General features: G+C 45.5%; 52 protein-coding genes, 5 tRNA genes and 1 rRNA gene (2 of these 58 cut by a window edge). 21 read left to right on the top strand and 37 right to left on the bottom strand.

Annotation, left to right across the window (positions count from 1 at the left end):
* The 11 genes from MKZ04_RS16760 to MKZ04_RS16810 all read right to left on the bottom strand — a co-directional run.
* Window positions 1–715 carry the 5' portion of an MBL fold metallo-hydrolase gene (locus MKZ04_RS16760; protein ID WP_341046433.1) on the bottom strand. It extends 80 nt beyond the left edge of the window, so the window shows 715 of its 795 coding nt (coding positions 1–715); its start codon is at window positions 713–715; its stop codon lies off the left edge, out of view.
* A 14-nt stretch (window positions 716–729) separates the two neighbouring features.
* Complete coding sequence (locus MKZ04_RS16765) at window positions 730–1,578, bottom strand: two-component system regulatory protein YycI (RefSeq protein WP_020453617.1); 849 nt, start codon at window positions 1,576–1,578, stop codon at window positions 730–732.
* Window positions 1,565–2,929: a YycH family regulatory protein gene (locus MKZ04_RS16770; protein WP_020453618.1), complete on the bottom strand. Its 1,365-nt coding sequence runs from the start codon at window positions 2,927–2,929 to the stop codon at window positions 1,565–1,567. The genes MKZ04_RS16765 and MKZ04_RS16770 overlap by 14 nt, the downstream gene beginning before the upstream one ends.
* Entirely contained in the window at window positions 2,919–4,763 is a 1,845-nt protein-coding gene (gene walK, locus MKZ04_RS16775) for a cell wall metabolism sensor histidine kinase WalK (protein WP_020453619.1), read from the bottom strand. Before walK ends, MKZ04_RS16770 begins: the two co-directional genes overlap by 11 nt.
* Window positions 4,764–4,770: 7 nt before the next feature.
* Window positions 4,771–5,478, bottom strand: coding sequence for a cell wall metabolism DNA-binding response regulator WalR (gene walR, locus MKZ04_RS16780; protein WP_003177967.1), 708 nt, complete (start codon window positions 5,476–5,478; stop codon window positions 4,771–4,773).
* A gap of 413 nt (window positions 5,479–5,891) precedes the next feature.
* A tRNA-Phe gene (locus MKZ04_RS16785) sits at window positions 5,892–5,964 on the bottom strand.
* A 21-nt stretch (window positions 5,965–5,985) separates the two neighbouring features.
* Window positions 5,986–6,062, bottom strand: a tRNA-Asp gene (locus tag MKZ04_RS16790).
* An 88-nt stretch (window positions 6,063–6,150) separates the two neighbouring features.
* Window positions 6,151–6,222: transfer RNA gene (locus MKZ04_RS16795), tRNA-Glu, on the bottom strand.
* Between the two features lie 7 nt (window positions 6,223–6,229).
* Window positions 6,230–6,305, bottom strand: a tRNA-Lys gene (locus MKZ04_RS16800).
* A 226-nt stretch (window positions 6,306–6,531) separates the two neighbouring features.
* A complete protein-coding gene (locus MKZ04_RS16805; RefSeq protein ID WP_025810498.1) occupies window positions 6,532–6,945 on the bottom strand; it encodes an NUDIX hydrolase in 414 nt (137 codons plus the stop codon).
* Window positions 6,946–7,008: 63 nt separating this feature from the next.
* Window positions 7,009–8,301: an adenylosuccinate synthase gene (locus MKZ04_RS16810; RefSeq protein ID WP_020453621.1), complete on the bottom strand. Its 1,293-nt coding sequence runs from the start codon at window positions 8,299–8,301 to the stop codon at window positions 7,009–7,011.
* A gap of 265 nt (window positions 8,302–8,566) precedes the next feature.
* Between MKZ04_RS16810 and MKZ04_RS16815 the strand changes: the two genes are divergently transcribed.
* On the top strand, window positions 8,567–8,833 hold the full coding sequence (locus MKZ04_RS16815; RefSeq protein WP_020453622.1) for a holin: 267 nt from the start codon (window positions 8,567–8,569) through the stop codon (window positions 8,831–8,833).
* A gap of 17 nt (window positions 8,834–8,850) precedes the next feature.
* Here MKZ04_RS16815 and dnaB read toward each other — a convergent pair whose 3' ends face one another.
* Window positions 8,851–10,215, bottom strand: a complete 1,365-nt coding sequence (gene dnaB, locus MKZ04_RS16820; RefSeq protein WP_020453623.1) for a replicative DNA helicase — start codon at window positions 10,213–10,215, stop codon at window positions 8,851–8,853.
* A 183-nt stretch (window positions 10,216–10,398) separates the two neighbouring features.
* Between dnaB and MKZ04_RS16825 the strand changes: the two genes are divergently transcribed.
* A complete protein-coding gene (locus MKZ04_RS16825) occupies window positions 10,399–10,596 on the top strand; it encodes a DUF2188 domain-containing protein (RefSeq protein WP_341046437.1) in 198 nt (65 codons plus the stop codon).
* Window positions 10,597–10,629: 33 nt separating this feature from the next.
* Here the strand turns inward: MKZ04_RS16825 and MKZ04_RS16830 are convergent, their stop codons facing one another.
* A complete protein-coding gene (locus tag MKZ04_RS16830; protein WP_371268723.1) occupies window positions 10,630–10,857 on the bottom strand; it encodes a hypothetical protein in 228 nt (75 codons plus the stop codon).
* Between the two features lie 133 nt (window positions 10,858–10,990).
* Between MKZ04_RS16830 and MKZ04_RS16835 the strand changes: the two genes are divergently transcribed.
* The 7 genes from MKZ04_RS16835 (at window position 10,991) to nagE (ending at window position 17,529) form a co-directional block, all read left to right on the top strand.
* Window positions 10,991–11,143 (top strand): YycC family protein, encoded by a 153-nt coding sequence (locus MKZ04_RS16835; protein ID WP_020453626.1) that lies wholly within the window; start codon window positions 10,991–10,993, stop codon window positions 11,141–11,143.
* Window positions 11,144–11,200: 57 nt separating this feature from the next.
* Window positions 11,201–12,406 (top strand): CynX/NimT family MFS transporter, encoded by a 1,206-nt coding sequence (locus tag MKZ04_RS16840; protein WP_020453627.1) that lies wholly within the window; start codon window positions 11,201–11,203, stop codon window positions 12,404–12,406.
* Between the two features lie 132 nt (window positions 12,407–12,538).
* A complete protein-coding gene (gene nagA, locus MKZ04_RS16845; RefSeq protein WP_341046440.1) occupies window positions 12,539–13,789 on the top strand; it encodes an N-acetylglucosamine-6-phosphate deacetylase in 1,251 nt (416 codons plus the stop codon).
* Entirely contained in the window at window positions 13,786–14,532 is a 747-nt protein-coding gene (nagB, locus tag MKZ04_RS16850) for a glucosamine-6-phosphate deaminase (RefSeq protein ID WP_341046441.1), read from the top strand. Before nagA ends, nagB begins: the two co-directional genes overlap by 4 nt.
* A complete protein-coding gene (locus MKZ04_RS16855) occupies window positions 14,529–15,260 on the top strand; it encodes a GntR family transcriptional regulator (RefSeq protein WP_020453630.1) in 732 nt (243 codons plus the stop codon). Before nagB ends, MKZ04_RS16855 begins: the two co-directional genes overlap by 4 nt.
* Window positions 15,257–16,153 carry an N-acetylmuramic acid 6-phosphate etherase gene (gene murQ / locus MKZ04_RS16860; protein ID WP_023856809.1) on the top strand — a complete coding sequence of 299 codons (897 nt, stop codon included), beginning with the start codon at window positions 15,257–15,259 and terminating at the stop codon, window positions 16,151–16,153. Before MKZ04_RS16855 ends, murQ begins: the two co-directional genes overlap by 4 nt.
* A 2-nt stretch (window positions 16,154–16,155) precedes the next feature.
* Window positions 16,156–17,529 (top strand): N-acetylglucosamine-specific PTS transporter subunit IIBC, encoded by a 1,374-nt coding sequence (gene nagE, locus MKZ04_RS16865; RefSeq protein ID WP_023856808.1) that lies wholly within the window; start codon window positions 16,156–16,158, stop codon window positions 17,527–17,529.
* Window positions 17,530–17,571: 42 nt separating this feature from the next.
* Here the strand turns inward: nagE and rplI are convergent, their stop codons facing one another.
* From rplI to MKZ04_RS16885, 4 genes are all read right to left on the bottom strand, one after another.
* Window positions 17,572–18,021, bottom strand: coding sequence for a 50S ribosomal protein L9 (gene rplI, locus MKZ04_RS16870; protein ID WP_341046443.1), 450 nt, complete (start codon window positions 18,019–18,021; stop codon window positions 17,572–17,574).
* Window positions 18,018–20,000 (bottom strand): DHH family phosphoesterase, encoded by a 1,983-nt coding sequence (locus tag MKZ04_RS16875; protein ID WP_020453634.1) that lies wholly within the window; start codon window positions 19,998–20,000, stop codon window positions 18,018–18,020. The genes rplI and MKZ04_RS16875 overlap by 4 nt, the downstream gene beginning before the upstream one ends.
* A gap of 35 nt (window positions 20,001–20,035) precedes the next feature.
* Complete coding sequence (locus tag MKZ04_RS16880) at window positions 20,036–20,965, bottom strand: YybS family protein (protein WP_023856807.1); 930 nt, start codon at window positions 20,963–20,965, stop codon at window positions 20,036–20,038.
* A gap of 216 nt (window positions 20,966–21,181) precedes the next feature.
* Window positions 21,182–21,322 carry a hypothetical protein gene (locus MKZ04_RS16885; protein ID WP_020453636.1) on the bottom strand — a complete coding sequence of 47 codons (141 nt, stop codon included), beginning with the start codon at window positions 21,320–21,322 and terminating at the stop codon, window positions 21,182–21,184.
* 159 nt (window positions 21,323–21,481) lie between these two features.
* Between MKZ04_RS16885 and MKZ04_RS16890 the strand changes: the two genes are divergently transcribed.
* Window positions 21,482–21,958, top strand: a complete 477-nt coding sequence (locus tag MKZ04_RS16890; protein WP_079289480.1) for a spore coat protein — start codon at window positions 21,482–21,484, stop codon at window positions 21,956–21,958.
* A gap of 42 nt (window positions 21,959–22,000) precedes the next feature.
* Here the strand turns inward: MKZ04_RS16890 and MKZ04_RS16895 are convergent, their stop codons facing one another.
* Window positions 22,001–22,420, bottom strand: coding sequence for a universal stress protein (locus MKZ04_RS16895; protein ID WP_020453638.1), 420 nt, complete (start codon window positions 22,418–22,420; stop codon window positions 22,001–22,003).
* Between the two features lie 17 nt (window positions 22,421–22,437).
* Window positions 22,438–23,904, bottom strand: coding sequence for a SulP family inorganic anion transporter (locus MKZ04_RS16900; protein ID WP_020453639.1), 1,467 nt, complete (start codon window positions 23,902–23,904; stop codon window positions 22,438–22,440).
* 214 nt (window positions 23,905–24,118) lie between these two features.
* Here MKZ04_RS16900 and MKZ04_RS16905 point away from each other — a divergent pair, with 214 nt between their 5' ends.
* Complete coding sequence (locus MKZ04_RS16905) at window positions 24,119–25,420, top strand: MFS transporter (RefSeq protein ID WP_023856804.1); 1,302 nt, start codon at window positions 24,119–24,121, stop codon at window positions 25,418–25,420.
* Between the two features lie 77 nt (window positions 25,421–25,497).
* Here MKZ04_RS16905 and rpsR read toward each other — a convergent pair whose 3' ends face one another.
* The 6 genes from rpsR to MKZ04_RS16935 all read right to left on the bottom strand — a co-directional run bounded on the left by rpsR (window position 25,498) and on the right by MKZ04_RS16935 (window position 29,338).
* Window positions 25,498–25,737, bottom strand: coding sequence for a 30S ribosomal protein S18 (gene rpsR / locus MKZ04_RS16910; RefSeq protein ID WP_003178022.1), 240 nt, complete (start codon window positions 25,735–25,737; stop codon window positions 25,498–25,500).
* A 51-nt stretch (window positions 25,738–25,788) separates the two neighbouring features.
* Window positions 25,789–26,301: a single-stranded DNA-binding protein SsbA gene (gene ssbA / locus MKZ04_RS16915; RefSeq protein ID WP_003178024.1), complete on the bottom strand. Its 513-nt coding sequence runs from the start codon at window positions 26,299–26,301 to the stop codon at window positions 25,789–25,791.
* Between the two features lie 46 nt (window positions 26,302–26,347).
* Window positions 26,348–26,635: a 30S ribosomal protein S6 gene (gene rpsF / locus MKZ04_RS16920; protein ID WP_020453642.1), complete on the bottom strand. Its 288-nt coding sequence runs from the start codon at window positions 26,633–26,635 to the stop codon at window positions 26,348–26,350.
* 113 nt (window positions 26,636–26,748) lie between these two features.
* Window positions 26,749–27,849, bottom strand: a complete 1,101-nt coding sequence (gene ychF / locus MKZ04_RS16925) for a redox-regulated ATPase YchF (RefSeq protein ID WP_026580414.1) — start codon at window positions 27,847–27,849, stop codon at window positions 26,749–26,751.
* Between the two features lie 181 nt (window positions 27,850–28,030).
* A complete protein-coding gene (locus MKZ04_RS16930) occupies window positions 28,031–28,237 on the bottom strand; it encodes a DUF951 domain-containing protein (RefSeq protein WP_011201785.1) in 207 nt (68 codons plus the stop codon).
* An 87-nt stretch (window positions 28,238–28,324) separates the two neighbouring features.
* Window positions 28,325–29,338 carry a YkvI family membrane protein gene (locus tag MKZ04_RS16935; RefSeq protein ID WP_023856802.1) on the bottom strand — a complete coding sequence of 338 codons (1,014 nt, stop codon included), beginning with the start codon at window positions 29,336–29,338 and terminating at the stop codon, window positions 28,325–28,327.
* Window positions 29,339–29,641: 303 nt separating this feature from the next.
* On the opposite strand from MKZ04_RS16935, the gene yyaC reads away from it, so the two are divergent.
* Entirely contained in the window at window positions 29,642–30,259 is a 618-nt protein-coding gene (gene yyaC / locus MKZ04_RS16940) for a spore protease YyaC (RefSeq protein WP_020453645.1), read from the top strand.
* Between the two features lie 36 nt (window positions 30,260–30,295).
* Here the strand turns inward: yyaC and MKZ04_RS16945 are convergent, their stop codons facing one another.
* The 12 genes from MKZ04_RS16945 to rpmH all read right to left on the bottom strand — a co-directional run bounded on the left by MKZ04_RS16945 (window position 30,296) and on the right by rpmH (window position 41,028).
* Complete coding sequence (locus tag MKZ04_RS16945; RefSeq protein WP_096748443.1) at window positions 30,296–31,144, bottom strand: ParB/RepB/Spo0J family partition protein; 849 nt, start codon at window positions 31,142–31,144, stop codon at window positions 30,296–30,298.
* Window positions 31,137–31,898: a sporulation initiation inhibitor protein Soj gene (gene soj, locus MKZ04_RS16950; RefSeq protein ID WP_020453647.1), complete on the bottom strand. Its 762-nt coding sequence runs from the start codon at window positions 31,896–31,898 to the stop codon at window positions 31,137–31,139. The genes MKZ04_RS16945 and soj overlap by 8 nt, the downstream gene beginning before the upstream one ends.
* Window positions 31,899–32,140: 242 nt before the next feature.
* The gene (locus MKZ04_RS16955; protein ID WP_020453648.1) at window positions 32,141–32,584 is read right to left on the bottom strand and encodes a carboxymuconolactone decarboxylase family protein; all 444 of its coding nucleotides are present in this window, start codon (window positions 32,582–32,584) and stop codon (window positions 32,141–32,143) included.
* A gap of 66 nt (window positions 32,585–32,650) precedes the next feature.
* A complete protein-coding gene (locus tag MKZ04_RS16960; RefSeq protein ID WP_341046449.1) occupies window positions 32,651–33,508 on the bottom strand; it encodes an RNA polymerase sigma-70 factor in 858 nt (285 codons plus the stop codon).
* A gap of 55 nt (window positions 33,509–33,563) precedes the next feature.
* Complete coding sequence (noc, locus tag MKZ04_RS16965) at window positions 33,564–34,415, bottom strand: nucleoid occlusion protein (RefSeq protein WP_023856799.1); 852 nt, start codon at window positions 34,413–34,415, stop codon at window positions 33,564–33,566.
* 97 nt (window positions 34,416–34,512) lie between these two features.
* Window positions 34,513–35,232, bottom strand: coding sequence for a 16S rRNA (guanine(527)-N(7))-methyltransferase RsmG (rsmG, locus tag MKZ04_RS16970; RefSeq protein ID WP_020453651.1), 720 nt, complete (start codon window positions 35,230–35,232; stop codon window positions 34,513–34,515).
* A 13-nt stretch (window positions 35,233–35,245) separates the two neighbouring features.
* The gene (gene mnmG / locus MKZ04_RS16975; RefSeq protein WP_020453652.1) at window positions 35,246–37,132 is read right to left on the bottom strand and encodes a tRNA uridine-5-carboxymethylaminomethyl(34) synthesis enzyme MnmG; all 1,887 of its coding nucleotides are present in this window, start codon (window positions 37,130–37,132) and stop codon (window positions 35,246–35,248) included.
* A gap of 16 nt (window positions 37,133–37,148) precedes the next feature.
* The gene (gene mnmE, locus MKZ04_RS16980) at window positions 37,149–38,528 is read right to left on the bottom strand and encodes a tRNA uridine-5-carboxymethylaminomethyl(34) synthesis GTPase MnmE (protein WP_025810491.1); all 1,380 of its coding nucleotides are present in this window, start codon (window positions 38,526–38,528) and stop codon (window positions 37,149–37,151) included.
* Between the two features lie 335 nt (window positions 38,529–38,863).
* Window positions 38,864–39,487, bottom strand: a complete 624-nt coding sequence (gene jag, locus MKZ04_RS16985; protein WP_003178050.1) for an RNA-binding cell elongation regulator Jag/EloR — start codon at window positions 39,485–39,487, stop codon at window positions 38,864–38,866.
* The gene (gene spoIIIJ, locus MKZ04_RS16990) at window positions 39,484–40,284 is read right to left on the bottom strand and encodes a YidC family membrane integrase SpoIIIJ (protein WP_095291183.1); all 801 of its coding nucleotides are present in this window, start codon (window positions 40,282–40,284) and stop codon (window positions 39,484–39,486) included. The genes jag and spoIIIJ overlap by 4 nt, the downstream gene beginning before the upstream one ends.
* Before the next feature lie 165 nt (window positions 40,285–40,449).
* The gene (gene rnpA / locus MKZ04_RS16995) at window positions 40,450–40,809 is read right to left on the bottom strand and encodes a ribonuclease P protein component (protein ID WP_020453656.1); all 360 of its coding nucleotides are present in this window, start codon (window positions 40,807–40,809) and stop codon (window positions 40,450–40,452) included.
* An 84-nt stretch (window positions 40,810–40,893) separates the two neighbouring features.
* Window positions 40,894–41,028 (bottom strand): 50S ribosomal protein L34, encoded by a 135-nt coding sequence (gene rpmH, locus MKZ04_RS17000; protein ID WP_003178075.1) that lies wholly within the window; start codon window positions 41,026–41,028, stop codon window positions 40,894–40,896.
* 640 nt (window positions 41,029–41,668) lie between these two features.
* On the opposite strand from rpmH, the gene dnaA reads away from it, so the two are divergent.
* The 9 genes from dnaA to MKZ04_RS17045 all read left to right on the top strand — a co-directional run.
* A complete protein-coding gene (gene dnaA / locus MKZ04_RS17005; RefSeq protein ID WP_023856797.1) occupies window positions 41,669–43,009 on the top strand; it encodes a chromosomal replication initiator protein DnaA in 1,341 nt (446 codons plus the stop codon).
* A 177-nt stretch (window positions 43,010–43,186) separates the two neighbouring features.
* Window positions 43,187–44,323 carry a DNA polymerase III subunit beta gene (gene dnaN, locus MKZ04_RS17010; protein ID WP_065643453.1) on the top strand — a complete coding sequence of 379 codons (1,137 nt, stop codon included), beginning with the start codon at window positions 43,187–43,189 and terminating at the stop codon, window positions 44,321–44,323.
* A 166-nt stretch (window positions 44,324–44,489) separates the two neighbouring features.
* Entirely contained in the window at window positions 44,490–44,705 is a 216-nt protein-coding gene (gene yaaA / locus MKZ04_RS17015) for a S4 domain-containing protein YaaA (RefSeq protein WP_003178084.1), read from the top strand.
* 16 nt (window positions 44,706–44,721) lie between these two features.
* Window positions 44,722–45,834 (top strand): DNA replication/repair protein RecF, encoded by a 1,113-nt coding sequence (recF, locus tag MKZ04_RS17020; protein ID WP_003178089.1) that lies wholly within the window; start codon window positions 44,722–44,724, stop codon window positions 45,832–45,834.
* A 17-nt stretch (window positions 45,835–45,851) separates the two neighbouring features.
* Window positions 45,852–46,094: an extracellular matrix regulator RemB gene (gene remB / locus MKZ04_RS17025; protein ID WP_023856795.1), complete on the top strand. Its 243-nt coding sequence runs from the start codon at window positions 45,852–45,854 to the stop codon at window positions 46,092–46,094.
* A 60-nt stretch (window positions 46,095–46,154) separates the two neighbouring features.
* Window positions 46,155–48,068 (top strand): DNA topoisomerase (ATP-hydrolyzing) subunit B, encoded by a 1,914-nt coding sequence (gene gyrB / locus MKZ04_RS17030; protein ID WP_031305110.1) that lies wholly within the window; start codon window positions 46,155–46,157, stop codon window positions 48,066–48,068.
* A gap of 191 nt (window positions 48,069–48,259) precedes the next feature.
* On the top strand, window positions 48,260–50,734 hold the full coding sequence (gyrA, locus tag MKZ04_RS17035; RefSeq protein WP_039073092.1) for a DNA gyrase subunit A: 2,475 nt from the start codon (window positions 48,260–48,262) through the stop codon (window positions 50,732–50,734).
* A 278-nt stretch (window positions 50,735–51,012) separates the two neighbouring features.
* A 16S ribosomal RNA gene (locus MKZ04_RS17040) occupies window positions 51,013–52,562 on the top strand.
* A 102-nt stretch (window positions 52,563–52,664) separates the two neighbouring features.
* Window positions 52,665–52,721: transfer RNA gene (locus tag MKZ04_RS17045), tRNA-Ile, on the top strand (it continues 20 nt past the right edge of the window).

The following is a 52,721-nucleotide window of genomic DNA, read 5'->3' on the forward strand; positions in this document are numbered from 1 at the left end:
CAGCCAACGTTTGCTGGACAGACATTCTCGCCAGCTCTTTCATGTTGTTGTCCTGGCTTAAATGAGCCAAATAAATTCTCGATGTCTCATCACCGATTACATCAGTCATTGCGAGTGCTGCGTCCTCATTGGATACATGTCCGACGTCGCTTAAGATCCGGCGCTTGATGTTCCACGGATAGCGGCCCATTTGCAGCATGCCGACATCATGATTGCTTTCAAAAACAAAAGCGTTTGCCGAGCGGATAATGCCTTTCATTCTGTCGCTGACATAGCCCGTATCCGTAATCAAAGCGAGCTTTCGGCCATTGTAATGAAAAACATAAAACATCGGCTCTGCGGCGTCGTGGGATACGCCAAACGATTCGACATCGAGGGAGCCGAACGATTTGACGGTTTCCATTGAAAACACGAATTTTTGGCCGTTATCCATTTTGCCGATATGCCCTTCCATCGCCTTCCACGTTTTTTCATTGGCGTAAACGGGCAGCTCATATTTTCTTGCCAGCACACCAAGTCCTTTTATATGATCACTGTGCTCATGCGTAACAAAAATGCCGTCAAGCTGATCAAGCTTTCGGTCAATTTGCGCCATCAGCCCTTCCATCGCCTTCCCGCTAAGTCCTGCGTCAACTAAAAAAGCGTGGTCATCGGTTTCCAAATATAAAGCATTACCGGTACTCCCGCTCGCAAGTACGCTAAATTGCAGGCTCATGGTTTCTCACTCCATTATGATTTTTCCTTTTTCTCTTGTGATTGAAGAAGCGCTCCATCCCGTGCATCCACGATAAATTCTTCGTGAATGGTTTTATCGTCCGTTTTGCGCTCCACTTCGATCCGCCAAACGGGCACGAAAATTTGCGCGCTTGCCAGCGGATACTGCGTGAAATAGCCAAGCTCGGCTGATTTAATTTTGCTGTACTTCTTCAAATAATCCGGATAGTACAAAGCTTCAACCGCTCCGACTGCGGAGATCAGACTTTCCGTTTTGACTTCTTTTATATCCTGCAGCATCGACTGCTTATATGAAACAACTTCGTTTTTATTATTCAGGTACAGAACGACTTCGCCCATCTCTGTGTTATCATCGTTTTGCCGATCCTGAAAAATGTAATTTCCATTATAGGTTTGGAAGAAAACGATCTGTTTTCCGGATTTATCGACTTTCCAAAGCTTGTACTTGTTGCCGTCGATAATCTCTTCGTTCACGATTTCCCTTGCTTTTGTCTCCATATCCGCTTTCGGAAGTGCAATGGGTGTTTCAAATTCCATTTCTATTTCCGTCAAAGCGTTCTCTTTTGCGGTATTCATTAACGCCTTCGGCTTTTGCCCTTTTAACGATTTAATCTCGCTTTGCTTAAAGACTCGCTTTTGTGCAGAGATTGAGGAACCTTTTGACGTCTCTTTAGACAAGTTGCCATATGAAATATGGTCTGCTTTCATATCTTCCTGCAGCGTTGATTTTTCTAAAATCGGAAACTGATTGTTGCTGCGCTTATCAAAGTATTGAAAGGCCAAAAAGATATCAAGGATGAGGAAGACGATAATGAAGATTGTTTTTGTTCTATTCCACTCCACTCTCAATGCCCTCCTTCACCGCTGAATCTTTCTTTGATACCGGCTTTATCGTACCGTTTATTTTAATGCACCAAGTCGGTACAAGTTTTACAAGAGGGTCTTGTTCCTCTGATACTGAGACCATTTCATAGGCAGGAAAGATTTGCTCAATCTTATCAAAGTCATACTCTTCATTGTCTTGCAGGAACTGAATCAATTCTTCTCCGCTCATGATTTCTTTATCCTTTTTGCTGACCGGATTAGCGTTTGCGCCCAAGACATATGTTGGGTGTTTATAATCCAATATGTCGTTGTTTGCCCAGCGAAGTTCAATCGCTGTCGTTCCGAAAGGCTGGTTTTGGCTGTTAACGACCGGCAGCTGATCCATAAACAGATTAAAGTTGATCTGCTGATTTTCATTCAAGCCGAAAAATTGATAATCATCCGTCCAGCTTCCCGTGTCGTTTAAATATTTAAAGCTTTTATTGATCAGCTCTCCATTTTGATAAGCAGAACTCGGTTCCAGGTTGCGGTGCTGGAACTTAATCTGCCTGTTGTTCGAGTAGACCTCCAAAAGGCTTGTTCCATCCGTATATACCGGTCGGTTTAAGTTGGTTTCCTGCCGGACGGTTTGCGGATCATCAAATAAAGCTTTTTTAAAACGCGTCGGGCTGATCGTTTCTGTAAAATACTCTTTTTCAGACAGCTTCAGCCTATTAACCGGAAGCAAGACATCTCTGCGAGAATTGATTGCAAAGTCCTCGTAAAGAGGCATCTGCGATTTTTCTTTTTCAATGTCTGCAAGGATGTTGCGGTAATTTGCCGATTCAATCACCGCTTCAACAACCGTCTCTTTGCTGAAGGATACAAAGTAGATTTTTTTCATGCCCCGTCCTTCATTGAAAGGAAGAACGATTCTGTCAAAAGAGTTGTATTCATAAGAGTTGGCGGACCATTTGAAAAGCGGCTGCAGCACATCGATTGGAATATTGTCGCTAAAAACGAGATCCAATTTGGAGTCTTTATTTTTAGCGTACAGCCAGTTTTTGAACTGCTGCCTGTCAAATTTGTCCGAGATATCCTTTAACGATTTGACTTCCCATCGGCTCATGTCGTCCCAGAGCTGAGAATAGAGCGTCGTATCATTCAGCAAATAATGCTGTCCATTCTCATGAATGAACATTTGCTGCGGTTTGACGGCTTCATTTAGCAACTTTGTCTGATTTGTAATCGGCTGTTTATCGCTGACCTGAGCCTGTGAATCTTCCACTTTTTCGTAATTCCCCTGAAATCCCCAAATATTAAAAGTAAAAAGAAGACTGATCAAAACCAAAAGGGACAGTATTATCGTTTTAATTGTTTCACGCTTCATCCCAATCATCCTCTTGTTCTTCTTTATATGGCAGGGTAAATGTGATCGTTGTTCCTTTTCCTTCGATACTGTCGGCCCAAATGTCGCCGCCATGGGCTTGTACCATTTCTTTTGCGATCGCAAGACCAAGCCCCGTACCGCCGAGTCTTCTTGTTCTGGCTTTATCGACACGGTAGAAACGCTCGAAGATCTTCTCCATGTCTTTTCTCGGAATGCCGACACCTTCGTCTTTGACACTGATATAAAGAAGCTCTTCTTCTTCATTTACATCAACAGAGAACGTGATATGGCCTCCTTCAGGGGAATATTTCAATGCATTTGAAATGATATTATCCAGCACTTGCGTAATCTTGTCCGGATCGATTTCAACATACAATTCTCTATCCGGCAGATTGCTGATAAACTCAACATGCTGCTCTTTCGTCATTTCAAAGCGCTCAATAATCAATGAGAAGAAACGGATAAAATGAATCCATTCTTTATTGAATTGGTAGTCCTTGCTGTCAAACTTAGAAAGCTGCAGCAAGTCGTTGACAAGTCTGATCATGCGCTCTGTTTCATTCTGTGTCACATTCAAGAAGCGCGGCGCAATGTTTGGATCCTGCCACGCGCCTTCCGCAAGCGCTTCTAAATAGCTGCGCATTGTGGTGAGCGGCGTTCTGAGTTCGTGGGAGACATTTGCCACAAATTCTCTCCGTTCTTGATCGATCTGCTCTTGTTCTGTGACATCGTAAATAACCGCAATCAACCCATCAATCTTTCCGTGCTCTTTTTGGATGACCGAGAAATTGACGCGAAGCACAGACGTCCGTTCTTCCTGTTCAATTTCAAGAAGGAGCGAGTCCTGCTGTTCAACCAAATCTTCGAACGTGTATTCATCTTCAAGGCCGAGCAGTGAGGTGATCGGCATTTCGAGAGCCGTTTCACGTGAAACATTTAAAAGCTCCAGTGCCGGCGTATTAAGCAAAATAATCGCGCCATTTCGGTTTGTCGCGATAACCCCGTCTGTCATATAGGCAATAACAGAAGATAGTTTTTTTCGTTCGCCTTCTGTCATGGATTGAGCTTCTTTCAGCTCTCTTGTTAAATAATTAAACGTTGTGGCCAGCTGGCCGATTTCGTCGTTTCCGTACTTCCTGACTTTTCTTGAGAAATTTCCTTTCGCCAGTTCAATGGCCTGCTTTCTCATATCTGACAGCGGATGTGTAATCGTTCGCGCGACAAAAATCCCGAGGAATGCAGTGATTCCAAGCGCAATAAAAGTTCCAGACGCTAAAATGGTGTTGATCGTCCGGATTTGATTGTAGACATTATCCATCGATGCCACGACATAAATGGCCCCGATCGTCTCTTGATTCGATTTTTTAATCGGCGTGACTGAAATCCGCACTTTGCTGTCACGCTCCGGGTCGAAAAATTTGTTTTCGTACGGAATACCGACAAGCAGTGTCCTTTTAATAATGCCCTCTGTTGTCTTTTTCCCCGCCACCTCCCGGTTATAAGGATTGGAGGTCGCGATGACTTCATAGCTTTTATCAATCAGACTGACTTCGAGAATTTCGCCTTCCTTGCTGAAATCATTTAGAATCCGCTCTGCGTCTTCTTTCAAGGTAGTCGAGGAAGACGTGCTTCTATCCTTCGTCATTTCCTGTTCCAGATAATACGAGAGGTTGTTCACCCGCTGGTCAAGAGAGTCATTATATGATTTAAGAAGTGACTTCTCCATCTCATTGACAAAGTAGACGCCGATAATCTGCATGGCAACGATAATCAGCAGAACGTATATTAAGGTAAACTTAAAATGAATCGAGCGGAAAAAACTGACTTTATTCATTTCGGTATTAGTCCTGTTCCGGATTTCTCAAATAGTAGCCGACACCGCGCCTTGTGACGATCCAGCTTGGGTGACTCGGATTATCCTCGATTTTTTCGCGAAGGCGTCTGACCGTAACGTCAACTGTCCGGACATCTCCAAAGTAGTCGTATCCCCACACGGTTTGCAGCAGATGCTCACGCGTCATGACCTGCCCGATATGTTTAGCAAGGTAATGCAGCAGTTCGAATTCCCGATGCGTCAGTTCGATTGTCTCGTCTCGTTTTGAAACGACGTAGGCATCCGGAAAAATGACGAGCGATCCGATTTGAATTTCGTTTGAAGACGATTCTTCTTCGGCAGGAGCCGCTGTGTTCTGTCTTCTCAAGTTCGCTTTGACACGCGCGAGCAGTTCGCGGGTGCTGAACGGTTTTGTCACATAGTCGTCAGCTCCCAGTTCAAGACCGATGACTTTATCGATTTCCGAATCCTTTGCTGTCAGCATAATGATGGGCATATCATATTTTTTGCGGACTTCACGGCACACTTCCACACCGTCCTTGTTCGGAAGCATGATGTCGAGCAGAATCATATCAGGGTTGAGATCCTCAACCATCTGAAGCGCTTCATTGCCGTCGTATGCGCAATGGACTTCATAGCCCTCTTTTTTCAGATTAAACTCTAAAATATCAGCAATCGGCTTTTCATCATCTACAACTAGTATCTTTTTTTCCATTATTCGTTCCCCCTGGTTCAGAGTTTGGATACAATACAGCCAGCGGATGGCTGCCTAAGTTTTATATCAAGTACACTGCATGTCTTCATTAAAAAACACTTTCTAGAAAATAGATTTCTTATACATTATAACGTTTATGAAGCAAAAGTTAAAAAAATAGTTCAAAGGAAAACGTTTGGAAATTAAATCCACCTGCTATTTTTCCGCTTTTATCACAACAATTAAATTTTTGTGACTTTTTTTACTGAAAAATGAAACATCTTCCCCTTCAAGACCGTCTATATAGTAACGTCTTCTTCTTCGGCCGGGTTACCGGCCTCCCTTTTTTTCTCCTTTTTATTCCTTCAGCATTTTATTTCCTTGTTTTCAGCTAAAAGAAAACGCATCTGCTTAAAAACAGACGCGCTTTAGAGTGGCTCGGGACGGAATCGAACCGCCGACACACGGATTTTCAGTCCGTTGCTCTACCAACTGAGCTACCGAGCCAGGTATGTAACTTTTTTAAAATGGCGGTCCGGACGGGACTCGAACCCGCGACCTCCTGCGTGACAGGCAGGCATTCTAACCAACTGAACTACCGGACCTTGCATATTTACAGTACCTGCTTCGGAGAAGAATCGTGGTCTCCTCCGGAGCAAGCGGGGATTTAGCAATTACGCTAAAGTAAATCAATGACCCGTACGGGATTCGAACCCGTGTTACCGCCGTGAAAGGGCGGTGTCTTAACCGCTTGACCAACGGGCCAGGGAAATGGTGAGCCATGAAGGACTCGAACCTTCGACCCTCTGATTAAAAGTCAGATGCTCTACCAACTGAGCTAATGGCTCAAGATTAAATTACACCCTTAGATTTAATCTGAAATAACGACGTCCACATCTCAGGAAGCTTTTTCGAGATGTCTCTCGATGTGTACGCTGAAGCGAATTCTCCGAAGCTTATTCGGACGTGCTCTACCAACTGAGCTAATGGCTCGTTTCGTTGTTTTCGCAACAACGAGATTTATATTATCATAGAACGAACAGAAGTGGCAATATATTTTTTTATTTTTTTCTATTATTTTTTCCCTTCGTGATGATACTCCGCCCCTTCGCGGTTCAGCCAGTGCATGATTCCGTTCGGATGGAATACAGACAGCAGCCGGTCAGCTTCATGAAGCGGCATCCACTTGGCTTCAACAATGTTCTCGTCAAACGTGATGGCATCCGGACGATCGGTGATCCGGGCTCTAAAGACGATGAAATATACATGCTCGCCGCCGATAATCGCTTCATTTATAGCTAATATATCAAGAGGCTGAATTCCATAGCCTGTTTCTTCCTTCATTTCTCTCGCCGCGGCTTCTGTTAGCGATTCTCCAGCTTCCACCTTGCCGCCCGGCAGCGTCCACGATTGATTTTTCTTATTTTTCACCATCAGGATGTTTCCGTTCTCTTCCACGAATGAATATACAACATCGACACGTTCCACCCGTTTGCCCTCCTTGTCATTGAAAAACAAAGCCCCTGCGAACTGCAGAGGCTCTTCTGGAATTTAGTTCGGACGATAAACGCTTCTCACCACATTTGTTTGAGAGCGGTCAGGACCGACTGAGAAAATAGAAAGCGGAATGCCTGTCAGCTGAGAAACTCGCTCTAGATAATGGCGGGCATTTTCAGGCAGATCGCTCAAGCTTTTGGCTCCTGTGATATCTTCTGTCCAGCCCGGCATTTCTTCATAGACAGGCTCACATTCAGCGAGCGCTTTTAAGCTTGCCGGGAACTCTTCGAGGATCTCGCCGCGGTATTTGTAAGCGACACAGATTTTCAATGTTTCAATACCGGTCAATACGTCAATTGAATTTAATGAAAGGTCGGTAATTCCGCTGACGCGGCGGGCATGGCGGACAACCACGCTGTCAAACCAGCCGACGCGGCGCGGGCGCCCTGTAGTTGTTCCGTATTCGCGGCCGACCTCACGGATTTGGTCTCCGATCTCATTGTTCAGCTCTGTCGGGAACGGCCCGTCTCCGACACGCGTTGTGTAAGCTTTCGATACACCAACGACATGCTGGATTTTTGTCGGTCCCACACCTGAGCCGATCGTTACGCCGCCGGCGACAGGGTTTGAAGATGTAACAAACGGATATGTTCCTTGGTCGATATCAAGCATAACCCCTTGCGCCCCTTCGAATAAGACGCGGCGGCCGTCATCAAGCGCGTCGTTTAAGACGACGGACGTGTCGCAGACATATTGTTTGATCTGCTGGCCGTACTCATAGTATTCGTCTAAAATGTCTTCTATTTTAAATCCTTCCGCATCGTACATTTTTTCCAGCAGACGGTTTTTTTCTTCTAAATTGCGGGCGAGCTTTTCTTCAAAGACTTCTCTATCCAGCAGATCGGCGATGCGGATTCCGACGCGAGCGGCTTTGTCCATATAAGCCGGGCCGATTCCTTTTTTCGTCGTGCCGATTTTATTGGCCCCTTTCCGCTCTTCTTCGACCGCATCAAGCTTTAAATGATACGGCAGAATGACATGGGCCCTGTTGGAGATTCTCAAGTTGTCCGTGCTGACGTTCCGCTCATGAAGATAAGCCAGCTCCGTCACCAATGCTTTCGGATCAACAACCATTCCGTTGCCGATCACACACGTTTTATCCTTATAAAAAATACCGGATGGAATCAAATGCAGTTTGTACGTTACCCCGTTGAATTTAATTGTATGTCCTGCGTTATTTCCGCCTTGGTACCGTGCGATTACCTCTGCGTTTTCGGAAAGAAAATCGGTGATTTTGCCTTTTCCTTCGTCACCCCACTGCGTACCTACAACAACTACTGAAGACATATCCGTGCACCTCCGTTAACCTTTTCAAACGATATCAATATCAAACACATTCAGTTTATCAGTGTCATCCCGCAAAGTCAATCGTAAATCCGAACATTAATTTTAACACCAAACACATTTGTTCGTTATTATAAAGCAAATTTCATATATTTTCTTTTTAATAGACAGTCTGTAAGTCAAATCTTAAAAATAAGCGTTTTTCTTGGACAAAGACACATAAAAAACCGGCAACACAAATATTCAATAAGTAAGGAGGGAGATGCCGATGGAGACGGTATTAATTTTTGCATCTGTTTTATCGCCGATTATTTTGGCGCTGGTCGAATTGGTGAAGAAGACGTTCAAGGTGCCGAAAAACTTGATTCCGCTCGTTTCACTCTTGATAGGTTTGCTGATCGGGGCCGCAGCATATCCTTTTACAGACCTTGAACTCGTGCTCCGTTTATGGTCCGGAGGACTTGCCGGATTAACCGCAACGGGGTTATTTGAAATCGGTAAAAACCGCAATGCAAGAAAAAAGAAAAATCCCTGAGAGCATGTCTCAGGGATTTAAGCACCAGGCGCAACACCTGCGTCATCAAACCGACGTTCCAGGTTGACGAACTTATTGTATTCTTTTACAAAAGCGAGTGAGACGGTCCCGACCGGGCCGTTCCTTTGTTTTGCAATAATGATTTCAATGATGTTTTTATTCTCAGATTCTTTGTCATAGTAATCATCGCGGTACAGGAACGCAACGATATCGGCGTCCTGCTCGATACTTCCCGATTCCCGGATGTCCGACATCATCGGACGCTTGTCCTGGCGCTGCTCGACGCCGCGGGAAAGCTGTGAAAGGGCGATGACCGGAACTTCAAGCTCCCTCGCCAGCGCTTTCAGCGCACGGGATATTTCCGACACTTCCTGCTGACGGTTGTCACTTGATCTGCCGCTTCCTTGGATGAGCTGCAGGTAGTCGATCAAAATCATGCCGAGACCGTTCTCCTGCTTTAACCGTCTGCACTTGGAACGGATTTCGCTGACGCGGATCCCCGGTGTATCATCGATGAAAATACCGCTGTTTGATAAGCTTCCCATCGCCATTGTCAGCTTGCCCCAATCTTCTTCCGTCAGGTTTCCGGTCCGGAGATTCTGGGCGTTGATGTTGCCTTCCGCACAGAGCATCCGCATGACCAGCTGTTCCGCGCCCATCTCAAGGCTGAAGATCGCGACGCTTTCATCGGTTTTAGTCGCCACGTTTTGGGCGATGTTTAAGGCAAAAGCAGTTTTACCGACTGACGGACGGGCGGCTACGATGATCAAATCGTTTCTTTGAAAGCCCGCCGTCATTCGGTCAAGCTCGGTAAAACCTGTCGGGATCCCGGTGATGTCCCCTTTTCTGTTGTGGAGCTGTTCGATATTATCGTAAGTTTGAACGAGCACATCTTTAATATTTTGAAAGGCCCCGGAGTTTTTGCGCTGGGCGACTTCCATAATCGTTTTTTCTGCTTCGCTTAAGAGGTCTTCGACTTCATCCTCCCTTGTATATCCGTCTTGAGCAATCGTCGTTGCCGTACGGATCAAGCGGCGGAGAATCGATTTTTCTTCCACGATTTTCGCATAATACTCTATATTAGCCGCAGTCGGCACAGAATTTGCAATATCCGTCAAATAAGAAATACCGCCAACCTCTTCCAAAAGGTCCGTGTTCGCAAGCTCTGATGTCACCGTCACCAGGTCTACAGGCTCGCCGCGGTCTCCAAGAACAAGCATGGCGTTATATATTTTTTGGTGCGACATTCTGTAAAAATCATCTGGAATCAAGACTTCTGACGCCAAAGTTAAAGCTGATGGTTCTAAAAAAACAGCACCTAACACGGCCTGTTCGGCTTCGATATTTTGCGGCGGCAGCCTGTCATTCAGAAGATCTGTCATGTTAAGCACCGTCCTCCCATTTAAAAATAATCCAACGTCTATTTTACCATTTTTACAGAAAAAAAGTAGACTCGCTTTTTGTAGAAATATTTTCATAGAAAGGGAGAACGGCAATGAGGATGTTTGCTCCCCTGATTTATCCGGGAAAACAAATCAATAACATGTTTGGGGAGGTTGTTTTTCATGAAGGTCTATACGGTGACACAAAATGCCGAGACGGACGGATGGTTTTTGAAACTGGAAGATACGGCGCCTGTTGAGCTTTATGACACAAGGACAGAGGCCGTAGAAAAAGGAGAAGAGATGGCGAAAGAGAATCGTCCTGCGAAGCTTGTCATCTATGACCGGCAGGACAACAAAGAAGACGAACGGTCTTATTAAACACCTCGGCCGAGGTGTTTTTTTATTCCACTATTAATCCAGCCGGCTGTTCCAATTGTTTTTCAAAAGCATGCTGACCATCAAATCGGTCGCATGTTGGTACAAATCCCATTCTTCATAGGCCGCAAATTTCATCCGCAGCGTTTGCAGCACATTGCGCATATCTTTGTATTCTTCAAATGTGTAAAGCCCTTTCGCTCTGATCTGCTGTTCATACAATTTCTTTTTCAGCACAGATAATGTCGAATTCAAGACGATCACCTCCTCTTTATTTATATCGCTTTTTTCTTTTTCTTCCAACTCACTTGTCATATGATGTTACAATATATATCGGAGTCAATATTCACTGTTGCGTACTCTGTACGCTGGGGTACAATATAAAATGGAGGACTTTATGAAACCTTTACAAATATCTGCCGAAACGGCGCAAAAACTTTCGGAAAGCTTAAATCTTCCTCTTGAACAAATCATGCATATGCCGCAGCATATCCTGCTTGCGAAAATTGCCGAAATTCAGAAGCAAGATCAAAAAAGTAACCTTGGATGATGTTCCGGGTTTCTTTTTCATGTCACTTTTCCACCTGAAAGCAAAGGAGAATACAGCATGCATTACATTGACGCTCGACGCCCCCGTTTGAACAATATCTTATTGATTGCAGGAATCATATTTATCGCTTTTAATTTAAGACCGGCTATTACATCTGTCGGGCCATTGATCAGTTCGATCCGCTCGGATATGGATTTGACGAACGGCATGGCCGGCTTCTTGACGACGCTGCCGCTGTTATCTTTCGCCGTCCTGTCCCCCATCGCCCCTAAGCTCGGACAGAAGCTGGGCAATGAGAGAACCCTCTGGGTCGGATTGGTCATCTTATTGATCGGGATTTTGCTGCGCTCTTACGGAGAAGCTTTCACACTATTTGCGGGAACCGCATTGATCGGAGTCGGCATCGCCATCTCCAATGTGCTCTTGCCCAGCCTGATCAAACATAAATTTCCTGACAAAGCGGGAATTATGACAAGTTACTATACGACAGCCATGTCGATTTTTGCGGCGCTCGCTTCAGGGATCAGCATTCCGCTGTCGCACGGTTTAGCGTGGGGATGGAGCGCATCGCTTATGGTCTGGGCCGGTCTCGCGTTTGTTGCGATTTTGATCTGGGTTCCCCAGCTCCGCTATCATGATACGGGAAACCGTACGGTCAGCTTAAAGACGGACGGCCAAACGGTCTGGCGCTCGAAAATCGCCTGGCAGGTCACATTCTTTATGGGCATACAGTCGTTCTTGTTTTACTGCACGATCGCCTGGCTGCCTGAAATTCTCCGTTCGCATGGGATGAGCATGTCGCTTGCCGGCTGGATGCTGTCGCTGATGCAGTTTGCCAGCCTCCCGTCGACATTTTTGACTCCGGTTCTTGCCGGGCGGTTCCGAAACCAAAAAAGCATCGTGCTGGCCCTTGGCATCCTATACTTGGCGGGGATGTCAGGGCTATTGTACGGAGGCAATACAGCGATGCTGACGCTGTGGGTCATTTTAATCGGAATCGGACAAGGATCCAGCATCAGTTTAGCCTTGACTTTAATCGGGCTGAGAAGCGAAAATGCCGATCAAGCAGCGGCATTATCAGGAATGTCGCAATCAGCCGGATATTTGCTGGCAGCGATTGGTCCAAGCTTTGTCGGTTTTCTTTACGATCACATGCACTCATGGAACGGACCGATTTTACTGTTCATCGGCGCGCTGGTCGCTTTAATCGGTGCAGGACTCGGTGCGGGAAGAAATCAATATATTTATGCTAAAGCAGCATAACGAAGCCGGCAGATAAGCCGGCTTTTTTTTTGGAACATAACCTGACAACACAGCGGCTAAATGAAGTGTGATGCTGTATGATCAGATTTGACAAAAATAATTCTCTTAATGGTCTAGACAACTAGAGTTGTAATGTTCTATACTGATGATAACGTTTTCAAGAAAGGACTTTTGACTGTGAAAACCAACCCATCCCAACGCTATATGTTTAAACATCTTCATATTTACAGTGAAAATGGAATGATAGAAGACGGATTTCTTCTGACGAACGGGGAAAAAATCGAGGCTTACGGACCAATGACTGATATTCCCGCTTCCGCCGCAACAGCAGAACAACTGACATTGCCGGAGAACTTCAAAGTGCTGCCGGGCATGATTGATGTTCATATTCACGGAGCAAACGGAGCAGATGTCATGGACGGAACAGCCGAGGCTTTGGAAACAATGGCCGAAGCCCTGCCGAAAGAAGGAACGACAAGCTTCCTGGCGACGACAATGACCCAGGATAAGGCCACGATCGAGCATGCGCTGGCAAACGTTCACCGCTATAAGGAAGCCGGCGGCCAGCCCGGGACCGCCGAAGTATTAGGCGTTCACTTAGAAGGCCCTTTTATTTCAAAGAAACGGTGCGGCGCCCAGCCGCCGGATGATATTATCCCGCCGGATCTTTCGTTATTTAAAGAATGGCAGCGCATCTCCGGGAATAACATTAAATTAGTCACACTTGCGCCAGAGCTGGAAGGGTCTTTGGAACTAATTTCCTTTTTGAAAGAAACAGGTGTCACGGCTTCCGCCGGCCACTCCGACGCCGGACTCAAAGAAATGGCAGACGGGATTAAGGCCGGCATCTCCCATGTCACCCATTTGTTCAACGGCATGCGGGGGCTGCACCATCGCGAGCCGGGGACGGCCGGAAGCGCCCTTCTGCATGATGAACTGAAGGCCGAAGTCATAGCCGACGGCATTCATGTTCACCCTGCGGTCGTCAAGCTGGCATTTCAGCAAAAACAGAAAGAAGGCATCATTTTAATTACGGATGCCATGCGCGCAAAATGCTTAAAAAATGGAACCTATACATTAGGCGGACAGGAGGTGTTCGTGAAAGGCGAAAAAGCCGTCTTAGAGGATGGTACGCTTGCCGGCAGCATCTTGAAGATGAACCAGGCTGCTCTGAACATGATGGATTTTACAGGATGTTCACTCGAAGATATCGTGTACATGACAGCGGTCAATCCCGCCAAGCAGCTTCATGTGTTTGACCGAAAAGGCAGCATACGAAGCGGGAAAGATGCCGATTTGATCATTTTAAATGAAAAAAATGAAGTTGTGATGACGCTTTGCAAAGGCGTGATTGCTTTCAGCAAAAGGGAGGTTTCACCATGAAAATCATTGAAGCTAAAGATTATCAGGACATGAGCCAAACGGCCGCCCGACTCATCATCGAGAAAGTAAACCGCTTATCTGCGCCTGTTCTCGGCCTTGCAACCGGAGGAACGCCTCTCGGCACATATCAGGTTTTAAGGGAAGATCATGCGCATAACAAAACGACTTACAAGCACGTCTATACCGTTAACTTAGACGAGTATGTCGGCGTTTCTCCGGATCATGAAAACAGCTATACATTCTATATGAAAAAACAGCTTTTCGATCACATTGACATTCCGCTCAGCCATACCCATCTTCCGGACGGAATGGCTTGTGACCTGGACGCTGAATGCAGCCGCTATGAAGCGCTGATCGAGGGGCTTGGAGGCATTGATCTCCAAGTGCTCGGCCTCGGCTTGAACGGCCACATCGGATTTAACGAACCGGGCACCCCATTTTCATCGAAAACGCATACAGTCGAACTGACACAATCAACGAAAGAAGCCAATGCCCGTTATTTTGATTCTTATGACGCCGTCCCGTCGCAAGCCATAACGATGGGCATTTCCACGATCATGAAAAGCAAGCAGATTCTGCTGCTCGTTTCAGGAGAGAAAAAAGCGGGCATCCTGGCGAAGCTTCTTAGTGAAGAACCAAATGAAGACACGCCCGCTTCTGTCTTAAAAACACACCAGAACGTCGTCATCATAGCGGACAGCGATGCTTTATCAATCGTGAAAGAAAGGGGTATGGCCTTTTGATCAAAAAAGATTCCCACATTCCGATTTACTATCAGATTGAGACCGAGATTAAAAAGCTTGCCGAAACAAAAGATTTGAAGCCCGGCGACCTCATTCCTTCTGAAAGAGAGTTTGCAGAAAAATATGAGGTAAGCAGGATGACCGTCCGGCAGGCAGTCAACAATCTCGTCAATGAAGGCATCCTCGTCCGACAGCGGGGAAAAGGAACATTTATTGCCGAGCCTAAAATTGAGCAGCCTCTCAAAGGATTGACAAGCTTTTCCGAGGACATGAAATCAAGAGGCATGAGACCCGGCACAAAAATGCTCGGCTTCGGCGTCATCCCGTGTGACCAGAGCACAGCGCGCAAACTGGAGATACATGAAGGGGCTTCCGTCTATGAAGTCAAACGAATCCGTCTCGCCGATGACATCCCGATGGCTTATGAAATCTCCTATTTGCCCGCCGACCTTATCAACGGCCTGACAGAAGACATTATGAGCGCATCTTTGTATGACTATGTCGAAAATACGCTCTCCCTTACGATTGACCGAGCCGCACAAACACTCGAGCCGGCGATTGCCTCTCCGGCAGAGAGCGAGCCCCTCGACATCGAGGAAGGCGCACCCGTCCTGCTCATCGAACGTTTGAGCTATTTGGACGACGGCAGACCGTTTGAAGTAGTCAAATCCGTTTACAGAGGCGACCGCTATAAATTCGTCATCGATATGAAGAGGGAAGAACAATGAAGAAGACAGAGGACACGAACGACAAAAGCAAAGCACTTGATGAAATGAATGCTTTAGATATCGTCACCTTGATGAATGAGGAAGACTATACAGTCCCTCGCGCCATTACGCCCTGCCTTCCCCTGATCGCTGAGGCGGCGGATACGATTGTCAGCCGTTTTAAGCAAGGCGGAAGAGTGTTTACAGCTGGCGCCGGCACAAGCGGCAGAATCGCAGTCCTTGATGCCACAGAACTCTCGCCGACATTCTCTATTGACGAAAGCCGTTGGACCGGCCTGATCGCAGGCGGATATGACGCGATGTGGACGCCTCTTGAAGAAAATGAAGATGACCATGAAAAAATCGTCGCCGAACTGAAAGCGCAATCATTCTCGGAAGATGACGTCTTAATCGGCGTCACAGCGAGCGGCTCGACACCTTATGTCCTTGGCGCATTATCCTATGCCAAACAGCTCGGAGCCGCGTCTGTTTCGATTAGCTGCAACGCGGATACAGAAGCGGGCAAATTAAGCGATATCGCAATTGAGGTGCAAACAGGACCGGAAATTATCCGCGGTTCAACGCGGCTGAAAGCAGGAACCGCTCAGAAGATGATCTTGAACATGCTGTCAACAGCTGCAATGGCGAGGCTTGGCCGCGTCTACCAAAACGAGATGGTGAATATGAGACTGCTCAATCAAAAATTGGCCGGGCGAGCTGTCACCATTCTGATGAATACCACCGGATTATCACAGAATGAGGCCCAGCAAGCTTTAAAAGAAAGCGGCAATGACATCAAGGCAGCGATCTTTATGGTGTTGACAAACGGAACACTTGAAGATGCCCGCCGCTGTTTATCCCATGAAAATGGACATTTGAAAAAAGCGATTCAATATTACCGAAAGGGGTTTTAACTATGTTGGGATTTCTTCAAAATATTGGCCGCGCGCTCATGCTGCCGATTGCCGTTCTTCCTGCTGCAGGCCTCCTGCTCGCCTTGGGAAGAGAAGACCTGTTAAACATTCCGTTTATCGCCGCTTCAGGACAATCGATTCTTGACCAACTGCCGATCATCTTTGCGATAGGCGTTGCAATCGGTTTGTCAAAGGATGGCCACGGGGCCGCCGCACTATCCGGAGCCATCGGTTATTTTGTCCTGACAGGCGGCTTAGCAGCCATCAATGAGAACCTGAACATGGGCGTTCTCGGTGGAATTATTTCAGGTGTAGTCGCCGCCGTCATGTATAACCGCTTTAAAGATGCAAAACTGCCTGACTGGCTCGGGTTTTTCGGCGGAAAACGAAGCGTTCCGATTATGACAGCCTTCTGTTCCATTATTCTTGCAGGGATTTTCGGCTTCGTCTGGATTTACGCACAGCAGGCCATTGACGCCATTGGCGGCTGGATTATCCATGCTGGGGCATTGGGAGTCGGCATATTCGGTCTTTTAAACAGACTGCTCCTGCCGCTCGGCCTTCATCACATTTTAAACAATATGGTTTGGATGGTCTTTGGAGAATTTGCAGGCAAAACGGGTGACATGAACCGGTTCTTTGCCGGAGATCCAAGCGCCGGCGCCTTTATGACAGGGTTCTTCCCGATCATGATGTTCGGTCTTCCTGCGGCATGTCTGGCAATGATCGCGGCCGCGAAAAAGCATCGCCGCAAAGCAACGGCCGGATTGCTGATCGGATTGGCGTTCACATCATTTTTAACAGGTATCACGGAGCCGATTGAGTTCACATTCATGTTTTTATCGCCGCTTCTCTTCGGTATTCACGCCTTGTTAACCGCAAGCGCCATGACCGTGACCAATATGCTCGGTATCCACCACGGCTTTACCTTTTCAGCCGGGACGATCGACTACCTTTTAAACTTTGGAATCGCCACAAAGCCGCTGCTTTTGCTGCCGCTCGGTCTTGTATACGGCATTATTTATTTCATCATCTTTTATTTCCTTATTACGAAGCTCAATTTGAAAACGCCTGGACGAGAGGAGGACGATGACCAGGAAAACACACCTGTCAGCCCTGACACAGGATCGTCCAAATACGATACCCTTGCGGACAAATACATCGAAGCGCTTGGAGGAAAAGAAAACATCGAGACGCTGAACAATTGTGTAACCCGCCTCCGTCTCAAGGTCCGCGATGCTTCTAAACTGGATGAAAGTGCGATGAAAGCCATGGGAGCGAAAGGATTCGTGAAGCTCAATCAGCACGATGTACAGGTGATCATCGGTACAGACGTTGAATTCTTGGCCAATGAAATGAGAAAACGCACAGAATAAAAGATAAGCCCCTTCTGCACTGCATGAAGGGGCTTTGTTATTTTATGATTGCTCTTTCACGTGAACTTTCAGTGTTGCTTGTACTTCTGGATGGAGTTTCACGGGAACATTTGTATATCCCAATGAGCGAATCGCATCGTTTAATTCGATTTTACGTTTGTCGATTTTTAACTGATGGCTTTTTTGCAGCGCATCCGCGATTTGTTTGCTTGTCACGGAGCCGAATAGACGGCCGCCTTCTCCGGACTTGGCTGAAAGTTCCACCGTGATGTCCTCAAGTTGTTTTTTCAGCTCTTTCGCATGTTTCAGTTCTTCAGCGGCTTCTTTCTTCTCTTTTTTCTTCTGGCCTTCAAGCGCGCTGATATTGGATGATGTCGCTTCAACAGCCAGCCCTCTTTTGATCAAAAAGTTGTGCGCGTATCCATCCGCTACATTTTTCACTTCGCCTTTTTTCCCTTTGCCTTTAACATCCTGTAAGAAAATTACCTTCATTTCTGAATGCCTCCTTCGAAATACTCGTCAATCGCTTCTTTCAGTCGGCGGAGCGTTTCTTCAACCGTGATATCGGTCAGCTGTGTCGCGGCATTGGTTAAATGACCGCCGCCCTCGAGCGCTTCCATGATGATTTGAACATTCACTTCGCCGAGCGATCTCGCACTGATGCATACCGTATTCTCGTCTCTTCTCGCCACAGCAAATGACGCTTCGACATCGCTCATGGACAGAAGAGAATCCGCGGCTTGCGCAATGATAACCTGGTCAAAATATTCGTCCGCTTCATCGTCCGGCAGCGATGCGATGGCGATGCCGTTTTGATAGAAAACGGTATGTTGAATGAGCTTCGCCCTTTTAATATAATGATCGGCGGTTTCTTTTAAAAACTTTTGCACCAATACGGTGTCAGCTCCTTTTGCCCGCAAATATGACGCCGCATCGAACGTACGGGAGCCGGTGCGCAGCGAGAAGCTCTTCGTATCGACAATAATCCCGGCCAAAAGGGCTGTTGCTTCGATCATGTTAATTTTTAAACGCTTCGGCTGGTATTCGAGCAGCTCTGTCACAAGCTCCGCTGTAGATGAAGCGTACGGCTCCATATAGACGAGCAGCGGGTCTTTAATAAACTCTTCCCCTCTTCTATGATGATCGATAACGACGATATTTTCAATTTTATTGACCAGCCTTTCTTCAATGACAAAGGAAGGCTTATGTGTATCAACGATCACGAGCAGCGTGTCGTCTTTCGCAATCTCAAGCGCCTCTTCCGGCGTAATAAACCTGGACCACAGTTCTTCGTATTTTTTAATTTCCCCGATCAGTCTTTGAACGCTTGAACCGATCTGATTGGAGTCGATCACGACAAAACCGTCTTTGCCGTTTGCTTGAGCGACCTTCAAAATCCCGATGGCTGATCCGATCGAATCCATATCGGGAAACTTATGACCCATGATAATCACATTGCTGCTTTCAGAGACAATCTCCTTGAGAGCGTGTGAAATGACCCGGGCTCTGACGCGCGTCCGTTTTTCCATCGGATTCGTCTTGCCGCCGTAAAACTTCACTTTCCCGTTCGGCTGCTTGATTGCCACCTGATCTCCTCCGCGTCCCAGCGCCAGGTCAAGGCTGGATTGCGCCAAGTCGCCAAGCTCTTTCAATGATGCAACAGATGCACCGATTCCGATGCTTAACGTCAAGGAGATCGTATGAACGGATGTCTTCTCCCGAACTTCATCAAGGATCGAAAACTTTGATGCTTCAAGCTCGCTTAAAATATGTTCGTTTAATACTCCGATAAACCGCTCAGAGGAAACCCGTTTTAAGAAAATGCCGTACTCTTGGGCCCACTGGTTCAAAAGCGATGTCACTTCACTGTTTATCGAGCTTCTTGTCTGGTCATCAAGCCCTTGTGTCACATCATCGTAATTATCGAGAAAGATGTAGGCAAGGACCGTTCTTTCATTTTCGTATTGTCTCTCAATCTGCGTCTGCTCTGTGACATCGAAGAAATAAAGCAGCTTTTCTTCCCGTTTGATGACCACATTAAATTTCCGCTCATTCAGCGTAATCGTTTCTGTGTCCACTTCCTGCTTAATCAAAGGGACGACAGATTCACAAGTATCATAAAGCGACCGGCCGACGAGCGTATTTTCATTAAAGCATGACGCCATAAAAGGATTGGCCCACTCGATATAGTACTGATCGTTAAACAGCATGATCCCGATCGGCATTTCGAGCAGCGCCTCTTCCCCGACTTTTTTCAGACGGTAAGACAGCGTCGATATATAATCGTCCAGCTCTTTTCTGATTTGGGAGTCCGCCCGTCTCAAAAAGTACAAGATGACACCCAGAATCAGAACGCCGGCCGCTCCTGCCACCCAATTAAAATAAATGTTGATGAGGACAGAAATGATTGTGACGACGATTAAAGAATATATGGGGTATCGAAATAACGGTTTTTCATAAAAACTTGGCACTCAAATCAACTCCTCACCATTGGAGAACATCGTGGCTACGATTTTTTTACTCTTTCTCTCAAGTTAAAGCCTATGTCAATTATACCTAAGATGCGAACAAGGTACATCAGGGGCGAAAACAACCCGATAATTAAAAAAAGAACCGGCAGGACAGTTGGCAGTTTCTTGGCATGGCAAAAGTAAAACACAAATGAAAACCCTTGAATGATCAAGACAAAGCCCATGATGAGACTCGCATTTAGCAGAATGGAGTAATATATGCTGCCCTCTTCAACGGGAGCCAGCGACAGAAGAATCGTCAATAAATAGATCCAAATCATGCTTTGCGGAAGCCTCATATCCCTGAACGGTTTCAAAGACGGTATTTGGATGATCCGCCGAAGCACCGGCTTGGCGAGCAGGTGATTCAAAAATGCGGTGATTCCGGAAAATATCACAATGGCTGTCGGATATAAATATTGCGCCTGTTTGAATTGTTCATTCAGCAATTCGATCTGTTTAGCCGCTTCTTTATCATTTCCAAACTGTTTGATACTTGATTCAAAGGTTTTGATTGTTTCATTATATGCTTGATTGGCCGTCTCTATTAAGTTTAACCCGAGAAACTGAATGCTGATGAAAAGCAGCAGCACGATCGAAATCATGTATGTAACAGCTGATGCAGCAATCGCTTGGGCTGGCTCTTTTCTTCTGTAGAAAAAGCCCATGATCACACCCGCAGCACTTACTGGAATAGCAAACATCAGCCCGCCTAAGGAACCGGCAATCAACGAAACGGGTAAACTGACCAACCCTACCGAAATCCCGGGCTTTAGACCGTGCCTGATTGTTTGAACCATGGCAGGCAGCGGCAGCGTCAATAAAAGAATGGTTCCGATAAAAGGCATATAGAGGCTGATCATCAGCAAAACGGCAAAAATACTGACCATGATAGCGCCTTCTACTAAAGCTCTTGTTTGTTTCACTTGTTCACCTCGTATGTTTAAATGTCATGAATCAAAAAGAGCAGCATAGACGACTGCTCTTTTCTAACGCCGAAAATTTCATTTTCAAATAAAGACGATGAGATGAGCAGGTCTCGGCCTTCTCTCATTGTTTCTTTATTCTAACATAAGGTCAAATCGCAAGTAAAACGATCATAAGGCTTGAGAAAACGAGTAAATGTTCCATGTGAAACACTGTCAGTCGAGAAACCCCGACTTCTCTTTATTTTTCTTTCTCGCTTTTCTGATCAACAACAATATAATCAAAATTGCGATCAGAAGCGTCACGCGAAGCCCGCCGCTCAAGAATAGAAAAAAGTCCTTCAACACATCCAACACATTGATCACCTCTCATTGTTGTCACTTAGATGCAAAAATCCCGTATTATTTGATTTCCCCTTTCCAAAACGGTCTAAAACGTCCCTCCGATTCTTCTATTAACCTTTTGACTGCAATGGGCATATGCTGACTAAGAAAAAGCAATAAAGGAGAATCTGCATGACAACAAAAACATTGGCTTGGCATGAAACGATGGAGTTGCATGAACTGATCGCGGCCCAGTCTGTCGGATTGGTCAAGATCAAAAAAAGCATGAAAAAAATCAGCGATCCTCAGTTAAGACAGCTTTACAGTGTTTCAGCGAAGGCATTGGAGCAAAATTTAAGGGAGCTTCTTCCCTTTTTGCCAAAAACCCCGGCATTTCATCGGGAGGAAGAACGGGCCGACCTGTACTTTGATGCGGGTGATCTGTTGGTATTGGCGAAAACGACCGTTCGAAACTATGCGATTGCGATCACGGAAACGGCGACGCCTGAACTCAGGAGAGTGTTTGTTAAACAAATCAATGCGGCTATTAAATTGCATGAGCAAATTTTTTATTTTATGTACCAAAAAGGCTTATATCCCGCCTATAATCTCGTTGACCTGCTAAAAGGCGACGCCTTGCACGCGCAAAAAGCGATATCGATGAGATAAAAAAGCCAGCAAGGATAGGATCCTTACTGGCTCTCTTTTAGGCTATTTTACAATTAAAACCGGACACTTCACTCTTTTCGCCACTTTATGGCTGACACTTCCCAGCACCATTTCCTGCAAAGTGTTCAGCCCCCTGCTTCCGATAATCACGATATCAACATCATGATGGTTGGCGTACGATACTATCGTCGGGCCCGGCTCCCCGTGCTGCATCGTCATTTGATAGGGAACGGCCGATTGTTTTAATTTATTTTCTATCGACAGCAGCCTGCTGCGCCGTTCACGTTCGAGTTCTGCACGGTTTTCGCTATGCAGAACTTCATGTTTTGCTTTCGCATAATCCAATACATAAATAACGTCAACGACCGCCTGCTTTGACATGGAAGCCAAATGAATCGCATGATCGGCCGCTCTTTCAGAATGCTTTGAGCCGTCAGCAGCCAGCAATATATTTCTATACACCCTTCATCACCCGTTTCTTAGTGATTTGACACTGAACGATGAGGCTGATCATAAGTTGCCAGTTTTTCGACCAGCTTCCAGCTGGACTCATTTAAACCAATCAAGTCAACGTCTATTCCCTGATCTTTCATTTTCAAAACGACTTTATCGATAGCCGCCACAGCGGAATCATCCCATATATGGGCCTCTGAAAAATCAAGAATGACCTTTTTCGTTTGCTCATCCGTTTTAAAAGACTTTACGAAATCTTGAACAGATGCAAAGAAAACTTGTCCTTTGATGATGTACTTGATCGCATGTTCTTCTGACGTTTCTTCAATCTTCAATTTAGAAATTTTCGCCACGAAGAAGATCGCGCTCAAAATAACGCCGGCGAAAACCCCTTTTGATAAATCGTGGGTCGCCACAACGGTAATAACGGTCACAAGCATGACAATGGAATCCGTTAGCGGCACCTTTCTTAACATGCTGAACGAAGACCAGTCAAACGTACCGATCGATACCATAATCATCACACCGGCTAAGGCCGCCATCGGAATCTGTACGACCCAGTCGCCCAGCACCATGATCAAAAACATTAAGAAAACGCCGGCAACCAAAGTGGACAAGCGGCCTCTTCCTCCTGATTTCACATTGATCACAGACTGGCCGATCATCGCGCATCCCGCCATGCCTCCGAAAAACCCGGCGACAATGTTGGCGATGCCCTGTCCGCGGCTTTCCTTGTTTTTATCGCTTTCCGTATCCGTCATATCATCAACAATAGAAGAGGTTAATAATGACTCAAGCAAGCCGACGATGGAAAGCGCAAAGGCTGTTGGAAAAATAATGGCCAACGTCTCAAAATTGAAAGGAATATTGGGGATCATAAAAGCAGGCAATGATTGCTTTATTTCTCCCAAATCACCGACAGTGCGCAAATCAAAATGGCCAAAAATAGCAAATGCAGTCATCGCAATAATAGCAACAAGTGCAGATGGAACGGCTTTTGTAAAGCGGGGAAGAACATAGATAATCAACAACGTAATCCCGACCACAACATACGTCATATTCGAAACTCCAACAAAATGAGGAACCTGCGCCATAAAGATTAAAATGGCGAGCGCATTTACGAAACCTACCATAACCGACCGCGGAATAAATTTCATAAAGCGCGCAATCTTCAGCACCCCAAATATCAATTGGATGATTCCCGTTAAAATCGTAGCAGCAAATAAATAATCAAGCCCGTGATCCCTGACCAAAGATCCCATCAAAAGAGCCATCGCCCCGGTCGCGGCTGATATCATCGCCGGACGGCCGCCCGTAAAGGAAATGACAACAGCAATACAAAAAGATGCGTACAAACCGACCATCGGGTCTACACCCGCAATGATGGAAAACGCTATGGCTTCAGGAATGAGAGCAAGCGCTACGACGATACCCGAAAGGATATCCCCCCGTACATTAGAAAACCATTCGCTATTTAATTGTTTAACATTCAAAGATTCAACACCTCGTTCGTAATCATTTGCTTCTAACTCTCATAGAAGCCATCTGTTTTTAACATGTTTCACTTTAGCAGACCTGTATCAAAATGTCTATATGGTTTTTTTTCCGCGGCCGTTTACTCCCCGCAATCCCGTGGAAATGAACACGAAGAAATTAAGAATGTAATTTTGAAAAGAGTCCAATCTAATCATTAGAGGAGGTTTCAATATGGCGCAAGAGCTGGAAAAACGACCGGGGCATACAAGATGGTATATTTCTTCTTTATTAAGCAGCATGATCATTTTAAATTACTTTGACCGTGTTGCTATTTCAGTCGCGGCTCCTGCGATACAGGATTCCTTTCAATTGACGGCAACCCAATTAGGCATTGTCTTTTCCATCTATACCTATTCATACACGCTGATGCAGATTCCGGTCGGGAGTCTCTTGGACAAGTACGGCGTTGCCTGGGTAACAAGGGTCGGAATGACCGTATGGAGTTTTCTAACCATTATATTGGCTTTTTTACAGGGGAAATTGCTTCTTTATATTGTCAGATTTTTAATCGGGCTGACGAGTGCTTCAGCATTTCCTGCCGCTTCCAAAGCCACGGCCTTATGGTTTCCGCAAAATGAGCGCGGTCTTGCCAATTCCCTGTTCGACTCAGCGGCCAAGTTCGCAAATGTCATCGGTGCGCCTCTCGTTGCCTTTTTAGTCACGACATTTGACTGGCGAGCCGCTTTTTTAACGATTGGAATCATCAATGTACTATTTACCGTATTTTTCTGGATGTACTATGAACAACCCGATCGGCACAAACGAATCTCAAAAGAGGAGCTCCATTACATTCAAAAGCATAATGCCGTATCAGAGGAAGACATCTCGGAACGGACGCTCATTGCTTTAAAAGCAATGCTTGCAAACCGCAAAGCATGGGGGCTGATGATCGGATTCACGGGTTATGGCTATACATTCAACCTGCTCTTAACCTGGCTCCCGACTTTCTTTAAAGAAACATACGGAATGGATATTATGTCATCGGGGCTGTTTACTGCGGTTCCCTGGCTGATATCGACGATTTCCGGAATCGTTGTGGGCGGATGGCTCGTCGATTTTTTAATTCAAAAGGGGCATTCGAATACAAAAGTATACCAGACCATCATCGCAATCGGCATGAGCCTTGGATTTGCCTTTTTGGGAGCTGTCTTCACGCACAACATCACGATCGCGATCATCTGCATTTCCGTCGGCTTAGCCGGAATATCTGCGACTGCGCCCGTTGGCTGGTCGATATCAGCTGATATTGCACCGGCTGGTTCCATCTCTCTGCTTAGCTCAATGGTCAATTTGGCAAATAACTTATTCGGAGGGATTATCGCGGTTTCTTTAACGGGTTATCTGGTCGATGTGACCGGTTCATTTACGCTCAGCTTTCTAGTAGCCGGGTTTGTTTTACTGCTTGGACTCGTGTTCTACCTTGCAGTCCTCGGCGACATCAAACGGATACAGATTGACAAGCAGGAAACCTGAATGCTGCAGGAAACGACCCGGTTTTTGATGAATAAAAAAAGAACAAGACCGTATTGGGTCTTGTTCCTTTTATCGGCTTACTCGCCTGCTACGTATGGAAGTAAAGCCATTTGACGAGCGCGTTTGATTGCAACAGTCAATTTACGTTGGTATTTCGCGCTTGTTCCTGTTACACGGCGTGGTAAGATTTTACCGCGCTCAGAGATAAATTTTCTAAGAAGATCTACATCTTTGTAGTCGATGTGCGTAATGCCGTTAGAAGTGAAATAACACACTTTACGGCGTTTCGCACGACCGCCTCTGCGTCCTCCTGCCATCGTTATTTCCCTCCTTTCTATTCTGGTTTTGTTTTATTCGTCCGTCATCCATTAAAATGGCAAGTCGTCATCAGAGATGTCAATCGGCTTTCCATCGTTTGCGAATGGATCGTCATTGAAGCTGTTGCCTTGATTGCGATTCTGATTGTTTTGACTGCCGCCGAATGGAGCCGGTTCATTCTGTCCGCCGCCAAAGTGTTGGCCTCCCTGGCCTCCGCTGTAACCGCCTGAACCAGAACCGCCGCCTTTAGGCTCCAGAAATTGAACACTTTCAGCTTGAACTTCCGTAACGTATACACGCTGTCCTTGCTGATTTTCATAGCTGCGCGTTTGCAAACGTCCATCTACACCCGCAAGACTTCCCTTTTTAAGGAAATTCGCAACGTTTTCGGCTTGTCTTCTCCAGACAACACAGTTGATGAAATCAGCTTCACGTTCACCCTGCTGATTCGTAAACGTACGATTGACAGCAAGCGTAAAGGTGGCAACAGCTGCACCGCTTGGAGTATAACGAAGCTCTGGGTCCTTTGTCAGTCTGCCGACTAAAACAACTCGGTTAAGCATATTGAGAGACCATCCTTTTGCTTTAGAGTATATAATTCAATTCTGTTTATTCTTCTTCTTTAACCACGATGTGGCGAATGATGTCATCACTGATTTTAGCTAAACGGTCAAATTCTTGAACTGCTTCAGCTCCAGCTTGAACGTTTAAGATTTGGTAGAATCCGTCGCGGAAATCGTTGATTTCGTACGCAAGACGGCGTTTTCCCCAATCTTTTGTTTCAGTGACCTCCGCACCGTTAGTTGTTAAAATGTTGTTAAAACGCTCAACAACAGCCTTTTTAGACTCTTCATCAACGTCTGGGCGGATGATGTACATGATTTCGTACTTTCTCATTTGTATTTGCACCTCCTTTTGGACTAAGCGGCCCATTATATTGGGCAAGGAGCAATAATCCTATTACTCACAATTTTATATTATATCAAAGCTCTTGTCCTATTTCAACCGCGTTATACATTAAAACGGAAATGAATGACATCGCCGTCTTTCACAATGTATTCTTTCCCTTCAAGGCGGACTTTTCCGGCCTCTTTTGCTGAGGCCATGCTTCCCGCCTCCAGCAGATCGTCGTAAGCGACCGTTTCCGCACGGATAAATCCGCGTTCAAAGTCTGTATGGATGATGCCCGCACATTCAGGGGCTTTCATTCCTTTTTTAAATGTCCAGGCTCTGACTTCCTGTTCTCCCGCTGTAAAATAAGTGGCTAGTCCAAGGAGGGAGTAAGACGCTTTAATCAGCTGATCCAGACCGGATTCTTCGATGCCGAGTTCTTCAAGGAACATCGCCTTCTCTTCGCCTTCAAGCTCTGCGATTTCGGACTCAATTTTGGCGCAGACGACGATGACTTCCGCGTTTTCAGCAGCAGCAAATTCCCGGACCTTCTGGACGTACTCGTTTCCTGAAGGATCAGCCACTTCATCCTCGCTGACATTCGCTACATATAAGACAGGTTTTGTCGTCAGCAGATGAAGCTGCTTCAACACCTTTTGCTGCTCTTCCGAGAACTCGACAGAACGGGCCGGCTTTTCCTGTTCAAATGCCTCTTTTAACTTTGTCAAAATCTCAAATTCAAACACGGCTTCTTTGTCTTTTTGCTTGGCCATCTTTCCGACCCGGCCGATCCGCTTCTCAACGGTTTCAAGGTCAGCCAGTATCAGCTCAAGGTTGATCGTCTCGATATCCGAAATCGGGTCTACTTTCCCGGACACGTGCGTGATATTGTCGTCGGCAAAACAGCGGACAACATGGCAGATTGCGTCCACTTGGCGGATGTGGGACAGGAACTTGTTTCCGAGCCCTTCTCCTTTTGATGCTCCTTTTACAATGCCGGCGATATCGGTGAATTCAAATGCGGTAGGGACCGTCTTCTTCGGATTGACGAGTTCAGTCAGCTTTTGCAGACGCTCATCAGGAACCTCTACGATTCCGACGTTTGGATCAATCGTACAAAACGGGTAGTTGGCCGATTCTGCCCCGGCCTGAGTAATTGCATTAAATAAGGTTGATTTCCCAACGTTAGGCAAACCAACAATCCCAGCTGTTAAAGCCATTGTTTCATCTCCTCTATAATGAACATCCATGTGTAGTCGTAAATGTTAAACCTGCAACAATTATAAGGATGATTACAGTAAAAGACAAGCTGACAAAACTTGCTTTTCACTCATACAAACTAGGTGAAAATTCATTTTTCGTTGAGATCGAAAAAAAAAGCATGAGGGGGGTCCGCTAAGATTAAGATTCGGACTCCTCATGCTTAACTAATATCTTTTTCAGCTTTCTTTGAAACTCTTTACGCGGGATCATGACACTGTGTGAACAGCCTTCGCACTTAATCCGGATATCCATTCCCATCCGAATGATCTTCCAGCGGTTCGTCCCGCAAGGATGCGGCTTTTTCATTTCGACCACGTCATTCAGGCCAAATTCTTTATCGGCCAACATCGTTCACCTCTTTGCTTCCTTGTTGTGATCTTATTGTACAAAAAACCACAGCGAAAGAGCAATTCTTCATAACCATAAATATATTTATTTCCATTTACTTAAAATTGGATAAAGCAAAATATTTACCAATAAATACAAATTTAATAACCCGTAAATTGGATATAAAAAAGCGATTAAATTTGAAAAGCCGATTGATGTAAAAGGCACCATGATCGACAGGAGCAGGAGGACGATTACCCATCTCGGCCAGTTCACAAGTGACAGAAAGCGGCTGGACAGCCCGAGAATGCTTGAGATCGTCGTTGTGTAGATCGCGACGCAAAGAACAGCCGTCATAAAAATAAAAATCGGAAAAGGCGCGCCCTCCAAAACCGCGAATAAAGGAATTTCATAATGGGCCAGTTCACCGGCAAGCTCTACAAGGGTCTCATTGTACATGTATGAAATAGCGCCAAACACCAGGCCGCTTAATATGCTGGCAATCTTCGCTTCTCCGACTCCCTTCATCTCTTTGCCGACCGCAGACAATACAGCGACAACAGATAATATGTTCAGCGAAGTGAATGCGATCCCGGCAGGCCAGTTGTATTGATGAGTCAAATTGAGCAGCCACGGCTGATGATGAGCGGTTTGAAAAGAAATCAGCGCATACAACAGCCCAGCCACCAAAATCGGGATTAAGTAGCTGTTAACGGACAATATGCCATTAAGCCCCCAGAAAAACAACAACCCTGTGCATAAACAAAATAAGATGACGCCCGTCCAAAACGGGATATGGAAGATTTGCAGCGTTACCCCGCCTCCTGCAATCATCACAATCGTCGTTGTAAACAAATACAGGATAATCAACACATCGTATACTTTAGCCAGCAGCGGACCGATTAATGTTTCGAGCACAGGCAGAAAATGCTCTGATTTTTGTTCGTAGCTGATCTTCATCACAATATAGGTTGACAGGCTGAACATGATCGTAAACAACAGGATAGCCAGTCCGCTTTCATCACCAAAAAACTGCCATATTTCCTGGCCGGACGCATATCCCGCACCTATTAAGCTTCCTAAAATAAGAAGCATCCACTTCATCCCGGCTCTCCACACGATTTGCTCACCCCAGCAATATAGTTTTTAAGCTTGTTTCTCCGCTCATGACACTATATTGCCGGTCCTCTATAAAAATTCATGAAACCCCTTTCGACTTTTCTCATTCAAATGAATAAATTATATCAATATAATAAAGTGAATTATCATATCTTCTTTTAGTAAATTATTTTTTTCGGCTGACCAAATCGTTTCATCCAAAGCATAAAAAAAGAGACAGCTGGATATACTGTAAACAACCATTCATACTCGAAAAATACACCAAGGCACTGCTGTTACCATGATGACAAGGATGTGAAGCCTATGAATCGAAAAGGCGGAATTTTTTCTCAAGAACCAATAAATGAATATATTTCTCATTCGGATCCGCTAGCTGTGAAACAAATAGAGAAAGTTCTTTCCGTCTATTTAAAGGAAGCCGAAGACCGGCCCATCGTGATCGTTTGCATCGGTACAGACCGCTCCACCGGAGATTCGCTCGGTCCCCTCGTAGGAATGAAACTCTCCGCAAAACAGCTGACACGTTTTCATGTCTATGGAACACTTGCCGACCCGGTTCACGCCGTAAACTTAAATGAAAAGATTGATCATATTCATCAGCAGCATCAAAATCCATTTATAATCGCGATCGATGCCTGTCTTGGACGAACCAAAAGCGTGGGATCTTTTCAAATCGGCAAAGGACCTTTGAAGCCGGGAGCAGGCGTTCAGAAAAGCTTGCCTGAAGTCGGCCACGTGCATATTAACGGAATTGTCAATGTCAGCGGCTTTATGGAGTATTTTGTCCTGCAAAATACAAGGCTCAACCTTGTCATGAGCATGGCAAATGTGCTTGCTGACGGGTTGTCGCATCTGGAGAAAGCAGGGTGGCAGCGACGCCATGTGTCACCAATTCAAAAAATGACCGGAAGGATGTCATAAAAAAACCATCTGTACATGATCAGATGGTTTTTAAGCTTATGCGTCTTCTTGGGCCAGCAATTCGAGAATACGCTCCAAGTCTTCATTTGAGTAAAATTCGATTTCGATTCTGCCTTTTTTCTTTTGCTTTTTAATGGTCACCGGTGTTCCAAAATAGTTTTGCAAGTACGACTCTCGTTCTTTGATTACTGCATCTTTTACTTGTTTCGGCTTCTTTGTTTCACGTGGAACATCAGCATTCAACTGTTGAATTAACTTTTCAAGCTGGCGAACGTTCAGCTGTTCGGACACGACCTTTTGAACAAGCGGCTCAAGCTTTTTCTTGTTTTTCAATCCAAGCAATGTTCGGCCATGGCCCATCGATAACGTGCCGTTGTCGATTAACTTTTGAACGTCTTCAGGTAGTGTCAGCAGCCGTAAGTGGTTGGCGATGTGAGGCCTGCTTTTTCCAAGCCTTTTTGCCAGCTGTTCCTGGGTCATATCGAGATGTTTGAGCAAAGATTCATAGGCTTTTGCTTCTTCAAGCGGAGACAGGTCTTCTCGTTGAAGATTTTCCAATAGGGCAATCTCCATCATCAGGGATTCCGACAGCTCGCGCACAATCGCAGGAATGGTTTCCAATCCGGCTTTTTCAGCAGCCCGGTAGCGGCGTTCTCCGGCTACAATATCATAGCCTTTAATTGACTTTCTGACGATGATGGGCTGCAAAACACCGTGTTGCAAAATGGACTCCTTCAAATCTTTTAACGATTGGTCATCAAACGTTTTTCTTGGCTGATAAGGGTTGGGCCGCAAGTCTTGCAGCTTAATTTCCTCAACCGTTTCTTCGGATAAATCAACATTTGAAAACAATGCATTAATCCCTTTTCCGAGACCTTTAGGCATTCGCAGCCACTTCCTTTGCTAATTCTAAATAGACTTCCGCTCCTCTGGAACGCGGATCATATAAAATGATCGGCTTTCCATGGCTCGGCGCTTCACTGAGCCGGACATTCCGTGGGATAACGGTTTGGTATACTTTATCGCGGAAGTACTTTTTCACTTCTTCGATGACCTGTATGCCTAAATTCGTTCTTGCATCAAGCATTGTCAGCAATACACCGTCTATCATCAGATCCGTATTTAAATGTTTTTGTACGAGCCGGACAGAGTTGAGCAGCTGGCTCAGCCCTTCCAGCGCATAATATTCGCACTGAACCGGAATCACGACGGAATCGGACGCCGTAAGCGCATTGATTGTAAGCAGCCCTAATGACGGCGGACAGTCAATAATCATGAAATCATAGTTTTGTTTAACAGATTCCAAAGCCCTTTTCAGCCGGACTTCACGGGAAATGGTCGGAACGAGTTCAATTTCCGCCCCCGCAAGCTGAATCGTTGCAGGAATGACATCCAAGTTTTCTACGGATGTTGTTTTGATGACATCTTTTACATCTGCATCATCTACTAATATATCGTACACACATTGATCAACATCAGCCTTTTCAACGCCGATACCGCTTGTTGCGTTTCCTTGCGGGTCTATGTCGACTAACAAAACCCTTTTCCCGATGTAAGCTAAACAAGCTCCCAGGTTAACAGAGGTTGTCGTTTTACCAACGCCACCTTTTTGGTTTGTGATCGCAATAATTTTCCCCACAATGTCACCTACTTTCACATTGAACAAGTTTCTCTCATTTCTCTATTTTAACAAAAAAAGAATCGGCCGTTTGCTTTTTTTGAATTTTTGTTTTTTCAAAGAGATCCGTTTTTTCTATTTTTCGACATAAAGAAACCATTTTTTTATCTCAGAAAAAAGAGAAGAGATATTCAAGTGAAATGAAAGATAGTTTTATTATTATATTAATATAAAAAAATCCCCCTGTCTTAGGGGGATTTCAATCAATCTGCTGCGGGCATTTTCCGGGTAGCGATGGCAATTCTGTTCCAGGCATTTATTGTGATGGCTGCCATGATCAGTTCGGCTGTTTCAGCTTCTGTAAAATGGGTCCTGACTTCGTTGTATACTTCATCCGGCAGCCCGTGCTCGCCGATTCGCGTAACGGCTTCAGTCAGCGCCAATACCGCCCGCTCTTTTTCCGTGAAAAAAGGCGCTTCCCGCCATGCATTGAGCGCATATATCCGCTGTTCCGTCTCACCGTTCTGCCTTGCATCTTTCGTATGCATATTTAAGCAGAAAGCACATCCGTTCAGCTGTGAAGCCCGGATTTTGATCAGTTCCTTTAAAATGGGATCAATGTTTGAGGAAGCCTGCGCTTTTTCAAGCTCCAGCATTCCTCTGTAGCCCTTAGGGTTTACTTTTTCCATTTGAAATCTCGTTTCCATGTCTATTCCTCCTTTAAGTGTTTCACTTATATAACAAGTGAGGAACGACGTTTGTGACAGAAAACGTTATATTTTAATGTTCTTCAGTTTATCGGGGTTTGACACGATAAACACATTTTTGACGAAATCACCTTCCGGGTTCCAAGCAAAGCAAACAGCGTAAGCCGGGCGGTTGTTTTTCATGATCAAAACGCCCTTTTGGCCATTGATATCGACAGGCATAAAGCGACCGGAAAAGCTTCCCTTTGAAACAACTCCCGTAAATAAAGCATAAATGCGGCTCTTTCCATAGATCGGTCTCAACGCGCTGCGTACTTTTCCACCGCCATCTGTATACAATACGGCATCTTCAATCAATGTTTTGGAAAACTCCTCAAAGTCACCGGTTTTCGCTGATTCGATAAAAAGCCGGGCCAGTTGCTGTTCTTCAACCGGCTGTGATAATACCGAAATATCCCCATTTAGCTTCTGTTTCAGCCGGCTGTGGATTTTACGGCAGTTCGCTTCAGACTTCCCGATTATGGACGATATTTCCTTATAGTGATATCCAAATACTTCTCTAAACAACAAAACGGCTCTTTCCACAGGATTTAATCGGCTCATAACTACCAGAAAAGCGTAGGAAACCTTTTCTTTTTCTTCAACGTATTCCGCCGGACTTTGAGCTGAAAGTGCCACCTGCGGTTCCGGAAGCCATTCCCCGATATATACCTCTCGCTTCTTGCGGGCAGACTGCAGTTCATTTATGCAGCGGTTTGTGATAGATTTCGTCAAATATGCTTGAATATGGTCAATTTGACTGATATCTTTTTCCTGAAGGTCTGCGAACAATTCCTGGACGATGTCCTCTGCATCTTGCAAAGAACCGAGCATACGGTAAGCAATTGAAAAAAGCAATGAATGATATTGTCGATAATATTCCATAGATGCTCCCCCATAGATATTTTGCCTAAAAAAATAAAAGCTCTATAGGGAGCTTTTATTTCGGTATCTTGATCGTAAACTGAATATATTCTTCAAATTCCTCTTCTTCCGTATTCAGTTTGACGCCGCTGTCTTCCACCATTGATAAGGACTGGCGAATCGTATTCATCGCGATTCTTGCGTCTCTGCTGTACGCTTTTCTCTTTGGTTTCGGCTTGCGTTTATCCTGCTCAAGCATTTTGACGACACGGTCTTCGGTTTGCTTTACATTTAAATTCTTTTCAATGACTTCATGTAACAGCTTGACCTGAAGGTCGGGCTGTTTCAACGGTATGAGCGCTCTTGCGTGGCGCTCTGAAATTTCTTTTTTCAAGATCGCTTCCTGCACCTCTTCCGGAAGCTTCAACAGTCTGAGCTTATTGGCGATTGTTGACTGGCCCTTTCCAAGCCTTTGTGCAAGGGCTTCCTGCGTCAAATCGTGAAGCTCTAAAAGCCTTGCATAAGCATGCGCTTCTTCAATCGAAGATAATTCTTCCCTCTGAAGGTTTTCGATAAGAGCGACGGAAGCGGTCTCCGTATCTGAAAAATCCTTAATAATAGCGGGAACCTTCTCCCAATCGAGCGTTTGAACCGCCCGCCAGCGCCGCTCTCCGGCTATGAGTTCATATTGGCCTTCCCGCTCTGTTTTTCTGACAACAATCGGCTGGATAATGCCGTGTGTATGAATGGTTGCAGCTAATTCTTTAATTTTTTCTTCTGAGAAAATGGTGCGCGGCTGAAAACGGTTAGGAATTATATCGCCTACTGGAATCTCTTGAATTTCTTCTTTATTCGTATCATGTTCAGCAATCTCTGCTTCTTCTTCCTTGTCGCCAAGTCCGAAGAGACGAGAGAATGAATGCTTCATGTACCTACACCACCTTTAAACACTGCCATTTTTATAATTCTATTTTCTCATGAATTTTCCTTCTGTGACATCACGAAATTTGAAGAAAACGAATAATTTAACCTTCTATAGGAGATTTATTAGGTGTTCCAGGCTTTCTTGGAAATTTCTTCGGTGTCTGCGATTGTTTTTTGATGACAATGATGTTTCTGTCGCTTTCTTCAATTGGCAGCTGAAAAGAATGTACGGTTTCAATTTTGCCTCCAAGCATTTTGATGGCTTTTTTGCCCGTTTCAATTTCTTCATCAGCCGAAGCTGCTTTTAATGCTACGAATAAACCGTCTTTTTTCACAAGCGGAAGGCAGAGCTCGCTGAGAACCGAAAGGCGGGCGACAGCGCGTGCCGTCACGACGTCATAGCTTTCCCTGTGGTCTTTCGATCTTCCGAATGTTTCCGCGCGATCATGGTAAAAAGCTGTGTTTTCCAGCTTCAAAGCATCTGACAGCTGATTCAAAAAGTGAATCCGTTTGTTCAGCGAGTCAACGATTGTGACGTGAAGGTGAGGAAAACAGATTTTTATCGGAAGGCTTGGAAATCCGGCGCCCGCTCCAACATCACAGAGACTGTTCATCTTTTTGAAATCAACATAAAAAGAAGCGGCAATGGAGTCGTAAAAATGTTTTAAATACACTTCTTTTTTCTCGGTAATCGAGGTTAAATTCATTTTTTCGTTCCATTCAACAAGCCATTCGTAATAGGTCTCAAATTGCTCCAGCTGGAAGGAAGAGAGGGAGATGCCTTTCTCCTCCAAACCGGCTGTAAATTGCTCAATGTTCATGCCGTCACCCTTTCTATTCCGCAACCTTGGCAATCCGTCCCTGCTCTAAGTAAACGAGCAGAATGGAAATATCAGCAGGATTGACGCCGGAAATCCGTGAGGCCTGTGCGACCGACAGCGGTCTGACCTCTTTCAATTTTTGGCGCGCTTCCGTTGCAATGCCTTTGATCGCGTCATAGTCGATTCTGTCAGGAATCTTTTTGTTTTCCATTTTCTTTAGTTTTTCGACCTGCTGCAAGGACTTTTCAATATATCCTTCATATTTAATTTGAATTTCAACTTGTTCAGCAACGTCGCCGGCGACTTTTTGTTCAGGCGGCGCAAGAGCAGTAACGGTTTCATAATTCATTTCCGGCCGCTTCATCAGGTCGGTCGCGCGTATGCCGTCTTTGAGCTCACTGCCGCCCAATGAACGGATATATTCCTGATTTTCCTTTGTCGGTTTGATAATAACAGAATGAAGGCGTTTTTTCTCTGCTTCAATGGCCGCTTTTTTCTCTTGGAACTTTTGATATCGTTCTTCAGAAATCAAACCGATCTGATAGCCGATCTCGGTCAGGCGCAAGTCTGCATTGTCGTGACGCAGAAGGAGCCTGTACTCCGCACGTGAAGTCAGCAGGCGGTACGGTTCGTTTGTTCCTTTCGTTACAAGGTCGTCGATCAATACGCCGATATAAGCGTCAGAACGGCTGAGAATGACCTCTTCTTTGCCAAGCGCTTTCCGGCCCGCATTGATGCCGGCCATAATTCCCTGTCCGGCCGCTTCTTCATAGCCTGATGTTCCGTTAATCTGTCCGGCTGTGAAGAGTCCCGGAATTTTTTTCGTTTCCAGTGTCGGCCACAGTTGTGTCGGTACAATCGCATCATATTCAATCGCGTATCCTGCCCGCATCATTTGCACATTTTCAAGGCCGGGAATAGTTGAAAGCATTTTTCGCTGCACATCTTCAGGAAGGCTTGTCGACAATCCCTGGACATAGACTTCCTGGGTGTTGCGCCCTTCAGGTTCAAGAAAGATCTGGTGTCTCGGTTTGTCGTTAAAGCGGACAACCTTGTCTTCAATTGAAGGACAATATCTTGGCCCCGTTCCTTTAATCATACCGGAATACATCGGTGAGCGATGCAGATTGTTGTCAATGATTTCATGCGTTTCCGGGCTTGTATATGTGAGCCAGCACGGAAGCTGATCTGTAATATATTCCACTGTCTCATACGAAAAGGCCCGCGGCACTTCATCGCCGGGCTGAATTTCCGTTTTGCTATAGTCAATTGAGTGGCTGTTGACCCGCGGCGGCGTCCCTGTTTTAAAACGGACGAGATCAAAGCCGAGCTCATCAAGATGCTCAGACAGCTTGATGGACGGCTGCTGATTGTTCGGCCCGCTGGAGTATGACAGATCGCCAAGAATAATTTTTCCTCTCAAAAATGTCCCCGTCGTCAGAACCACAGTCTTAGAACGGTACTCCGCCCCTGTTTGGGTTACAACGCCCCGGCATTCCCCGTCTTCAATAAGAAGGCGTTCGACCATTCCTTGCAGCATGGTCAAATTCGGTTCATTCTCAAGTGTCTTTTTCATCTCGTGCTGATATTGGAATTTGTCAGCCTGAGCCCGCAGCGCCCGGACGGCAGGTCCTTTTCCAGTATTTAAAAGCCTCATTTGGATATGAGTTTTATCGATATTTTTAGCCATTTCCCCGCCGAGCGCATCGATTTCGCGGACGACGATTCCTTTTGCAGGTCCGCCGACAGACGGGTTACATGGCATGAAAGCAACCATATCAAGGTTAATCGTTAAGACAAGCGTTTTTGCGCCTTGTCTGGCTGACGCCAGCGCCGCTTCAACACCGGCGTGTCCGGCGCCGACGACAACGACGTCATATTGGCCTGCTTCATAGCCCATATGCTTTGTTCCTCCTTTATTTTCCTAAGCAAAATTGAGAGAAGAGCTGGTCGATCAGGCTTTCGTGTACAGCATCGCCAATGATCTCTCCGAGAACTTCCCAGCATCTTGTTAAATCAATTTGAACCATATCGATCGGGACATCGTTTTCGATGCCCTCCAATGCGTCAGTAATGGCGCGCTTCGCCTCATGCAGCAGTGAGATGTGCCTTGTATTGCTGACATATGTCAAGTCGCCGCTCTCGATCGTTCCTGTGAAAAATAGCGATTGAATGGCTTCCTCCAGCTCATCAATCCCTTCCTCTTTCAATAAGGATGTCGTGACGACAGGCTGGTTCCCCGCCAATTCCCGAACGCGATCAAGATCAAGTCTTTGCTCAAGATCGGTCTTATTGACGATGACGATGATGTCCATGCCCTTCGTTGCTTCAAAGAGCTTGATGTCTTCTTCCGAAAGGGTCTCACTGTAATTGAGGACAAGCAAAATCAAGTCAGCTTCTTTTAATACCTGTCTTGAACGTTCAACGCCGATTCGCTCGACGATGTCTTCGGTCTCGCGGATCCCAGCTGTATCGACAAGACGCAGCGGCACGCCTCTGACATTCACATATTCTTCAATGACATCCCGCGTCGTACCCGGAATGTCCGTTACAATCGCTTTTGTCTCATGGACGAGACTGTTTAAAAGCGAGGACTTGCCGACATTTGGCCGCCCGATGATAACCGTCGAGATGCCTTCTCTTAATATTTTACCCTGCTCTGAAGTCGTCAGCAGCGCCTCGATTTCCTTTTTGACCTTTGTCGCCTTTTCAATCAGCATCTTATGGGTCATTTCTTCGACATCATCGTATTCCGGATAGTCTATATTCACTTCAACATGGGCCAACGTTTCAAGAATCTCGGCTCTCAACCGTTTGATCAGTGAAGACAGCCTTCCTTCCATCTGATTCATGGCCACATTCATAGCGCGGTCTGTTTTGGCCCTGATGAGATCCATGACAGCTTCAGCCTGGGAAAGATCGATTCTTCCGTTCAAAAAGGCTCTTTTCGTAAATTCCCCCGGTTCCGCAAGGCGCGCTCCCTCTCTCAAAACGAGCTGAAGCACCTGGTTGACGGTTACAATTCCGCCGTGGCAGTTGATTTCTACAATATCTTCCCGCGTAAAAGTTTTCGGCGCTTTCAGTACCGAAACCATGACTTCTTCCACGATTTTTTCCGTTTCAGGATCAACGATATGACCGTAGTTAATCGTATGTGAATCGACGGAACTCAGCCTTTTCCCGCGAGGTCCTTTATATACTTTATCGGCGATCGCAAGAGCCTCAGGGCCGCTCATCCGGACGATCGCAATCGCCCCTTCTCCCATCGGCGTTGAAATCGCAGCGATGGTATCCATGGCTTTCACCTCTCTTTTTCATTCCTCTATCTATTATCCCCATTTGTCCGGGTCATCTTCCAAACATCGTATATGGATGAAAAACTTTTATTGTAATCAAAATTTAAAGATATCATAGTTTCAATTGAAGTGGAAGTGACTTGAACCGTTATCCACAACCGTTCTAAGCCATCATTACTTACTTTAACTTATCCACATGTGAATAACAATTAAATTTCATTTTCATCAACAGCTTACACTGAAAAAACTAAAGCTTTAACCGATTTGGTCTGCATTTATCGATTTTGCAACGGCAAAAAACCGAAGCCCCAATTTTGGGAACTTCGGTTTTCATGTTATTTTTTATATGAGATGACAAGGTGCCGGTTATGGTCTTCTCCGGTAGAATAAGTTTCGATATGCTGCGAGTAGCCCGCAAGCGTATCATGGATGACTTTGCGCTCACTGGAAGGCATCGGCTCCAGATGAATGTCTTTTTTCTGCCTGGCCGCCTGGTCAGCAAGCTTCAATGCAAGCTGAGCGAGTGTTTCCTTCCGCTTTGCGCGGTATCCCTCGGCGTCAACCACCGCTTGGATATATCTGTCGGAATGACGATTGAGCACGAGCTGCGTCAGCGTTTCAAGGGCATTTAAAGTTTGTCCTCTTTTTCCAATTAAAAGGGCTGTTTTATCGCCTTTTAACTGAAAAACCACTCGTTTTGACTCCTCTTCTGCCGTCACCTGGGCTTGTATTCCCATATTCGAAATCACATTTTCCAAATACTGTTTTGCTTCTTTAACCGGGTCTATTTTTTCCCGAATGTTCACGACTGCAGACCGATGACCGAAAATGCCGAATAATCCCTTTTTTCCTTCATCAACTACGTCGACTTCGACATCATCTGCATGAAGGCCCAGCTGTTCAAGCCCGGATTGCACTGCTTCATCGACGGTACGTCCAGTAGCAGTCAGTTCCTTCACTTTTTCTTACCTCCGGATTTTTTTCCTCCGGCTGCCGCTTCCTGCCTCTCTGCCTTTAAATCAGGCCCTTTGATAAAGAAGGTTTGAGCAATCATGAATAAGTTACCGACTACCCAGTACAGGGAAAGAGCCGCCGGGAAACTGACCGCAAATACAACGATCATGATCGGCATCAGCCAAAGCATCATCGCCATCTGCGGATTTTGTTGCGCTGTTCCCGCCATCATCAGCTTTTGCTGAATGAATGTGAACACACCGGCGAGAATCGGCAAAATGAAATACGGATCACGCTCCCCAAGGTCAAACCATAAAAAGCTGTGTTCTGCGATTTCCCGCGTTCTCATAATGGCATGATAGAATCCGATTAAAATCGGCATTTGAATTAAGATCGGGAAACATCCGGCAAGCGGGTTAACCCCGTGCTTCTGCATGAGAGCCATCGTTTCCTGTTGAAGCTTCTGCTGCGTTTTTTGATCTTTAGAACTGTATTTTTCGCGAAGTTTTTGCATTTCAGGCTGGAGAGCCTGCATCGCTTTCGAACTCTTCGTCTGCTTGATCATCAGCGGCAAAATTAAAAGTCTGATTAAGATCGTGACGATGATAATCGCGAGTCCGAAGTTTTCATTCGTTAAATTTGCTACATACGTGATCAGCTGTGACAGCGGGTATACGATATACGTGTTCCAAAACCCTTCACTTTCTGCAGTGATCGGCTGGTTGATTTCCGTACATCCAGCTAACAGCACGATAACGCCGATCATACTGAACAATAATAAAATTCGCCTCTTCAACAATATTTCCTCCTAAATCTTCATTCTTCAACCGGTGTTATTCGGTTATGACCATTAAAAAGACATACTTTCTCGTATTTTATCATCTTTCTCCCCGAATGGGCGACGACATTTTTCAGGAGCTAAAGGAAGCGCTTAAAAATGAGGGCCATAACATCTTTTTAACCCGGACTATGATGGCTGATTCGGTTTTTTCCGGTAGACAAACGACTTTCTGAAAAGGTGCTGCAAACTTTTTTTCGTCTCTTCATATGACAATTCAGCTGCAGGCTTTCTTGCGATGATAATGTAGTCATTTTCTTGTTTTAATAGATCCCGCTCTTCCTGGATGACCTGGCGAATCAGCCGCTTTACCCGGTTGCGCACGACTGCGTTTCCGATTTTCTTGCTGACCGACAGTCCCACCCGAAACTCTTTCGCCTCAGGCTGGTGAAGCACATATAAAACATATTGCCGGTTTGCCATCGATTTGCCTTTTTTAAATACTTTTTGAAAATCTTCATTTTTCTTTAATCGATTTCGCTTTTTCATATCTTCTTTCACTCCGATAACAAGCTGGCAAATGGGCCTGGTCATTCCTCTATGTAAAAAAGACCACTGACATTATTCAGTGGCCTAAGCTGATAATACTTTTCTTCCTTTGCGGCGACGACGTGCTAATACAAGACGTCCATTTTTAGAACTCATACGGCTGCGAAAGCCATGAACTTTGCTGCGCTTACGGTTATTTGGTTGAAATGTTCTTTTCATGTATGACACCTCCCTCGAGGAATAGCTGTTAAAGACAGTCTAATTTATTATATTGGGATGAGCAGTTCATTGTCAACTTCGCTCACACATTTCTTTTTTGCACCATAATAGGATAACACATATCAATTTTCTTCGAAAGCCTAATTTCACTTTTCCTCAATTTTAGCTTAAAAGATTTTTTTGGAAGCGGGAAAATGGGATGAACGAAGCGAAAAAAAAGCCAATGTGGATATCTTTCGCCTCGTTTTTTCTATCCACAGTCATTATCGACAACATTTTCACAAAACTAACCGTTGTGGACAATATTTCTTCAACAGTTTGTATAGTGTGTGGATAAGTTCCTCGCAACCATTGCAACCACTCGCTTATTCTGATATTATATTTGTGTTTTAACTCTTGATAACAAATTGGCTGCCAATCCATTATCCACAAACTGTGGATAAGTTGTGGAAAGTTTTTTCACAGGGTGTGCAGAAATTTGTCCACATCTTGTGAAGAATGTCGAAAAGACGTTTTTCTACTATATTATATGTTTTCAACATTTCATTAACGAATGGACTCATCCATTTGCTCTTTTTTTGTGTTCTATAACAGGTTGGACGAGCAAATATTGCTGGTAAAGGAGGGACGAACCGCCATTATGAAAAACATATCGGATCTTTGGAATCAAGCTTTGGGGCAGATCGAAAAAAAATTGAGCAAGCCCAGCTTTGAAACATGGATGAAATCGACAAAGGCCCATTCATTGCAGGGCGATACGCTGATCATCACCGCACCGAACGAGTTCGCCAGAGACTGGCTTGAATCAAGATACCTGCACCTGATCGCCGATACGATCTACGATCTGACAGGAGAAGAATTGAGCATTAAATTTGTCATTCCTCAGAATCAAAATGAAGAAGATTTTATGCCTAAGTCTCCAATCAAAAAAATGTCGAAAGAAGAACCGGCTGATTTTCCGCAAAACATGCTGAACCCCAAATATACATTCGATACGTTCGTTATCGGTTCAGGAAACCGATTCGCCCATGCGGCGTCTTTGGCAGTGGCCGAAGCCCCGGCGAAAGCTTACAATCCGCTGTTTATTTATGGGGGAGTCGGACTTGGAAAGACTCACTTAATGCATGCGATCGGGCACTATGTCATCGATCACAATCCATCTGCAAAAGTGGTTTATTTGTCATCTGAGAAATTTACAAATGAATTCATTAACTCGATCCGTGACAATAAAGCTGTCGATTTTCGCAACCGCTATCGAAATGTTGACGTTCTTTTGATAGATGATATTCAATTTTTAGCCGGAAAAGAACAGACGCAAGAGGAATTTTTCCATACGTTTAATACGCTGCATGAAGAAACAAAGCAGATCGTCATTTCCAGCGACCGGCCTCCAAAAGAGATCCCAACGCTTGAAGACCGTTTGCGCTCCCGTTTTGAATGGGGATTGATCACAGACATCACGCCTCCTGATCTAGAAACAAGAATTGCGATTTTAAGGAAGAAAGCAAAAGCAGAAGGACTTGATATCCCGAATGAAGTCATGCTTTATATTGCCAATCAGATCGACAGCAATATCAGGGAGCTGGAAGGGGCATTAATCAGGGTTGTCGCATATTCTTCCCTGATCAATAAAGACATCAACGCCGATTTGGCTGCTGAAGCTTTGAAAGATATCATTCCGTCTTCAAAGCCGAAAGTCATTACGATCAAAGACATCCAAAGAATCGTCGGCCAGCAGTTCAATATCAAGCTGGAGGATTTCAAGGCGAAGAAACGGACAAAATCGGTGGCTTTTCCGCGGCAAATCGCTATGTATCTATCAAGAGAAATGACAGATTCTTCTCTTCCAAAGATCGGCGAGGAGTTTGGCGGACGCGACCACACGACGGTCATCCATGCCCACGAAAAAATATCAAAACTGCTGAGCGATGATGAACAGCTCCAGCAGCATATTAAAGAAATTAAAGAGCAGCTGAGATAAATGGTGAGCGGGAAAGTGTGAATAACTTAAACATAGCCTTACACAGTCTGTCCACATGTGGATAGGCTGTGTTTCCGTTCGTTTTTAGCACTTATCCACAAATCCACAGCCCCTACTAGTACTTCTGCTATTTTTATAAAACATAATAATTAATAGATTTCCGCAAGGAGGATGATTATGAAGTTTACAATTCAAAAAGACCGCCTAGTCGAAGGTGTCCAAGATGTGTTAAAAGCCGTTTCTTCAAGAACGACGATTCCGATCTTAACCGGTATTAAAATCGTGGCCTCTGATGAAGGTGTCTCTCTGACAGGCAGCGATTCCGATATTTCGATTGAATCGTTTATCCCAAAAGAAGACGGCGATTTAGAGATCGTGACAATTGAACAGCCCGGCAGCATTGTGCTTCAAGCGCGTTTTTTCAGTGAAATTGTCAAAAAGCTGCCGATGTCAACGGTGGAAATCGAGGTTCAAAATCAATACTTAACGATCATCCGCTCCGGCAAAGCAGAGTTTAACTTAAACGGTTTGGATGCAAGCGAATATCCGCTTTTGCCGCAAATTGAAGAGCATCACGCTTTTCAAATTCCGACCGATCTGCTGAAAAACCTGATCCGCCAAACCGTTTTTGCAGTGTCCACCTCAGAAACACGCCCAATCTTGACAGGTGTAAACTGGAATGTCGCGGACGGTGAATTAATATGCACTGCGACGGATAGTCACCGTCTGGCGCTAAGAAAAGCTAAGCTCGACATTAACGAAGACAATTCTTACAATGTCGTCATCCCAGGAAAAAGCTTAACCGAGCTGAGCAAGATCCTTGATGACCATCAGGAGCTAGTCGATATTGTGATTACCGAAACACAAGTGTTATTTAAAACAAAAAACGTGCTGTTTTTCTCCAGGCTGCTTGACGGAAACTATCCGGATACAAACCGCCTGATTCCTCAGGAAAGCAAAACGAACCTGATCGTCAATACAAAGGAATTTCTTCAGGCGATCGACAGGGCTTCGCTCTTGGCGAGAGAAGGACGAAACAACGTGGTGAAACTTTCCGCAACCGCCAATGAGTCGATCGAAATTTCTTCAAACTCTCCGGAAATCGGAAAGGTTGTCGAAACGGTGAATGCCGAGCAGATTGAAGGGGAAGACTTAAAGATATCCTTTAGTCCGAAATATATGCTGGATGCCCTTAAAGTTCTTGAAGGAGAGGATATTCACGTGAGCTTCACGGGCGCTATGAGGCCTTTTCTGATCCGTACGCCGAATGACGATTCGATCGTCCAATTAATTCTTCCTGTCCGGACGTATTAATTTGTTGGAATAGAAAGTTGCCGGCTGGTCCGGCAGCTTCTCTTATTTTTCGGGAGAAAAGCGCTCTCGCCCTGCCTTGGTTGTTCATACCGCAAGTTTCCCCTTTCCTTCTTTCCCTGTTTTTTAGTACAATTAGATATTAGTGATATTGAAAGAGGTCGATATAATGACAAAGACGGTGGCTATTGATACAGAGATGATTACCCTCGGCCAGTTTTTGAAATTGGCGGATGTCATTCAGTCCGGAGGAATGGCAAAATGGTTTTTATCGGAATATGAAGTACTCGTCAATGACGAGCCGGATAACCGCCGCGGACGAAAACTGTATGTCGGAGATGTGGTGACGATTGAAGGATTCGGTTCATTTCAAGTCGTCGGCTAAAAGCAGGTGGTATTGATTGTATATCCAAAATCTTACATTATCATCTTACCGTAATTATGAGCGCCTTGACCTTCAATTTGAGAACAAAGTGAATGTGATTATCGGAGAGAACGCTCAAGGAAAAACGAATTTGATGGAAGCGATCTATGTGCTTGCGATGGCGAAATCCCATCGGACGTCAAATGATAAAGAACTCATACGATGGGATGAAGACTATGCTAAAATAGAAGGCAGGGTCATTAAAAAAAACGGTTCTGTTCCCATTCAGCTCGTGATTTCCAAAAAAGGAAAAAAAGGTAAAGTCAATCATATTGAACAGCAGAAGCTGAGCCAGTATGTCGGGGCTGTCAACACGATTATGTTCGCGCCGGAGGATTTAAATCTTGTAAAAGGAAGTCCTCAGGTCAGAAGAAGGTTTCTCGATATGGAAATCGGCCAAGTATCACCTGTCTATCTTCATGACCTTTCTCTTTACCAAAAAATCCTTTCACAACGGAATCATTTCCTGAAACAGCTTCAAACGAGAAAGCAAACCGACCAAACGATGCTTGACGTGCTGACGGAACAGCTTACGGAATTCGCGGCAAAGGTTGTGATGAAACGGCTTCAGTTTGTCGATCAGCTTGAAAAATGGGCTCAGCCCATTCATTCCGGAATTTCAAGAGGTCTGGAAGAGCTGACGTTAAAGTATCATACGTCTCTTCACGTATCAGATTCGCCCGATTTGTCGAAAATGATCAATAGTTATCAAGAAACGTTTTCTAAATTAAGAGATAAAGAAATAGAACGGGGGGTATCTCTGTCAGGTCCCCACAGGGATGATGTTCTCTTCTACGTCAATGGCCGTGATGTGCAGACTTACGGATCGCAGGGCCAGCAGCGAACGACTGCTTTGTCGCTTAAATTGGCTGAAATCGATTTGATTCAGGAAGAGATAGGAGAATATCCGATTCTGCTTTTGGATGATGTTTTATCAGAGCTGGACGACTATCGGCAGTCTCACTTGCTCCACACCATTCAAGGCCGTGTTCAAACATTCGTAACAACGACAAGCGTTGATGGAATTGATCATAAAACCTTAAACGAAGCGGAAATCTTTCGAGTTGAAAATGGCACGCTATCGGACTGAGAAAATGGGGTGAGGGATTGTATATCCACTTAGGTGACGATTTTGTCGTCTCAACGCGTGAAATTGTGGCTATTTTTGATTACAAGGCAAAGACGTCGCCGATTGTTGAAGAGTTTTTAAACAAGCAAAAACAGCAGATTGTCTCTTCTAACAGCACGCCGAAGTCAATTGTTGTCACATTACAATCGATTTATTTTTCTCCTTTAGCCTCAGGCACGTTGAAAAAACGGGCGCAATCCAAGCCGGAAATCGATTCATAAAAGAATCTTAACTATAAATTTATTATGTTTGAAGAAAAGTGTAGGTGAATGTGCGTGGCAATGGAACAGCAAAATAATTACGATGAAAATCAGATACAGGTTCTAGAGGGATTGGAAGCCGTGCGGAAAAGACCCGGAATGTACATCGGGTCGACAAGCGGCAAAGGTCTACACCATTTAGTATGGGAAATTGTCGATAACAGCATCGATGAAGCATTGGCCGGTTACTGCACTGAAATCAATGTCGAAATTGAAAAAGACAACAGCATCACTGTAAAAGACAACGGACGGGGGATTCCGGTCGGTATTCATGAGAAGATGGGCCGTCCCGCTGTAGAAGTCATCATGACAGTCCTGCACGCCGGAGGAAAGTTTGACGGAAGCGGATATAAAGTTTCAGGCGGTTTGCACGGCGTCGGTGCATCTGTTGTTAACGCCCTTTCAACCGAGCTCGATGTAACGGTTTACAGAGATGGAAAAGTCCATTACCAGGAATTTGAACGGGGCGTTCCGAAAGCTGATTTGAAAGTCATCGGAGATACGGAAGTGACGGGAACGACCACTCACTTCAAGCCTGATCCGGAAATATTCACGGAAACGACGGAATACGACTATGATACGCTTGCCACTCGTGTCCGGGAGCTCGCTTTCTTGACAAAAGGCGTCAAAATCACGATTGAAGACAAGCGAGAAGGAAAAGAACGCAAGAATGATTACTGCTATGAAGGCGGTATTAAAAGCTATGTTGAACACTTGAACCGTTCACGGGAAGTGGTTCATGAAGAGCCAGTCTATATTGAAGGATCCAAAGACGGCATTACGGTCGAGGTGGCTCTTCAATACAACGACAGCTATACTAGCAACATTTATTCGTTTGCCAATAACATTCATACGTATGAAGGCGGAACGCATGAAGCCGGCTTTAAGACCGGTTTGACGAGAGTCATCAATGATTACGCGAGAAGGAACGGTGTCTTCAAAGAAAGCGATCCGAACTTAAGCGGGGAAGACGTCCGTGAAGGTTTGACAGCGATCATTTCAATCAAGCATCCGGATCCTCAATTTGAAGGGCAGACGAAAACAAAGCTTGGCAACTCAGAAGCGCGGACGATAACAGATGCGCTATTTTCAGAAGCGCTCGAAAAGTTTCTGCTTGAAAACCCGGATTCGGCGAAAAAAATCGTTGAAAAAGGGGTTATGGCCGCCAGAGCACGAATGGCTGCAAAGAAAGCACGCGAACTGACGCGCAGAAAAAGCGCCCTTGAAGTGTCGAATCTGCCGGGGAAACTGGCTGACTGTTCTTCTAAAGACCCGACGATTTCCGAACTTTACATCGTTGAGGGTGACTCTGCGGGCGGATCGGCAAAACAGGGCCGCGATCGTCATTTCCAAGCCATTTTGCCTTTGAGAGGGAAAATCTTGAACGTCGAAAAAGCACGCCTGGACAAAATTTTGTCCAACAATGAGGTTCGTTCTATGATCACCGCGCTTGGCACCGGGATCGGGGAAGATTTCAATCTTGAAAAAGCCCGCTACCACAAAGTCGTGATTATGACGGATGCCGACGTCGACGGTGCCCACATCCGAACGTTGCTGCTGACCTTTTTCTACCGCTACATGAGACAAATCATCGAACAAGGATATGTCTACATCGCTCAGCCGCCGCTTTACAAAATACAGCAGGGGAAACGCGTTGAGTATGCGTACAATGACCAGCAGCTCGAAGAAATTTTAAAAGAGCTTCCGCAAAATCCGAAGCCAGGCCTGCAGCGCTATAAAGGTTTGGGCGAGATGAACGCGACACAGCTTTGGGAAACGACGATGGATCCTGAAACGCGGACATTGCTTCAAGTAACGCTCAAAGATGCGATCGATGCGGATGAAACCTTTGAAATGCTGATGGGCGACAAGGTTGAGCCGCGCCGCAACTTTATCGAAGAGAATGCCCGATATGTAAAGAATTTGGATATTTAATGATTGTAAGACCTTATTTTCGCTTAATTGAAATAAGGTCTTTTCTAGAATGAGCCTTTGGCGCTCTAGTCATTTGATGTGTATAAAATCAAGATTATTGATATAATGGAGAATAGCCTAATTCGTTGAAGAGTATAAATTACAAATCTACTCCCACACAACTCATGTAGATTCTCCAGGGAGGTTTTTTAATGAGTGAACAACATAAGCCCCAAGTTCAGGAAGTCAATATCAGTCAGGAAATGCGCACATCTTTTTTAGACTACGCAATGAGTGTTATTGTTTCCCGCGCTCTTCCGGACGTAAGAGACGGTCTGAAGCCGGTGCACAGAAGAATATTGTATGCGATGAACGACCTTGGGATGACAAGTGATAAGCCGTATAAAAAATCCGCGCGTATTGTCGGCGAAGTTATCGGTAAGTACCACCCGCATGGTGATTCTGCTGTTTACGAAGCCATGGTCAGAATGGCGCAGGATTTTAACTATCGGTACATGCTCGTTCAAGGCCACGGAAACTTCGGTTCTGTCGACGGCGACTCGGCTGCGGCCATGCGTTACACAGAAGCGAGAATGTCTAAAATATCAATGGAAATTCTGCGCGACATCAATAAAGACACAATCGATTACCAGGACAACTATGACGGATCGGAAAAAGAGCCGGTTGTCATGCCCGCGAGATTTCCAAACCTGCTTGTCAACGGAGCGGCCGGTATTGCTGTAGGTATGGCCACAAACATTCCGCCGCATCAGCTCGGTGAAGTCATTGACGGGGTCTTGGCGGTCAGCAAGAACCCTGAAATCACGCTTCCGGAATTGATGGAAATCATTCCTGGACCTGATTTCCCAACAGCAGGGCTGATCTTGGGGAGAAGCGGCATCCGGAAAGCCTATGAAACAGGCCGGGGATCCATTACGCTTCGAGCCAAAGCTCAAATCGAAGAAACATCTTCCGGTAAACCGGTAATCATAATTACGGAAATACCGTATCAGGTGAATAAAGCTAGGCTGATCGAAAAAATCGCCGATCTAGTGCGCGATAAGAAAATCGACGGCATTACGGATCTCCGCGATGAATCAGACCGAAACGGAATGCGCATTGTCATTGAACTGAGAAGGGACGCAAACGCTAATGTACTGTTAAATAACTTGTACAAGCAGACCGCTCTTCAAACATCATTCGGCATTAATCTTTTGGCGCTTGTTGACGGACAGCCGAAAGTATTGAGCTTGAAGCAGTGTCTAGAGCATTATCTTGACCATCAAAAAGTCGTGATCAGAAGGCGCACGGCATTCGAGCTTCGCAAAGCGGAAGCGCGGGCCCATATTCTTGAGGGCTTGAGAGTGGCGCTTGATCATCTTGATGAAGTTATTTCCCTAATTAGAAATTCGCAAACGGCTGAAATCGCAAAAAACGGATTGATTGAGAAGTTTTCTTTGACCGAAAAACAGGCCCAAGCGATTTTGGACATGCGTCTTCAGCGTTTAACAGGACTGGAACGCGAAAAAATCGAAGAGGAATATCAAGGTCTTGTTGAGTTGATTGCCGAGTTAAAAGCCATCTTAGCAGACGAAGAAAAGGTTCTTGAAATCATTCGGGAAGAGCTCACAGAAGTTAAAGAGCGCTTTAATGATGAGCGCCGTACGGAAATCGTGACATCAGGCCTTGAAACGATTGAGGACGAAGATCTCATCACGCGCGAGAATATCGTTGTGACTTTAACCCATAACGGATATATCAAACGTCTGCCTTCTTCCACTTACCGCAGCCAAAAACGGGGCGGGAAAGGCATTCAGGGCATGGGGACAAATGAAGACGACTTCGTTGAACACCTGATTTCAACATCCACCCATGACACCATTCTCTTCTTCTCAAATAAAGGGAAGGTGTACCGTTCGAAAGGATATGAGATCCCTGAATTCGGACGGACAGCAAAGGGAATACCGATTATTAACCTGCTTGAAGTGGAAAAAGGAGAATGGATCAACGCGATTATCCCGGTAAGCGAATTTGATGACGAGTCTTATTTGTTCTTCACGACAAGACACGGAATATCAAAACGCACGCCGCTTTCCCAATTCGCGAATATCCGCAATAACGGATTGATCGCCTTAAGCCTCCGCGATGAGGATGAATTGATGGCCGTCCGCCTGACAGACGGAAATAAACAAATTATTATCGGCACGAAGAACGGTCTGCTGATCCGTTTCCCTGAAACAGATGTAAGGCAAATGGGAAGAACAGCAGCCGGTGTTAAAGGCATCACTCTGACAGATGACGATGTTGTCGTCGGCATGGAGATTTTGGAAGAGGATTATCATGTGCTAATCGTAACTGAAAAAGGCTACGGAAAACTGACGCCGGCTTCAGAATACAGGGTTCAAAGCCGTGGAGGAAAAGGGCTGAAAACCTGCAAAATCACAGAAAATAACGGCTCTCTTGTGACAGTGAAAGCAACAACAGGAGAAGAAGATTTAATGATCATCACAGCGAGCGGCGTGATCATTCGGATGGACATTAAAGATATTTCCACAACCGGCCGCGTCACTCAGGGCGTGCGTCTTATCCGCTTAGGTGAACAAGAGCATGTCGCGACTGTCGCTTTAGTTGAAAAAGATGAAGAGAACGATACAGAAGAACAGGAACAGGAAGCAGACGAATCATAAAAACATGCAGCCAAATGGCTGCATGTTTTTCTATTCAATTTTTCAAATATGATCTTTTCATCAGAAAGATGATATGCTATAATTTCTTTTGGTCGCTTATAAAAGCAACAACAAAAACTTTTTCGAAAAAAAGTATTGACCGCTTGTCTCATAAATGTTATATTTAAGTGGTCGCTTTGAGAGCGGAAACGAAGTTCTTTGAAAACTAAACAAGACAAACGTACCTGTTAATTCATTAAATAAATCGCACATGCGAATGTGCGTAGTCATTATCAAACTTCATGGAGAGTTTGATCCTGGCTCAGGACGAACGCTGGCGGCGTGCCTAATACATGCAAGTCGAGCGGACAGATGGGAGCTTGCTCCCTGATGTCAGCGGCGGACGGGTGAGTAACACGTGGGTAACCTGCCTGTAAGACTGGGATAACTCCGGGAAACCGGGGCTAATACCGGATGCTTGATTGAACCGCATGGTTCAATTATAAAAGGTGGCTTTTAGCTACCACTTACAGATGGACCCGCGGCGCATTAGCTAGTTGGTGAGGTAACGGCTCACCAAGGCAACGATGCGTAGCCGACCTGAGAGGGTGATCGGCCACACTGGGACTGAGACACGGCCCAGACTCCTACGGGAGGCAGCAGTAGGGAATCTTCCGCAATGGACGAAAGTCTGACGGAGCAACGCCGCGTGAGTGATGAAGGTTTTCGGATCGTAAAACTCTGTTGTTAGGGAAGAACAAGTACCGTTCGAATAGGGCGGTACCTTGACGGTACCTAACCAGAAAGCCACGGCTAACTACGTGCCAGCAGCCGCGGTAATACGTAGGTGGCAAGCGTTGTCCGGAATTATTGGGCGTAAAGCGCGCGCAGGCGGTTTCTTAAGTCTGATGTGAAAGCCCCCGGCTCAACCGGGGAGGGTCATTGGAAACTGGGGAACTTGAGTGCAGAAGAGGAGAGTGGAATTCCACGTGTAGCGGTGAAATGCGTAGAGATGTGGAGGAACACCAGTGGCGAAGGCGACTCTCTGGTCTGTAACTGACGCTGAGGCGCGAAAGCGTGGGGAGCGAACAGGATTAGATACCCTGGTAGTCCACGCCGTAAACGATGAGTGCTAAGTGTTAGAGGGTTTCCGCCCTTTAGTGCTGCAGCAAACGCATTAAGCACTCCGCCTGGGGAGTACGGTCGCAAGACTGAAACTCAAAGGAATTGACGGGGGCCCGCACAAGCGGTGGAGCATGTGGTTTAATTCGAAGCAACGCGAAGAACCTTACCAGGTCTTGACATCCTCTGACAACCCTAGAGATAGGGCTTCCCCTTCGGGGGCAGAGTGACAGGTGGTGCATGGTTGTCGTCAGCTCGTGTCGTGAGATGTTGGGTTAAGTCCCGCAACGAGCGCAACCCTTGATCTTAGTTGCCAGCATTCAGTTGGGCACTCTAAGGTGACTGCCGGTGACAAACCGGAGGAAGGTGGGGATGACGTCAAATCATCATGCCCCTTATGACCTGGGCTACACACGTGCTACAATGGGCAGAACAAAGGGCAGCGAAGCCGCGAGGCTAAGCCAATCCCACAAATCTGTTCTCAGTTCGGATCGCAGTCTGCAACTCGACTGCGTGAAGCTGGAATCGCTAGTAATCGCGGATCAGCATGCCGCGGTGAATACGTTCCCGGGCCTTGTACACACCGCCCGTCACACCACGAGAGTTTGTAACACCCGAAGTCGGTGAGGTAACCTTTTGGAGCCAGCCGCCGAAGGTGGGACAGATGATTGGGGTGAAGTCGTAACAAGGTAGCCGTATCGGAAGGTGCGGCTGGATCACCTCCTTTCTAAGGATATTATACGGAATATAAGACCTCGCGGTCTTATAGACAGGTGCGTTTAGATCTTGTTTAGTTTTGAAGGAACTTCCTTCATATGAATCAAAAGATGGGCCTGTAGCTCAGCTGGTTAGAGCGCACGCCTGATAAGCGTGAGGTCGGTGGTTC

It is taken from the genome of Bacillus sp. FSL W7-1354, assembly GCF_038002405.1.
Lineage (GTDB): Bacteria > Bacillota > Bacilli > Bacillales > Bacillaceae > Bacillus > Bacillus paralicheniformis.

Coding starts and splice junctions, on each gene's coding strand:
- MKZ04_RS16770 (WP_020453618.1), bottom strand. CDS start 2,929: ATGAAGCGTGAAACAATTAAAACGATAATACTGTCCCTTTTGGTTTTG.
- walK (WP_020453619.1), bottom strand. CDS start 4,763: ATGAATAAAGTCAGTTTTTTCCGCTCGATTCATTTTAAGTTTACCTTA.
- walR (WP_003177967.1), bottom strand. CDS start 5,478: ATGGAAAAAAAGATACTAGTTGTAGATGATGAAAAGCCGATTGCTGAT.
- MKZ04_RS16810 (WP_020453621.1), bottom strand. CDS start 8,301: ATGTCTTCAGTAGTTGTTGTAGGTACGCAGTGGGGTGACGAAGGAAAA.
- MKZ04_RS16815 (WP_020453622.1), top strand. CDS start 8,567: ATGGAGACGGTATTAATTTTTGCATCTGTTTTATCGCCGATTATTTTG.
- dnaB (WP_020453623.1), bottom strand. CDS start 10,215: ATGACAGATCTTCTGAATGACAGGCTGCCGCCGCAAAATATCGAAGCC.
- MKZ04_RS16825 (WP_341046437.1), top strand. CDS start 10,399: ATGAAGGTCTATACGGTGACACAAAATGCCGAGACGGACGGATGGTTT.
- MKZ04_RS16835 (WP_020453626.1), top strand. CDS start 10,991: ATGAAACCTTTACAAATATCTGCCGAAACGGCGCAAAAACTTTCGGAA.
- MKZ04_RS16840 (WP_020453627.1), top strand. CDS start 11,201: ATGCATTACATTGACGCTCGACGCCCCCGTTTGAACAATATCTTATTG.
- nagA (WP_341046440.1), top strand. CDS start 12,539: ATGTTCTATACTGATGATAACGTTTTCAAGAAAGGACTTTTGACTGTG.
- nagB (WP_341046441.1), top strand. CDS start 13,786: ATGAAAATCATTGAAGCTAAAGATTATCAGGACATGAGCCAAACGGCC.
- murQ (WP_023856809.1), top strand. CDS start 15,257: ATGAAGAAGACAGAGGACACGAACGACAAAAGCAAAGCACTTGATGAA.
- nagE (WP_023856808.1), top strand. CDS start 16,156: ATGTTGGGATTTCTTCAAAATATTGGCCGCGCGCTCATGCTGCCGATT.
- rplI (WP_341046443.1), bottom strand. CDS start 18,021: ATGAAGGTAATTTTCTTACAGGATGTTAAAGGCAAAGGGAAAAAAGGC.
- MKZ04_RS16890 (WP_079289480.1), top strand. CDS start 21,482: ATGACAACAAAAACATTGGCTTGGCATGAAACGATGGAGTTGCATGAA.
- MKZ04_RS16905 (WP_023856804.1), top strand. CDS start 24,119: ATGGCGCAAGAGCTGGAAAAACGACCGGGGCATACAAGATGGTATATT.
- rpsR (WP_003178022.1), bottom strand. CDS start 25,737: ATGGCAGGAGGACGCAGAGGCGGTCGTGCGAAACGCCGTAAAGTGTGT.
- ssbA (WP_003178024.1), bottom strand. CDS start 26,301: ATGCTTAACCGAGTTGTTTTAGTCGGCAGACTGACAAAGGACCCAGAG.
- rpsF (WP_020453642.1), bottom strand. CDS start 26,635: ATGAGAAAGTACGAAATCATGTACATCATCCGCCCAGACGTTGATGAA.
- ychF (WP_026580414.1), bottom strand. CDS start 27,849: ATGGCTTTAACAGCTGGGATTGTTGGTTTGCCTAACGTTGGGAAATCA.
- yyaC (WP_020453645.1), top strand. CDS start 29,642: ATGAATCGAAAAGGCGGAATTTTTTCTCAAGAACCAATAAATGAATAT.
- MKZ04_RS16945 (WP_096748443.1), bottom strand. CDS start 31,144: ATGCCTAAAGGTCTCGGAAAAGGGATTAATGCATTGTTTTCAAATGTT.
- MKZ04_RS16955 (WP_020453648.1), bottom strand. CDS start 32,584: ATGGAAACGAGATTTCAAATGGAAAAAGTAAACCCTAAGGGCTACAGA.
- MKZ04_RS16960 (WP_341046449.1), bottom strand. CDS start 33,508: ATGGAATATTATCGACAATATCATTCATTGCTTTTTTCAATTGCTTAC.
- noc (WP_023856799.1), bottom strand. CDS start 34,415: ATGAAGCATTCATTCTCTCGTCTCTTCGGACTTGGCGACAAGGAAGAA.
- rsmG (WP_020453651.1), bottom strand. CDS start 35,232: ATGAACATTGAGCAATTTACAGCCGGTTTGGAGGAGAAAGGCATCTCC.
- mnmG (WP_020453652.1), bottom strand. CDS start 37,132: ATGGGCTATGAAGCAGGCCAATATGACGTCGTTGTCGTCGGCGCCGGA.
- mnmE (WP_025810491.1), bottom strand. CDS start 38,528: ATGGATACCATCGCTGCGATTTCAACGCCGATGGGAGAAGGGGCGATT.
- rnpA (WP_020453656.1), bottom strand. CDS start 40,809: ATGAAAAAGCGAAATCGATTAAAGAAAAATGAAGATTTTCAAAAAGTA.
- rpmH (WP_003178075.1), bottom strand. CDS start 41,028: ATGAAAAGAACATTTCAACCAAATAACCGTAAGCGCAGCAAAGTTCAT.
- dnaA (WP_023856797.1), top strand. CDS start 41,669: ATGAAAAACATATCGGATCTTTGGAATCAAGCTTTGGGGCAGATCGAA.
- dnaN (WP_065643453.1), top strand. CDS start 43,187: ATGAAGTTTACAATTCAAAAAGACCGCCTAGTCGAAGGTGTCCAAGAT.
- yaaA (WP_003178084.1), top strand. CDS start 44,490: ATGACAAAGACGGTGGCTATTGATACAGAGATGATTACCCTCGGCCAG.
- gyrB (WP_031305110.1), top strand. CDS start 46,155: ATGGAACAGCAAAATAATTACGATGAAAATCAGATACAGGTTCTAGAG.
- gyrA (WP_039073092.1), top strand. CDS start 48,260: ATGAGTGAACAACATAAGCCCCAAGTTCAGGAAGTCAATATCAGTCAG.